Source organism: Pseudomonas sp. AC172 (assembly GCF_979258595.1).
Map to the genome: position 1 here is coordinate 1,706,793 of NZ_OZ409868.1, position 56,496 is coordinate 1,763,288.

Here is a 56,496-nt window from a genome sequence, read left to right on the forward strand (position 1 = left end):
GCAGTCGAAGTGCTCAAGGGTGTCGATCTGAGCATGCAGCGCGGCAACGTGGTGACGCTGATCGGCTCCAGCGGTTCGGGCAAGACCACGCTGCTGCGTTGCGTGAACATGCTCGAAGAGTTCCAGGGCGGACAGATCCTGCTTGACGGCGAATCCATCGGTTATGACGAGGTCAATGGCAAGCGCATCAGGCACGCGGAAAAAGTCATCGCCCGCCATCGTGCGATGACCGGCATGGCCTTCCAGCAATTCAATCTGTTCCCCCACCTGACCGCGTTGCAGAACGTCACCCTGGGCCTGCTCAAGGTGAAGAAGATGCACAAGGACGAAGCCGTGGTGCTCGCCGAAAAATGGCTTGAGCGCGTTGGCCTGCTGGAGCGGCGCAATCACTTTCCCGGTCAGTTGTCCGGAGGGCAGCAACAGCGCGTGGCCATTGCCCGGGCGATTGCGATGAACCCGAGTCTGATGCTGTTCGACGAAGTGACTTCGGCGCTCGACCCGGAGCTGGTCGGCGAAGTGCTCAACGTGATCAAGGGCCTGGCCGAAGACGGCATGACCATGCTGCTGGTGACCCACGAGATGCGTTTTGCCTTCGAGGTCTCGGACAAAATCGTTTTCATGAATCAGGGGCGAATCGAAGAGCAAGGGCCTCCCAAGGAGCTGTTCGAACGCCCGCAATCGCCGCGTCTGGCTGAGTTTCTCAAAAGCACGCGGTTTTAATCTTTCGTTTTGTAATCAGGAGAAACACCCATGAGCATTACGCGTTACGGCACCGGCAGCACCGCCGCTGGCGGCCAGCCCCGTCCCTTCGCTCGCGCCGTTGAAGCGGATGGCTGGCTGCATGTGTCCGGCCAGGTACCGGCGGTGGATGGCGAGATCATTGTCGGCGGCATCGTCGAGCAGACTCACCAGACCATGAAGAACCTGATTGCGATTCTCGAAGAGGCCGGTTATGGCCTGGAAGATGTCGTGCGAGCTGGCGTGTGGCTGGACGATCCGCGGGATTTCAGCAGTTTCAACAAGGTTTTCGGCGAGTACTTCAAGCCTGAACACGCACCGGCGCGGGCCTGTGTGCAGGCGAGCATGATGGTTGATTGCAAGGTCGAGATCGATTGCATCGCGTACAAGAAAAAGGCTTGAAAATTGCTGCGTTGCTTAGGCCGCAGCCCCTCACCCTAACCCTCTCCCAAGGGAGAGGGGACTGATCTGTATCGATGCAGGTTTTGGCGGCTGATCACAACATGTGCATCGATACAGTCAGGCGCCCTCTCCCTCTGGGAGAGGGCGGGGGGTGAGGGCAGCAATGTCACTGACACGGCACCAAGGGCCAGTTACCATCCGGCGACTTTGAATGGGAACCACTGAAATGACCGAAGACACCATCAAACGCCGGGCTCGCGGTCTGGACCGGGCGTTCGATATCCTCGATTTCCTCAAGGAAATCGGCCAGCCGCTGCGCCCGAATGATATTGCCAACGGCATCGGCAGCCCCAAATCCACGGTCTACGAACTGGTCGCTTCGCTGCTCGAACGACGGATTCTGGAACCGGTGGGCAAGGACGGTCACGTCTATCTCGGCCGGCAGTTGTACTTTCTCGGTCAGGCGCACTTGCGTCACTTCGATCTCAGCCGCGAGGCCGATCACGCCTTGCAGGAGATCGTCAGCCAGACCCATGAAACCGCGCAGATGTGCCTGCTCAACGGGCGCAAATACACGGTGGCACTGATGAAGGAGGGCGAGCGGCATTTCCGCATTTCCTCCGACATCGGCGAAAACGCGCCGATCCCGTGGACGGCTTCCGGACGCCTGTTGCTCGCACACCTGAGCGATCAGCAGATCATCGACCTGATCGACGAGGACGATTACATCCTGCCCGACGGCGAGCGTTTGCCTCTTGAGCGTTTTCTCGCGGAAATCCGTCAGGCGGGTATCGATGGATTCTTCTCTTTCGACAGTGTCGCCGACACCTTTACCCATTGCTTCGCTGCTCCGGTCAAAGACCGCAATGGCATCGCGATTTGCACCTTGTGCATCGTCGCTCCACGGGCCGATGCGAAGAACAATTACAACGACTATCGCCGGGTTCTGATCGAGAGCGCCAATAGCCTCGCCCGGCGCATCAACGAATAACTGCGGCTGCCTGCAGCCGCGAAAGTGAGGAGTTCGACCATGACGACTGCCATCAATACTGCTGTGGAAAAGGGCGACGCTGCCATTGGCGCGCACTTGGTACGCGACGTCAGCCTGCCGGCGCTGGTGCTGCACCGCGAAGCGCTGGAGCACAACATTCGCTGGATGCAGAAGTTTGTCAGCGACAGCGGTGCGGAACTCGCGCCCCACGGCAAGACCAGCATGACGCCAGCACTGTTCAAGCGACAGCTCGACGCGGGCGCGTGGGGCATTACCCTCGCCAGCGCCACCCAGACCCGTGCCGCTTATGCCCACGGCGTACGCCGCGTGCTGATGGCCAACCAATTGGTCGGCACACCGAACATGGCGCTGATTGCCGATCTGCTGGCCGATCCGACTTTCGATTTCTATTGCATGGTCGATCATCCGGACAACGTCGCCGATCTTGGCGCCTACTTCGCCTCGCGCGGCGTGAAACTCAACGTGATGATCGAGTACGGCGTGGTCGGCGGCCGTTGCGGTTGCCGCAGCGAGCAGGAAGTCATCGAGCTGGCCAAAGCGATCAACGCGCAACCGGCGCTGGCGCTGACCGGCATTGAAGGTTACGAAGGGGTGATTCACGGCGATCACGCGGTCAGCGGCATCCGTGAATTCGCCGCATCACTGGTGCGTCTGGCGGTGCAGTTGCAGGACAGCGGCGCTTTCGCCATCGCCAAACCGGTCATCACCGCCTCGGGTTCGGCGTGGTACGACCTGATTGCCGAATCGTTCGAAGCGCAGAATGCCGCCGGGCGTTTTCTCAGCGTGTTGCGTCCGGGCAGCTACGTGGCGCACGACCACGGCATCTACAAAGAAGCGCAGTGCTGCGTGCTCGACCGCCGCAGTGATCTGCACGAAGGTTTGCGCCCGGCGCTGGAAGTCTGGGCGCATGTGCAGTCGCTGCCGGAGCCGGGTTTTGCGGTGATCGCACTGGGCAAGCGTGATGTCGCCTTCGATGCCGGTTTGCCGGTGCCGTTGCTGCGTTACAAGGCGGGTGTGGTGCCAGCACTGGGCGAAGACATCGGCGCGTGCAAAGTCACGGCGGTGATGGATCAGCATGCGTTCATGACGGTGGCGCCGGGTGTGGAATTGCGCGTGGGCGACATCATTTCCTTCGGTACTTCGCACCCGTGCCTGACGTTCGACAAGTGGCGTGTGGGGTTGTTGGTGGATGAGCAGTTGTCGGTGATCGAGAGCATGGAGACTTGTTTCTAAGACTTCAGACCGAGTCGCGGCCAGTCGCTGGCAAGCCGGCTCCCACAGGGTTCAGTGTTGATTAAAAAATTTGTGAGCGACATGAATCCTTGTGGGAGCTGGCTTGCCAGCGATGAGGCCAGACCAGACACCCGCGCATCAACAGAGACAGCACAAGATGAACACCCTTAGCCCCCTGGGCCCGAACACCCCGCGCATCGCCCTGATTGGCGAATGCATGATCGAACTGCAGCAACGCGCCGACGGCAGCCTGCAGCAAAGCTTCGGCGGCGACACGCTGAACACCGCGGTGTATCTGTCCCGCGCGATGGGCGACAAGGCACAGGTCGATTACGTCACCGCACTGGGTGATGACAGTTTCAGCGACGCGATGTGCCAGATCTGGTCCGACGAAGGCATTGGCCTGGAAATGGTCCAGCGCTTGCCTGGGCGCCTGCCGGGCTTGTATTGCATTCAGACCGACGCCAGCGGCGAGCGTCGTTTCCTTTACTGGCGCAACGAAGCAGCGGTCCGCGACTGCTTCACCACGCCGGCCGCCGCGCCGATTCTGGCGGCGTTGCCGGATTATGATGTGCTGTATTTCAGCGGTATCACCCTCGCCGTGCTCGGTGCGTTGGGCCGGGAGAAACTGATTCAGACCCTGAACGAAGCGCGGCAGCGGGATGCGCGCATCGTCTTCGATAACAACTACCGGCCACGGTTGTGGGCTTCTGTAGACGACGCGCGAGCGGCGTATCGCAGCGTGTTGCCCTACGTCGATCTGGCGTTGCTGACGGTGGATGACGAACAGGCATTGTTCGGGTTTGCCGATTGCGCGCAGGTGTTTGCCGCTTACGCGCAGTTCGGCACGCCGGAAGTGGTGCTCAAACGTGGGGCAGAGGCGTGCCTGATTCGCTGTGATGGTGAGGCATTTGAAGTGCCGGCGCAGAAGGTCGCGAAGGTGGTGGACACCACGGCGGCGGGGGATTCGTTCAGTGCGGCGTATCTGGCCAGTCGATTGCTGGGGGGGAGTCCGGCAGAGGCTGCCGAGGCCGGGCACTTGCTGGCCAGCAAGGTGATTCAGGTGCCGGGGGCATTGATTCCCAGAACCTGAAATGCAACACCTGTAGGAGCTGCCGAAGGCTGCGATCTTTTGATCTTGATGTTAAAAAACAAGATCAAAAGATCGCAGCCTCGTTTCACTCGACAGCTCCTACAGGGCTGCGGTGTTTAATCGCGGTAAAACACCTGCACCAGGTGATACCCGAACTTGCTCTTGATCGGCCCATGCACGGTACGCAACGGCTTTTTGAAAATCACCGCATCAATTGCCCCGACCATCTGCCCCGGCCGCACTTCGCCCAGATCGCCGCCGCGTTTGCCGGACGGGCAGGTCGAAAATTTCTTCGCCAGCACATCGAATGCTTCACCCTTGGCGATGCGTTGTTTGAGTTGTTCGGCCTCTTCGGCGGTTTTCACCAGAATGTGGCGGGCTTGGGCTTTCATCGTGCGGTCCTGATAACGGGGTGACGGCGGGGCGCGGATTATGCCTCAAGTCACGGGGTTTGGCTGATCATCGTGCGGATCTTGCTGGCCAGCAGCTCAATGGCAAACGGCTTGGCGACCATGTCCATGCCGTCCTCGAGAAAACCCTGACGCTCGGCGGCTTTCTGCGCATAACCGGTCATGAACAACACCCTGAGGCCCGGCCGATGCTGACGGGCGATTTCCGCCAGTTGCCGGCCATTCATGCCGGGCAGCCCGACATCGGTGACCAGCAGATCCACGCGCAGATCGGATTCCAGCAGGGGCAGGGCGGTCTTGGCATCTTCGGCTTCGTAGGCCTGGTAACCCAGCTCTCGGAGCAGATCGAGCACCAGCATGCGCACTGCCGGGTCATCTTCGACGACCACCACGGTTTCGCCGGTCGCCGTCGACGACGGTTGTTCAACGGCCTCGACGGCTGGCCGTTCCGGTTCGACGCCATACAAGCGCGGCAAGTACAAGCGCACACACGTGCCCTGGCCCGGCAGGCTGTCGAGGCTGACGTGGCCACCCGATTGCTGGGCAAAACCATAAATCATCGACAGCCCCAACCCGGTGCCCTGGCCGATCGGCTTGGTGGTGAAGAACGGATCGAATGCCTTGGAGCGCACCGACGGCGTCATGCCGGTGCCGTTGTCGCTGACCGCCAGCATCAGGTAATCGCCGGCCTTGACCGGTTCCAGCGTGGTGATGTCACTGCCATCGAGATACACGTTGGCGGTTTCAATCACCAGTTCGCCGCCATCGGGCATCGCATCGCGGGCATTGATGACCAGATTGAGCAGGGCGTTTTCCAGTTGGCTGACGTCGGTGCTGACCGGCCATACATGCTCGGCCAAACGCAGGGTGAGTTCGATCGGATCGCCTTTGGTCCGACGGATCAGATCTTCCAGCGAATGCACCAGTTCATTGACGTTGAGGGTTTTGCGATCCAGCGATTGTCGTCGCGAAAACGCTAGCAGACGATGGGTCAGCGCCGCCGCTCGGTTGGCCGATGACACCGCCGCTTCGGTAAAACGACCAATCTCGTCGGCCCGGCCATTGGCAATGTAGCGCTGCATCAGATCGAGACTGCCGATGATCCCGGTGAGCATGTTGTTGAAGTCGTGGGCGATACCGCCAGTGAGCTGACCGACAGCTTCCATCTTCTGCGCGTGGCGCAACGCATCTTCGGCGCGCTCGCGTTCGAACATCTCGTTCTGCAAGCGCTGGTTGGCCTGGGCCAATTGTTCGGTGCGGGCGCTGACCCGCTCTTCGAGGGTTTCGTTGAGATTGCGCAAAGCCTCTTCGGTTTTCTTGCGCTCGGTTTCGTCAATTACAAAGATATAGAAACCATTGACGGCGCCGTCCGCGCCGTAGCGTGGCAGGTAATTCATCAGCGCGTGACGACTGCTGCCATCGCGATGCGGGGTGTACAGGCTGAATGAACACGGTCGGCCGGCCAGCGCCTCGGCAATGTACGGCAGGCGCAGGAAGTAGGCTTCTTCACCGATGACGTCGCGAATCGTGCGCCCGTAGAGTTCCTGCGGCGTGAGGCCGTACCAGTCGAGATAGGCCGCGTTGTTCAGGCGGAAGCGTTCTTCGCGGTCGACATAACTGATCAGGATCGGCATGGCGTTGATGATCAATTGCAGTTCGGTCTGGCTCTGGCGCAAAGCCTGTTCGGTGTGTTTACGTTCGGTCAGGTCCAGCGCCGCCCCGAGGAAACGCACGGGCCGGCCATGGTGATCCTTGTAGCAGCGCCCGCGCGCGAACACCCAGCGCACCTCGCCATCGCCTTGCTGCAAACGATATTCTTCAGCGTATTCGGTGCCGTAGGTGATGCAGTGTTTGATGCTGCGCGCGACCATCGCGCGGTCTTCAGGGTGCACGCCTTGCAAGTAATCGCTGATCGGCAACTGGCTGGCAAGACTGGGGTCGATGCCATGCAACTGGCTGGCAAGACTGGGGTCGATGCCATGCAACTGAGCGAAATGCGCATCGGCGATGAAGCGATCTTCGCCGATGTCCCAATCCCAGGTGCCGACGGCGTCGGTGGCGGCGAGGGCCAGTTGCAGGCGTTCTTCGGTTTCGCGTTGGGCCTTGAGGCTTTCCTCGGAGCGTCGCTGCAATTCCAGAGCGATGCGTCGGCGTTCGTTGGTTTCGATGGCGGTGACCAGAATTCCGGCGACTTGCGCGGTTTCATCGCGGATCGGGCTGTAGGTCAAATCCAGCCAGAAGTCCGACTCCTTGCCTTCGCGCTGCAGGGTGAAGCGTCTTTCACTGTAGCTGCGTACCTGGCCTTGTAGGACGGCGCTGTAAATCGGGTCGGTAAAGTCGCGAAGTTCCGGCCAGATCTGGTGCGCAGGCTGTCCGAAAGCGTGCGGATGCTTGTGGCCGGCGAGCAGGGCGAAGCCATTGTTGTAGATCTGCGTGAGTTGCGGCCCCCACAACAGCAGCATCGGCATCGGCGAGTGAATCACGATGTCCACCGCGGTACGCAGGCTCTGCGGCCAGCTGCCGGCAGCGCCCAGCGGGCCGCGGCTCCAGTCGGTGCGGGCGATCAGTGCCTGCGCGTCGTCGGTGTTCGGTGCAGCATTCATTACATCAGTCCTGAGCGTGGTTCGGTGAGGCGGCGTCTATCATTGTTGCAGTTGATCTGCGCCAGGCGCAGGCCATTGTCTGTTCATTGAATGCTTCGCGGGTGCTTTTTGCCATGGAAATCGATGCACTGTTGTCAGTTTTGTCCAATAAAAACGGTTCGGATCTGTTCCTCTCTACGGGCGCACCGCCGAGCGCACGCATCGACGGCGTGCTGACAGCGCTGAGCGAGAAGCCTTTCAAGATCGGTGAAACCGCCGCCATCGCCGCCTCCCTGATGGACGCCGAGCAACGACGGGAGTTCGACCGGGATCTGGAAATGAACCTGGCGATCTCCCGAACGGGCGTCGGGCGCTTTCGCGTAAACATCTTCAAACAGCGTAATGACGTATCGATCGTCATTCGTAACGTCAAACTCGATATACCGCGTTTCACCGATTTGAAACTACCAGCGGTACTGCTCGACACCGTCATGCTCAAGCAAGGACTGATCTTGTTCGTCGGTGCTACCGACTCCGGAAAATCGACCTCGCTGGCGGCATTGATCGACCACCGCAACCGCCATAGCACCGGGCACATCATCACCATTGAGGACCCGATCGAGTACATCCATCGCCACCAGCTATCGATCATCAATCAACGTGAAGTCGGGGTCGATACGCGCAGCTTCCACGCCGCTTTGAAAAACACCCTGCGTCAGGCGCCGGATGTGGTGCTGATCGGCGAAATCCGCGACCGGGAAACCATGGAACACGCCTTGGCGTTTGCCGATACCGGGCATTTGGTGTTGTCGACGTTGCATGCCACTAACGCCAATCAGGCGCTGGACCGGATCATCAATATGTTTCCGGAAGAGCGGCGGCCGCAGTTATTGCAGGTGCTGGGCAATAATTTGAAAGCCTTTGTTTCGCAGCGACTCGTACGCACCGTAGACGGCCAGCGAAGAGCGGCGGTCGAGGTGCTGCTGGGCACGCCAACCATCGCCGATCTGGTCCGGCGCGGTCAGTTCGAGGAGCTGAAACCGATAATGGAAAAATCCACCGAACTGGGGATGCAGACATTTGATGCAGCGCTATTCGCATTGGCCAATGAAGGTGTAATCAGTGCACAGGAAGCTTTGAAGAATGCAGACTCTGTCAATAATTTAAAGTTGCGGATGAAGCTGGCTGGTGACGTAGAAAACGGTCGTGATCTAAAATCTGGTGAGTGGGGATTAATGGATTAATCAGTGCGAACTTATTCGCGCTATTGTAACTGTGGCAACACTGCTTAATATTTTATATGTGGATTGGTCCTGTCGGAATCGGTAGAACGCTCATCGTGCTGAAGTTGTCGGCAAGTTCAACTTGATGAGGTGTTGCAGAGATGGATGAAACAAATAAAAGGGTTTTCAGGCCGGCTAATATCAATGTTGCCGAAGATGTGCAGAAGACCGCGGTGGATGCTATCGAGCGCCAAAGCGTTGTGGCCCAGATGGAGTTGGCACTGAATAAATATTCTGAGGGGGAGGTCGTCAAATGGAACGCCTATGAAGTGGAACTGCAGGAGGGCTCGTCGCTATACGAGTTGTATAATCCAGGGCGGATGCTTTTCAATCAGCTACTTGCCACAGGTCCGGTAATACATGCCCTTCATAGGGAGAGTGCGAGTGATCATAATGGTCTGATACGTGTTACAGCTAGCGGAGGTTTGGAAGTCCATGGAGACTCGGGCTGGGTCAACCTGTCAACTAAAGGATATTTTGATTTAAGTGCGCCGACAATTTCCACGTTGATCTTGATCGCGGGTTTGGCCGAAGCGACAAGCGGCTATATCTGGGCTGATCTGGATCTTCCGCTCGATCGATGGTTCAGGTTTCATGATCTGCCAGTTCCGCAAAACAAAGAACAGACGACTAACTTGATCAACTATTTCAAGTTCGATCCAGTCGTGGGCGCGTTGGGGAGCTATTGGGGCCAGCTTGATTCGGATGACCACTCTTTCTTTGCGTTATCTGCCGAACACTGTGAGGCCATTCGTTTGGCAACCCGGCAGCTACTCAGCCCCGGCGAGAAGCTGCTGGACGTGTTGCATAACAGGACAAGCCAGCCGGACATTACCTCCCAAAATGCTTCTGAGTGGATGAGCAAAGTAGTTGGCCATTCATTCAGTCTGGAGCTGGCGAGCGCCTACCTGGACAAGTTGCAGTGGTTCGGTTCACAGCCCGGCGAGACACCTTCGAAAGAGGATCTCGCTTCGCTATTGGTGACCGCAGTGTTGCTCGATATCCATCCTTCGATCGGAGCGACCCGGTCCCGAAAGGCAATCGGCGCTATGGAGCTTTATGCGCCGGGTCGTGTCAATCGTCACCCTTCAGTTCTCTGCAAGGAGCTGGAGTTGTTTCTCACCACCGAGCGATCGGTGACGCCTGCCATGGCGCCGGTCGCAGCGCATCTGTTGTTGGCGGGTATTGCTCCGGAGCTGCAGGTCAAGGGGATGCCATCTTCGCTGATGATGGGGTCGGTCGAATGGATGAGTTTTTGCTGTGCAGTCAAACTCGTGGATTCGGTAAGGCAGGGAGCATCACGTGTGCTGAACCATGCGCAAATCATCGCCTATGCCGAACTGGAACCCCTGAGCGAAGCGCATACGCAGATGCGTCAACTGGCAATGATCGATCCCATGGTCGATTGGGCTTTGATCAATGGCGTCGTGACTTCCGTTGAATTGGCAAGCAACGAAAAAGCAACGACAGAGCGGGCGATGTCGACTTTCCAGATGTTCGCGGACAATTTCGTTTCCCGTACCGGTACGCTTCCCAGTCGGCGCTTGATTGCAAAAAATGTGCTGGAGGATGCAGCACCACTGTGTGACTTTCTTGAGGACAAGGTGCTTTATCAGCGTCCGGGGCTGTTTGCTTCTCCGACGGCTACCTCGATGGTGGATTTGCACATGTCCGGTGACCTGGTGGGCGGAGATTGGGATCGGCGAGAAGTATTTCCTGACGTCGTTTATTCCCAAAACCCGGCTCTTCACGCCGGCGTCACCCAATACAAACCGACCAAATACCATGATCCCTCGGTAAAAAGCATTTACGACGAATTTCCCCGACTACGACGCCTGCGTTCAGTGAATGAAGAGCTTCATCGTCAAGTACGAACGTACGAGGAAAAACTCAATCGATCGTTGAACGCTACGGTGAAATATGCCATTTCCAATATGCCTGTAGAAGATCTACAGGCTTTTCTGAGCGGAAACGTCACGTTCTTTACTTTTCGCGATGACGCCAGTTATCTCCATACACAAAGTTTTTCCGCGCAGTTCATTCCCGGCTATAAATTGGAAAAGACCGTTGAAACCCGTGAGGTCAGAGATGCAGTAACCGGGCGCTTTGGGCTATTGATGTGCGTCAACAATGGCGATGAACTTATCGCCTATGAGTTGTTCACTTTGCGCGGCGAACTGAAAAAAAATATTTGGCTGGGGAAGTATCTGGCCCGGTCAGGCTTTTTTCAGACGCCTGCCAGACTTGATTTCAGCGGCGACCCTGCAGCGTTGGAAAGTCCCGTCATCAAAGAGCACTTGAGAATCGACCTGCACAAATACCTCCATGGTGATTCATCGAAGACCAAGGGTGACGGCAGGGCTATTCCGGAGAAGTTGGGTGAACTTGTTGCCGCCCCGAATCCGGTAAGAGTGGAGAAGAGCCCTTTCAAGAATTTTAGTAATCCGCAACTTTCCCGCTTGGCTGAATTCATTGTTACCCATCATCCCATTGTTAAATTCAGTGAGCTCTTGGCAGTGGTCTCTGAGCAGACCGCGCTTGAGAAGGAGCGCGAGAAGGGCGATAAAATCGCTACCTATATTGTCGATCTGGTTGTGCCGTTCAAGAAGTGCATCGAAGACATAACCAGTGGAGAACAGAATCGGGTTGTAGACGGTATATATGGTTGCATGATGGATGCTGTTTCCCTGGGAGGCGCATTCTATGGTGCGGGTGCCAAAGCGCTGAGCATATCGGCCAAGTCAATCTCGGCTGCGAACAAGGCCGCGCGCGTGGCAAAACTGGTGGTCACGTCATCCGTTTCACTTTTGAATCCGGTGGATGGTGTACCCACGGCACTTTATGGTGTCGGAAAGTTCGTCCATGGCGGCCTGTTGCGCTTCAGCCGATCCACGCTGGAGCTTTTAGAACTGGCGAGGGCTCAACTGGATACATTGCATGGCGTATCGAAAGGCGCGAACCTGATTCGCACAAGCGAACCTCTATTGACGGGGCATGGTACTTGGTATCCGAAAGGCAGCGGGGGGCGTTCCTCGGTAGTGTTTGCGATGCGCAGGCACTCACAATGGTATGCGCTTGACCGAGTGGGTAGGCCGTGGGGGCCGAAACTGGGCACTTTCAAACTCGCAGTTGCAGGCCGGTTGCCACGTGCGGTGAAGACTTCGTCTGCTACCTACACCCGGCTAATTGTTCCGCGGAGCCTGCCTCGTGTGCAGACAAAGATCGACAACGCACTCAATATAATGACGCAGCCGGCCTACAAGTCTCCACGCGAAAGTCTGATCAAATTACTGCTGGGAAATGATTCCTCAGCAGCGATAGGCACCACGGTAGACATATTGCGATTGATCAGGGCGGATTTCGCGGGCATGTCCATCAGCAACATTTTTCTTGATCCGCATAAAGATTCCAACTCCATCGCCGAGTTTGATCTGGATGCCTATAAAGAATGGAAGAAGGCCGGCAGTCGAACAAATCAAGCGTTTATCCAGATATCTGTACCCAATATCAATCGGCAATTCATTGCCAGTGGCTTTAATCACGATGTCATTGCGGATGGCTTGATTCATGAGCTGTTTCACGGGGTTGCGCAAAACAACGACGTCAGTTATGCGCTGGACGTCAAGGGTGATAAGGCTGTCGGGCAAAAGCTGGATGTAACTGCGTTGCTGAACCTCGCATTGGGTCGATTGGCCGTAGAAGGCTCCGACAATACCTTTCACCCAAGTTCAAAGGCATTTCAGAATGCAGACTCTCTGGCCGTGCTTACTTCACTGTTGAGTCAGATAGATGCAGATAAAAGTGTGTTCGACAGCAATATGCGGACAATGCTTGCAGCCATCGCCGCCAGTGGTGGCGGGGTCGTTGCAGGACCCGTAGTGATCAGGTTGAACACCACGCCCGACTCATGATCAGCTGATCCTGCTGGCACCCGGTGAATCCAGGTGCCTACGGAGAGTCGGGGATTCGTAACAGTCGATATTTACAGCTCCGGCCGATCCCGAAACTGCTCCAGCGCTTCGGGATTGGCCAATGCATCGGTGTTTTTCACCGGCCGCCCATGCACCACCTCCCGCACGGCCAGTTCCACGACCTTGCCGCTGATGGTGCGTGGAATGTCGGTCACTGCAACGATCTTCGCCGGTACATGCCTTGGGGTGGTATTGGCGCGGATCACCTGCCGGATACGCTGCTCCAGCGCCTCATCCAGTTCGATCCCTTCGCGCAACCTGACAAACAGCACAACCCGCACGTCGTCCTGCCACTGCTGACCGATGGCGACGCTGTCCAGCACTTCAGCGACTTTCTCGACCTGACGGTATATTTCGGCCGTGCCGATGCGCACGCCGCCGGGATTGAGCACGGCGTCCGAGCGCCCATGGATCAGCATCCCGCCATGGGGCCGTTGCTCGGCGTAATCGCCCTGTGCCCAGACACCGGGAAACAGGCTGAAATACGATTGCCGCAGTTTTGCTCCGTCCGGGTCATTCCACAGACCGATCGGCATCGCCGGGAAGTGCCGGGTGCAGACCAGTTCGCCTTTTTCGCCAATCACGGGTTGACCAGCGTCATTCCAGACCTCAACCGCCATGCCCAGGCTCTTGCCCATGTTCTCACCGCGTCGCACGGCGCTCATCGGGTTGCCATTGACGAAGCACGAGACGATATCCGTGCCGCCAGACATCGAGGCCAGACACACATCAGGTTTGAAGTCGCGATAGACGAAGTCATAGCTTTGCGGCGACAGCGCCGAACCGGTGCACAGCAGCGTCTTCAGGCTGCCCAGATCATGGCTTTCGCGGGGTTTGGCGCCACTGCTTTCCAGGGTGGCGAGGAACTTGGGGCTGGTGCCGAACACGCTGATGCGTTCATCGTCGATCAGCTCGAGCAAACGCTGGTTGTCCGGGTAAAACGGTGAACCGTCATACAGCACCACGGCGCTGCCGACCGCGAGCGCGGAGACCAGCCAGTTCCACATCATCCAGCCGCAGGTCGTGTAGTAAAACAATCGATCGCCAGGACCCAGATCGCAATGCAGGCCGTGTTCCTTGACGTGTTGCAGCAGCACGCCGCCGGTGCTGTGAACGATGCATTTCGGTACGCCAGTGGTGCCGCTGGAATACAGCACGTACAGCGGATGATGGAACGGCACCGGGACAAAAACCGGTTCACCGCCGGATTCATAGAAGTCATCCCACAGGGCCACTTCGGCGCGAGTCCGGTAAACCTCGACGTGGGTCTGCGGCTGCGCATAAGGCACGATGATCAACTGCCTCAGCGTTGGCAGTTGTTCGAGTATTCCGTTGATTTTGTCGGTCTGGTCGATGGTCTTGCCGGCATAGCGATAAGCGGCGCAGGTGATCAACACCTTGGGCTCAATTTGACCGAAGCGGTCGATTACGCCGTGGGTGCCGAAATCCGGCGAGGAGCACGACCAGATCGCGCCGAGGCTGGTAGTAGCGAGCATCGCGACCAGCGTCTGCCAGGTATTGGGCATGCACGCGGCGACGCGATCGCCGAGGCCAACCCCGGTGGCCTGCAAGCTCGCCTGAAAACCGGCGACATGCTCGGCGAGCTCGGCCCAGGTCAACTGCTCACGCTGGCCATTCTCCGCCACGCTTATTACCGCCACAGCATCGTCGCGACGACGCAGCAGGTGTTCGGCGAAGTTCAGCGTGGCGCCGGGAAACCACTCGGCGTCGGGCATTTGTGAGCCTTCGCGCAGCACGGCGTCGGACTGCGTGTGGAAGCGGATATCGAAGAAATCGACGATTGCCTGCCAGAACTCCGCGCGCTGCTCGACGCTCCATTGATGCAGGGCCGGGTAGTCGTCGAGTTTCAGGTGATGGCGTTGATTGGCCGCACGACGGAAAGCGTCCATGCGCGACTTGGCGATACGGTTGGCGTCGGGTTGCCAGAGGATGTCGGACATTGTTTGCCTCTTGTTTTATTCATGCACAAGGTCGAGCGCACACATAACACTTGTGGGAGCGAGCCTGCTCGCGAAGACGTCCGCACATTCAACGACTTCATTGGCTGACCCACCGCTATCGTGAGCAGGCGAAGGCCTACAAGGACGCAGCATTACTGCGCGAGCCAGCCACCATCAATATTCCACGCCGCGCCGCGCACCTGGCTGCCAGCCTCGCTGCACAGGAACAACACCAGTTCGCCCAGATGCTGCGGTGTGACGAACTCCAGCGACGGCTGTTTCTCGGCGAGCAGATCATGCTGCGCCTGCTGCGGATCGACACCCTTGGCCGCGCGGTCATCGATTTGCTTTTGTACCAGCGGGGTCAGCACCCAGCCCGGGCAGATCGCGTTGCAAGTGACGTTGCTGGTGGCAGTTTCCAGGCCAACCACTTTGGTCAAACCGATCACACCGTGCTTGGCGGCGACGTAGGCCGCTTTGCCGGTCGAACCGACCTGACCATGCACCGAGGCGATATTGATGATTCGCCCCCAACCTTTGGCGCGCATCCCCGGCAGGCTCACGCGGGTGCTGTGAAACACCGAAGACAGGTTGATGGCAATGATCGAATCCCAACGCTCGACGGGAAACTCTTCCACGGCGGCGACGTGCTGGATGCCGGCGTTGTTGACCAGAATGTCGACACCGCCGAACTCGCGCTCGGCGTAAGCAATCATGTCTGCGATTTGCGCCGGGTCACTGACGTCCGCCGGATGATGGCCGACCTTGCCGCCGAACCGAGCGACTTCGGCGATGACTTTGGACGCATCGCCAAAACCGTTGAGAATCAGATTAGCGCCGGCCTTGGCCAGGCTCAGTGCGATGCCCAGGCCGATGCCGCTGGTGGAACCGGTAACCAGCGCGGTCTTGCCGGAAAGAGTGGTCATGAATACCTCACACAATGCCAGTGGCGTAGAAAGTGCCAATCACTACGAAAACCGCGAGGGTCTTGATCAGCGTAATACAGAAAATGTCTTTATAGGCTTCGCGGTGGGTCAGACCCGTCACCGCGAGCAAGGTGATGACCGCGCCGTTGTGCGGCAGGGTGTCCATGCCGCCACTCGCCATCGCGGCAACGCGGTGCAGTACCTCAAGCGGAATGTTCGCGGCGTGGGCCGCACTGATGAACTGTTCCGACATCGCCGCCAGCGCAATGCTCATGCCGCCCGATGCGGAACCGGTGATGCCAGCGAGCAGGGTCACGGTGATGGCTTCGTTGACCAGCGGATTGGGAATCTGCTTCAGCCAGTCAGCCAAGACCAGGAAGCCCGGCAGCGAAGCGATCACGGCACCAAAACCATATTCCGACGCAGTGTTCATCGCCGCCAACAACGCACCGCTGACCGCGCTTTTGCTGCCTTCGGCGAGCTTGCTGCGAATCGCAGAAAAGCCGAACGCGAGCACCATCAGAATGCCGACCAGCAACGCCGCCTGCACCGCCCAGATCGCGGTGAGTTTAGCGATCTCGGTGGTGACTGGCGTGGCCATGCCCGGCAGTGCGAGGCTGTGGGTCTTGCCGTACCACTGCGGAATCCATTGGGTGAACAGCAGGTTCATGATGCCCACTGCCAACAACGGCGAAAGCGCAATCCATGGGTTTGGCAATTTCAGGTCTTCAGCGGTTTCCGGTTCGTTGCGCAGTTCAATGCCGTAACCTTCACCGGCGCGTTGCGCCTTGTTGCGTTGACGCTGCAGAAACAGCATGCCGGCGCAGAACACGAAAATCGTACCGATCACACCCAGCCACGGCGCGGCCCACGCGGTGGTATTGAAGAACGTGCTGGGGATGATGTTCTGAATTTGCGGCGTGCCGGGCAGGGCGTCCATGGTGAACGAGAACGCGCCGAGGGCGATGGTTGCCGGTATCAGCCGCTTGGGGATATTGCTCTGGCGGAACATCTCGGCGGCAAACGGATACACCGCAAAGACCACCACGAACAGCGACACGCCGCCGTAAGTGAGTAGGGCGCAGACCAGCACTATCACCAGCATTGCCTGTTTGGTGCCGAGTAAACGGATGGCCGCAGCGACAATCGAGCGGGAGAATCCCGACAGTTCGATCAACTTGCCAAACACGGCACCGAGCAGGAAAACCGGGAAATACAGTTTGATGAAGCCGACCATTTTCTCCATGAAAACCCCGGTGAACGCGGGGGCGACGGCGGAAGGGTCGGTGAGTAGCACAGCGCCGAGGGCGGCAATCGGGGCGAAGAGGATAACGCTGTAGCCACGGTAGGCAGCCAGCATCAACAGCGCCAGGGCTGCCAAGGCAATGATCACACTCATGGTGTGTCTCTCCAGAATTGTTATTTTTGTGGGTGGAACGGGTGTGGGAGAGGCTTTAGCGAGATCTGTGCCAGTTATCTAACACGTTGAAATATAAAGACATTGTCGTGCAAGTAGGGCAGGCTTCAGAGTTTTTATCTCACTATAGAGACGGCATTGAGCCGAAAAGATCGCAGCCTTCGGCAGCTCCTACAGTGCGGACCCGATATTCCCCTGTAGGAGCTGCCGAAGGCTGCGATCTTTTGATCTTGGCGAATTTTCTAATTAATGAGATCAGTGTCTCTTTATAGAGACTCAAGCAATCCCCAGCGCCACCATTTTCTTGTACAGCGTCGACCGCCCAAGCCCCAGCCGAGCAGCTGCTTCCGGTACATTGCCCACGCATTGCGCGAGGGCAGACTGAATCAACTGTCGATCAAACCGCTCGCGTGCCTGGGCGAATGTTTCCCCTGGCGCCACCTCAGCCAGAGGGGCTGAACCACGCTCAACCGGCGTCAACGTACCGATCGCCGCACGAATATCCTGCTCGCTCAGCATCAAGTCATCACTGAGCAACGCCGCCCGCTCCAGTACATTGCGTAGCTCGCGGATGTTCCCCGGCCAGGCATGCTGATCAAGCAATGCCAGCGCATCGCGGTGGAGCTCGTGCTGACTGCGCAGCTCTTCCAGAATCGCTTCGCTAAGCGCCGGCAGGTCATCGAGACGTTCACGCAATGGCGGCACCTGAATCGGCAATACATTGAGGCGATAGTACAAATCGGCGCGGAACTCACCGCGTTTGATCGCCGCTTGCAGATCGGTCGACGTCGCGGCAATCACACGCACGTCGCTCTGAATCACTTCGTTTGAGCCGACGGGTTCGAATTCCTTTTCCTGCAGCACGCGCAGCAGTTTGCTTTGCAAGGGCAGCGGCATGTCACCAATTTCGTCGAGAAACAGCGTGCCGCCCTGGGCGATCTGCAACTTGCCGGTGCGGCCCTTGCGATCGGCGCCGGTGAATGCGCCGGGCGCCGTGCCGAAAAACTCCGCTTCCAGCAATGCCTCGGGAATCGCTGCGCTGTTGATGCTGACAAAGGCTTTGTGCGCCCGTGGCGAGGCGCCATGAATGGCTTGGGCCAGCAGCTCTTTGCCGGTGCCGGTTTCGCCGAGCAGCAGCACTGGCGACTCGGCGCTGGCACTGCGTCGGGCACGGCGTTTGACTTCGAGGCTGGCGGCGCTGGTGCCGATAAAGTGGGCGAAGTTGTATTTGGTCTGTCGGGCGCGCAGCAGGGAGCGGGTCGAAGCCAGTTCTTCCTGCATGCTCAAATAACGTTTGAGCATCGGCGACAGGGTGCGCAACTCGTCGAACAGGGCAAATCCGATCGCGCCGATCACCGTGCCGACGTCGTCATGGATCGGCAGGCGCATCACCACCAACGGCTCTTTCGGGGTGTCCTGCATGTCCAGAAGAATGGGGCGACCAGTACGCACGACTTCGCGCAACAGACTGCCCGGGATCACGCTTTCACAGGGCTTGCCGATCGCACCTGCTGCCGATTCAAGACCGAAGCGCCGGGCGTAGCGCTCGTTCATCCAGACGATGTTGGCATCGCGATCGACGATCACCGTGCCTTCGCTGGATTGCTCGATGATCTCGAACAACGAACGGATCGCCAGGCTGCGAACCCGTTGGTAGTCCTTGAGGCTTTCAGTGGTGTTCATCTGGCGGCTGGTCCGGAATTTGAGTTGTTGATGCGGGCCTCTTCGCTGGCAAGCCAGCTCCCACAGGGTTCTCGGTCGTATACACATATCGTGGACACCGCAGCCCCTTGTGGGAGCTGGCTTGCCAGCGATGGCCGTGACCCGGTTTCAGGTCGGCCGCAGATTATGCCTACCCCGGATGCGCCGCCGCCAACAGCTCTTTGGTATACGGATGCTGCGGCGCGTCGAACACCTCATGACTGGCGCCACGCTCGACCACTTTGCCGTCCTTGATCACGATCATGTCGTGGGCCAGGGCGCGCACCACTGCCAGATCGTGGCTGATGAACAGATAGGTCAGGCCGTGTTTTTCCTGAAGCTGGCGGAGCAGGGCGACCACTTGTTTTTGCACCGTACGATCCAGCGCCGATGTTGGCTCGTCGAGCAGGATCAGCGCCGGTTTCAGCACCAGTGCCCGCGCAATAGCGATGCGTTGGCGCTGGCCTCCAGAGAATTCGTGGGGGTAGCGATGGCGACTTTGCGGATCGAGGCCGACCTCTTTAAGCACGCGGATGACTTGCTCATCGCACTCGTCAGCGCTCGACTCGCAGTGCACCTCCAGGCCTTCGCTGATGATCTGCGCCACTGACATGCGCGGGCTGAGGCTGCCGAACGGATCCTGAAACACCACCTGCATCTGTCGACGCCACGGGCGCATCTGTTTCTGATTGAGACCGTCGAGCGCCTGGCCCTGAAAGCGGATACCGCCCTCGGAGTCGAGCAGACGCAGGATCGCCTGACCCAGCGTCGACTTGCCGGAACCGGATTCGCCGACGATACCCAACGTCTTGCCACGCTGGATACTCAGGCTGATGCCATCCACCGCACGCAGGTATTGCTTGCGCTGGAACAGACCGCCACCGACGACAAACTCAACCTTCAGGTCGTCGACTTCCAGTACGTTCTCGCGCTCATCCCGGGGCAGGGCTTCGCCTTCGGGTTCGGCGTTGAGCAGCACGCAGCTGTAAGGATGCTTCGGCTCGGTAAACAGGGTTTCGCAGGGCGCCTGTTCGACGATTTCCCCGGCCTTCATCACGCACACGCGCTGGGCGATACTGCGCACCAGATTGAGGTCGTGGCTGATCAGCAGCAGTGACATGCCCAGACGTTGCTGCAGGGATTTGAGCAGCAGCAGGATTTTGCGCTGCACGGTCACGTCGAGCGCGGTGGTCGGTTCGTCGGCGATCAACAGCTCCGGTTCGCAGGCCAGGGCCATGGCGATCATCACCCGTTGCCGTTGCCCACCAGAGAGTTGATGCGGATAGGCCTTGAGGCGTTCCTTGGGTTTCTGGATGCCCACCAGACCGAGCAGTTCGAGGATGCGCACCTGCGCCGCTTTGCCACCGAGGCCACGGTGCAACAGTAGCGTTTCGCCGATCTGTTTTTCGATGGTATGCAGCGGATTGAGCGAGGTCATCGGCTCCTGAAAGATCATCGCGATGCGGTTGCCGCGCAATTCGCGCAACACCTTGGGATCGGCGCCGATCAGTTCCTGTCCGCGATAGCGAATGCTGCCGGTGGTTTGTGCTTCGCTTTCCGGCAGCAATTGCAGGATCGAATGGGCGGTCACCGATTTGCCCGAGCCCGATTCGCCGACCAGCGCCAGACACTCACCGGGGCGAATGTCCAGGCACAGGTCGCGCACTACGCTCTGGCCGTGGAAGGCAACGTTGAGGTTACGGATTTCAATCAGGTTGTCAGTCATGGCCACGCTTCAGGATCGAGGGTCGAACGCGTCACGCAACGCTTCGCCAATGAACACCAGTAAAGAAAGGATCAGCGCCAGGGTGAAAAACGCCGTCAACCCAAGCCAAGGTGCTTGCAGGTTCTGTTTGCCCTGACCGATCAACTCACCCAGCGAAGCACTGCCGGCGGGCATGCCGAAACCGAGAAAATCCAGCGCAGTAAGGGTGGAAATCGCGCCGGTCAGAATGAACGGCAAGTAGCTGAGTGTCGCGTTCATCGCATTGGGCAGTATGTGCCTGAAAATCACCTTGCGGTCGCTCAGGCCCAGCGCGCGCGCGGCTTTGACGTACTCCAGATTGCGTCCGCGCAGGAACTCGGCGCGCACTACATCCACCAGTGCCAGCCAGGAAAACAGCGCCATGATCCCTAACAGCCACCAGAAATTCGGCTCGACAAAACCGGAGAGAATGATCAGCAGGTACAACACTGGCAGCCCCGACCAGACTTCCAGCACGCGTTGCCCGAGCAAATCGACCCAGCCACCGTAGTAGCCCTGCAACGCCCCGGCGGCGATGCCGATGAGGGCGCTGACAAAGGTCAGCATCAAGGCAAACAGAATCGACACCCGTGCGCCGAAAATCACCCGTGCCAGTACATCCCGCGATTGATCGTCTGTGCCCAGCCAGTTGACCGACGTCGGCGGGCTCGGCGCCGGTTTGTTGAGGTCGTAGTTTGGCGTGTCGTCACTGAATGGAATCGGCGGGAACAGCAGCCAGCCACCGTCCTTGCGAATCAGGTTCTGCACATAGTCGCTGCGGTAATCCGCCTGGAACGGCAGTTGCCCGCCGAACTCTTGCTCGGTATGGCGCTTGAATACCGGGAAGTACCATTGGTCCTGATAGCTGACGACCAGAGGCTTGTCATTAGCGATCAACTCACCGCCCAGTGTCACCACAAACAGGCCGATAAACAGCCACAGTGACCACCAGCCACGACGGTTTTTCTTGAAGCGTTCGAAGCGACGAAGGCCCAGAGGCGAGAGCTTGAACATCAGGCGTTCCTCGCAGCGAAGTCGATACGCGGGTCGACCAGCGTGTAACACAGGTCGCCGACCAGTTTTATCAGCAGGCCGAAGAGGGTAAAGATGAACAGCGAACCGAACACCACCGGGTAATCCCGCGAAACCGCCGCTTCGTAGCTCATGCGCCCGAGGCCGTCGAGGGAGAAGATCACTTCGATCAGCAACGAACCGGCGAAGAACACACTGATGAACGCCTGCGGGATGCCGGACACCACCAGCAACATCGCATTGCGAAACACATGACCATAGAGCACGCGGCGCTCGCTCAGGCCTTTGGCACGCGCGGTCACTACGTACTGGCGCGTGATCTCGTTGAGAAAGGAGTTTTTGGTCAGGATCGTCAGCGTGGCGAAACCACCGATCACCAGCGCCGTAACCGGCAGCACCAGGTGCCAGAAATAGTCGGCGACTTTGCCGAGAGTCGACAGCGATTCGAAGTTGTCCGACACCAGGCCGCGAACCGGAAACCAGTTCAGCGACGTGCCGCCGGCAAACACCACGATCAGGAACATCGCAAATAGAAACGCCGGCATCGCGTAACCGATGATGATCGCTGTGCTGCTCCAGATATCGAAGTGACTGCCATGGTGCACAGCCTTGCGGATCCCTAGCGGGATCGATACCAGATAGGTGATCAGCGTCGCCCACAGCCCGAGGGAAATGGTCACCGGCATTTTTTCCAGGATCAGATCGGTGACTGTCGCGCCACGAAAGAAGCTCTTGCCGAAATCCAGTTGCGCGTAGTTCTTCAACATCAGCCACAAGCGTTCATGGGCCGGTTTGTCGAATCCGTACTGTTTTTCGATGTCCTTGATCAGCTGCGGATCGAGGCCGCGACTGGCACGTGAAGTGCCGCTCATGGTTTCGCTGGCACCGCCTCCGACACTGGCGCCGCCAATCCCTTGCAGGTGGGCGATGGCCTGTTCTACCGGGCCGCCGGGCGCGGCCTGAATGATCACGAAATTGACCAGCAGAATGATCACCAGCGTCGGGATGATCAGCAGCAGCCGCCGCAGTATGTAACCCCACATCAGTGCGGTCCTCCGGGTCTGCCACGGGCGATCTTCTCGGCCGTCATCTGTTGATTGGTCAGAGGGGTGCTGCTGATTTCCCACCAGCTCTCGATGGCTTCGTCATTGCTGGCTTGCACCGAAGGTATGCCAAAGCGGTTCCACCACACTGTCGACGTGCCCGGCGGATAGTAGTTGGGAATCCAGTAGTAATTCCATTGCAGTACCCGGTCCAGAGCATGGGCGTAGTACAGCATGTCGGACTGCGTGGATGCGCGGATCAGACCGTTGATGAGCGTATCCACTGCCGGGTTTTTCAACACCATGTAGTTGTTCGCGCCCGGGTCATTGGCCGACACCGAGGCGAAGTAGTTGAGCAGCTCGCCCCCCGGTGAAGTGCTGACCGGGTAGCCGGTGACGATCATGTCGTAGTCGCGGCTCATCAGCCGGTTGACGTATTGCGAGGAGTCGATACGGCGAATGTTCAGGTCGATACCTATCTGTTTCAGCGTGCGTTTGTACGGCAGCAGCAAGCGATCCATACCGTTCTGGCTGACCAGGAAGGTGAAGCTCAGCGGCTCGCCTTGCGCATTCACCAGTTGATCGCCATCGGGTTTCCAGCCGGCCTGTTCGAGCAGTTCGAGGGCTTGCAACTGTTTATCGCGGATCAGGCCACTGCCGTCGGTTTTCGGGGCCTCGAAGACTTTGTTGAAGACTTCGTCGGGAACCTGACCGCGCAGCGGCTCGAGGATTTTCAGCTCCTGCGCATCGGGCAGTTCGCTTGCCGCCAGTGGCGTGTTGGAAAAGTAGCTCTGCTGGCGGATGTACATGCCGCGCATCATCTGCCGGTTGCTCCACTCGAAGTCCCAGAGCATGGCCAGGGCCTGGCGCACACGGCGATCGGCGAACATCGGTTTCTGCAGGTTGAACACAAAACCCTGGGCTGACTGTGGCGCCTCGGTGGCCAAGTGTGCTTTTTGCAGACGCCCATCGCTCAGTGCGGGGCTGTCATAGCCGATTGAATAGCCGGTGGCCGAGAACTCGCGGTTGTAGTCGTAGGCGCCGCCGCGCAGCACTTGCCGGGCGACATCGGTATCGCCGAAGTACTCGATGCTGAAATGATCGAAGTTGTAGAGGCCGCGACTGACCGGCAAATCCTTGGCCCACCAGTCAGCGTTGCGTTCAAAGGTGATGCTGCGCCCCGAATCGATTTTTCCGACTCGATAAGGACCGCTGCCCAGTGGTGGTTCATAGCCGCCACCCCCGGCGAAATCGCGGCTCTTCCACCAATGCTCGGGGAATACCGGCAGGGTCGCGATGTCCAGTGGCAGGGTGCGGTTTTCATTGCTCTTGAAGTCGAAACGCACGGTCAACGGGCCTTCCACTTCGACGCCTTTGACGTCAGCAAACTGGGTGCGATAACGCAGGCTGCCCTGTGTCATCAATAAATCGTAGGTGTAACGCACGTCTTCGGCGGTAATCGCTTTGCCATCGGCGAAGCGCGCCTTGGGGTTGATAAAGAACCGCAGCGACAGACCATCATCCGAGCGCTCCATCTTTTGCGCGACGAGTCCGTAAACCGTGTAAGGCTCATCCAGCGAACGCTGGGCCAGCGGCGAATAGAGCAAACCATCGATCTGCGTGACGCCGATGCCTTTGTCTATATAAGGAAGAACATGATCGAAGTGGCCGATCTCGATGGCCGAGCGGCGCATCGTCCCGCCCTTGGGCGCTTGCAGGTTGGTGTAGTCGAAGTGGCTGAAACCGGCAGGGTACTTGGCGGGTTCGCCATAAACAGTCAACGCGTGTTGCGGTGCGGCGTTCGCGCCGGCGGTGCCCGTCAGCAGGGCGAGGGCGGTGAGCATCAATGTGGGGAAAACCAGTCGCATTGTCAGCCTTGGAACCGGGAAATCGATAAGCGCAAGTTTTACGCGAGAGGCGCGTCAGTCGCCAGCCGTATATGAAACTGAAACACAACGGCCCACCAGAAGGCGGGCCGTTGGTGAGCAATCAGGCGCGGATCAGTCCTGACGGCTGGTGACTTCGAGCAGGTGATAACCGAACTGGGTTTTCACCGGACCTTGCACGACATTGATTGGCGCGCTGAAGACCACGGTGTCGAATTCCTTGACCATCTGGCCAGGACCGAACGAACCCAGATCACCACCTTGACGGCTGGACGGGCAGGTGGAGTTGGCCTTGGCGACTTCGGCGAAATCAGCGCCGCCTTCGATCTGGGCCTTGAGTTCGTTGCACTTGTCTTCGCTGGAAACCAGGATGTGGCGGGCAGTGGCTTTAGCCATGGGGAAACTCTCCAATCTATTTCAGTAAAGTGTGGAGCCTACCGGATTCAGTGGGCGAATTCTCGGCAAAGTTCCGTTCGGTTGTCCGTGGCTTTGGTCAGAGATTCGCGGCGCGCAGACGTTCGGCGTGTTCAACGTACAGTTCAATCGGGTCGGGCAGGGTAGTGATGGTGCTGGCTGTACGGCGCAGGCTGCTCAGATGGTCCAGCGGATAGTCGGAGCGGATTACCTGCCCCAAGTGCGAGCTGAAACGGCCGACGAAGCCATCATTCTGCTGTGTCTCGGTCATGAAGTATTGCGATAGCGCATGGCAAATGCTCTGGGTCGGATCGAGTGTTATCGGGCTGTCTACGGGCAGGACACCGCTCCAGGAGTAATAGCGCACACCATTGACCTGTTCCGGGCCTTGTCCGCCCCAGGTGCTGGGCAACCCCTGCGGAAACCTGTCGTTGAAATCGCCCACGCCTTCGGTCGTCAGAGCATTCAGCGCCGCCAATGCGTTTTGTGGCAGCGCCACACTGCCACTGAGCAACGAAAGAAAATTGCCAAACAGTGTCGCGACATTTTGTGCGACCGCCTCCGGCAGTCGTCCGGGCACCAGTGCCTTGCGCAGAAAATCGGCCAGCTCCGAACCGTGGTTCGGACCGCTGACGGAAGTCACCGAGGCTACGGCGTGTGGCGCAAGCGCCGCAGCGTATCGGGCAGCCAATGCTCCCTGGCTGTGCCCGATGAGGTTGACTTTTTCGGCACCTGTGCCTCGCAGAACACGATCAATCTGTGCAAGCAGCTGCTCACCCCTTGTTTCGTTTTTATGCGTGGCGGAAAGGTGGGGAACAAACACTCGGCTGCCGGCCGTTTTCAGAGCGTCCTTTACATCATGGAACAGCTCGAAATGACCGATGCGCTCGAATCCGAACAGGCCATGTACCAACAGGATGGGATAGCGAGTTGAAGCATTCCGTTGCATGTTCTTACCTTTTTCACAGAAGTTCATCGGGGAATCCGGTGGCCACTCTAAAACACTCATCCCGTTGAAGAAGTAAGAAGAGGCTTCTCTTGGCCGTTGAATCTGGACTAGTGGCTGTAAGAATTTTCAGATACTTATGAAATCCGAATCGGAAGTTGAGGACATCTTTCGCTTGGTTGAGGGCGGTTTTGCTCAGTTTGCCTACCCGGCTGGAGGCGTTTGCCGGGTGTCTGCGGCGGCTCGGGCTGACATCGAAAATGTCGGGAAGCGCGTTGAATGTTGGCTGTCGACGCCGTCCATGAACGCGGCGTTTTTCCAAGGAATGGAGCCACTAATGAACATGCACGAAGTCGAGTTTTGCTACCGGATGCGCCACCCCGTCACTCCCTGTGTATCGAGCGAACTACTGCCCGCAGCGACCCTTGATTATCCGGGGGGGATGGTGCTTGATCCTTCGCAGGGCAAGGTTGTTGTCCGTATCGCTCCTTATGTAAACATGACCTGTGGCGACCAGTTGCTGTTGAGTTGGGAGGGGTTGGATATAGAAGGTTTCGTCTATCAGCATGAAATGGTGCGCTATGTCAGCGAAACTCAGGTCGGCAAGGATGTCATTTTCGTTATCAAAGGCATGCACATCGCCGCACTGGACGGCGGTTCGCTGGAGGTTTACTGGAAACTGCTCAGTGCGAGCTCGTCAGTCCCAGCGTTATCTGCACGCGTGCAATTGTCTGTGGGAAATACACGCCCGAAGTTGCTTGCACCAATTGTCGAAGGGGCGATAAGGGGAACACTGGATCCGGAGCGAGTGACGGAAGGCACGCTTATCGTGCTCCAGCCTTATGCCCGAATGGCGGCGGGGGATCGGGTCACATTGCTGTGGGGCGCTGAAGCAGTGCCTGCAACGTTCAGCGACAGCCTGAAGGTCGAAACCTTCGCTGTCGCTGACGTGCTGTCATTTTGGGTTGACGGGGCGCACATCGCTGCGCATCTCGGTGGTGAGGTGTCAGTGCGCTATCAAGTGGAACAGTCCGGTGGAGCGGTTCGAGAATCCGAGTCGGCAAGAATCCTCGTCAGTCCGTTCCTTCGTGGTGAGCTGGACGCGCCCGACGTGCTCGAAGCTGAAGATGGCGTGTTACTGAAAGAGGATTCGATCGATGGAGTCACCATCGTGATCGGTAATGCACAGACGCAGGAAGGTGAGCTGGTGTATCTCAAGTGCGACGGAGATCTTTTCAATCACCGGGATGACCGTGAAATTACGCGGGAAACGGCGGGAAAACCGCTGATCTTCATAGTGCCGCACCGATTCTGGCGTGAGCACCATGGCACGACCGTACGGGTAGCCTACACAGTTGAGCGTCTGGACGATGTCAGTCAGGAATCTGCTGCCACACCAGTGCGTGTAGAGGCGTAGCGGGACCGACCCGCCCTCCGGTTTGCCATAAGTCCGGAGGGTTGGTCTGGAAGTCAATCTCTGGCGTGCTCGGCGAGGCGCTGGGCGGCGGCACGCAGCAAGTGTTCTGTTGCGCTGAAACCGAGGCAGCCATCGGTGATTGAAACCCCGTAGCGCAAGGATTCGGTCAGCGGTTGGCAACCTTCGAACAGGTGAGATTCAATCATCATGCCGATCAAAGCGCGATCACCTTGCAAGCGTTGCTCAAGCACTTCGTTGAAGACGCCTGGCTGACGCAATGGATCCTTGCCACTGTTGGCATGGCTACAGTCGACCATGATTCGGCTCGGAATCTTCAGCCTGTCCAGGTCAACGTGGATTTTTGCCACGCTCTCGCGATCATGGTTCGGCCCTTTATGGCCCCCGCGCAGGACCAGATGAGTATCGGGGTTGCCTGGTGTTTGAATGACGGCCGGGTGCCCTTGGCTGTCGACGCCGAAATGCCGGTGCGGATGGGCTGCCGAACGCATGGCGTCAACCGCAATGGCGGTGCCGCCGTCGGTGCCATTCTTGAAGCCCACCGGCATGCCAAGTCCACTGGCCATTTCACGGTGGATCTGCGATTCAGTGGTACGCGCGCCAATGGCCACCCAGCTCAACAGGTCATCGAAGTACCCGGCAGCCATGGGTTGCAGCAACTCGGTAGCCACCGGCAAGCCGAGGCGGATCATTTCCAGCATCAGCTCGCGTGACAGGGTAAGGCCGCCCGCCATGTCATCACTGCCGTCCAGGTGCGGGTCGTAGGCAAGGCCTTTCCAGCCGACCGTGGTACGTGGTTTTTCGACGTAGGCGCGCATCACCAACAGCATTTCGCCGCTGACTTCTTCAGCCAGTCGAGCGAGTTTGCCGGCGTATTCAAGTGCGGATTGCGGATCGTGGATAGAGCAGGGGCCGACGATGACCAGCAGACGCTGGTCCTGGCCATTGAGAATGGCGCGAACCGCCTGGCGATGGGCGGCAACTTGCAGGCTCAAGGCATTGCTCAGGGGCAATTGTTGCTTGAGTTGCAACGAGCTGGGTAGACGCAGAGTCAATGCTTCGTTGGCAGGGTTCAGGGTGGACAGCGGCAGAGCAGAAACGGGCGAGTTCATATTCGGTTTTCCTGGGCTGGCGGCGGGTGCTTCCCGCTCGCTCGGCCCTACTGGGGTGTTCGACAGTTGGCCGTATTGGCTACGTGTGTGTGCTTGCCACCTATAGGTGACCGATCGGAGGCGGCAGGCTGTCCCGAGCGGAAGCTGGTAAATCGCCAGGCGCTAAAGCTGTCGTAACGGTAATAAGTGGCGTAGTTCATTTCGTGATTCCTCAAAGTGTCTGGTGTGTTGCTGAAAAATTCGGGGCTGAAAAAACAAAACCCCCGGTCGGGAGGCCGACCGGGGGTTGAGAATTCTCTGGTAGGCGACCCGTTGTTATGGGCGCCGTTCAGGTATCAGGCGCGCCAGTGGCTAAACCAATACCCAAAATAAAAGCTGACCGGAGCACATACGTCATTCACCCGGGCAGCCGCAACCGAGCGCAGTGCGCTGGCGGTACGAAGCTGTGAGAGGGCGTTGAGCATGGTCTGACTCCAATGAATGGGTCGAGCTTACTAGAGGCCGATACGCCTCAGCAATCAGAAATTGCTATCGCGTCATCAACAAAAGGCCTATTGCCAGAGTCACGCAAGAGTGGTGACACTCTGCGTTTTGCCTGATTACCAAGGATGAACCGTGTCGACATTGACCATTGCTGCTGCCCAGACGATTTCCATTGCCGGGGATCTTTCTGGAAATATTACCCGGCACAGTCACTTCATCGAGATGGCGGCGGAGCAGGGCGTCCAATTGCTGGTTTTTCCCGAATTGTCGTTGACTGGCTATGAGGGAGAGGTGGCGGCAGCTTTGGCAGTTGCCCCGCAAGATGGCGTGCTGCAACCTCTCAGGGATTTGGCCCGAGAGCTGGGTGTGACTGCCGTTGTCGGCATACCGATCAGGCTCGAGGACAGTAACTCGGTGCGTATTGGTGCTCTGGTCCTGGGCGCTGATGGTTCGCTCGGTGTGTACAGCAAGCAGCATTTGCACGCTGGTGAGGAGCTTGTTTTCGCACCCGGTTTTGGCGGGCCGTGCCTGAACATCGGCGAGGAAGTGGTCGCGCTGGCGGTGTGCGCCGATTTCACCCATGCCAGTCATGCTGCTGCTGCAGCAGAAATGGGCGCTGGCTTATACGCCGCCGGTGTATTGATCAGCGAGAAAGGTTATGCAGCTGACACCGCCATACTTCAGGGCTATGCCCGGCAACACTCGATGGCTGTGCTGATGGCCAATCACGGAGGGCTGACTGGCGGTTGGCAGTCCGCGGGACGCAGTGGTATCTGGGCTGAAGACGGTTCATTAATCGTCGCAGCACCGGGGGCGGGCGACCTTTTGGTCGTCGCCCAGCGTAGTGACGGTGTTTGGCAGGGGCGAGTTGTTCCTGTTGTGCAGGCTCAATGATATTCCGGTTACGGCTTGCTGTTCTGGACGATCTGTCGTTTGCCCGCGATCTCACCTGTCAGAACATGCTGCGCTATTTCATTCATCATGAACTGTTGTGGCAGGACGAGGCGTTTGACGTGGCGTGGTCGGGGCGGCAGAACTGGCTGATAGTGCACGGTAATGCGCCAGTGGGCTTTCTCAGCCTCAGCCGGGATATACGCGCGTTGTACATTCGTGAACTGCAAATTGCTGAAGCGTTTCAGGGGCGGGGCGCGGGTTCCTGGGCGATTGATCAGGTTATCGACTTGGCCCGCAGAGAAAGACGCCCCGCTTTACGCCTGACCGTATTCGACAATAATCCGGCGAGAAACTTGTATGAAAGAAAAGGACTACAGGTGCAGGGTCGGGACGAGTGTTTTCTGCGAATGCAGCTTGATATAAGTACACATGTGCTCTGAAACCCACGGCCGGCAAGCCCTCTATGATGAATTGAAACTTTTTAAATGACGCTTTCTGCTAGGTCTGTGGGGTACTTTTTGCTAAGGTGTCCGGCATCCCAATATGACCATATCGCGAGGTGTCTGCTTGATTAGGGTGCTAGTGGTCGATGACCATGATCTCGTTCGCACAGGCATTACACGTATGCTGGCCGATATCGATGGCTTGCAGGTGGTTGGCCAGGCCGAGTCCGGGGAAGAGTCCCTGATCAAGGCCCGAGAGTTGAAGCCCGATGTGGTGCTGATGGACGTCAAGATGCCTGGCATCGGCGGCCTGGAAGCCACGCGCAAACTGTTGCGCAGTCATCCGGATATCAAGGTGGTCGCAGTGACGGTGTGTGAAGAGGATCCGTTCCCGACACGCTTGCTGCAGGCTGGTGCTGCGGGTTATCTGACCAAAGGTGCGGGTCTGCCGGAAATGGTTCAAGCCATTCGCCTGGTGTTTGCCGGCCAGCGCTATATCAGTCCGCAGATTGCCCAGCAATTGGCGATCAAATCCTTTCAGCCGTCCAATGATTCGCCCTTCGACGCCTTGTCCGAGCGGGAAATTCAGATCGCGTTGATGATTGTCGGCTGTCAGAAGGTACAGATCATTTCCGACAAACTTTGCCTGTCGCCGAAAACCGTGAACACCTACCGCTACCGTATTTTCGAGAAGCTTTCGATCAGCAGCGACGTCGAGTTGACACTGTTGGCGGTTCGTCACGGCATGGTTGATGCCAGCCTCTGACCATGACTGAAACATTCGATTCCGGCGCGTTTCTGTCAACAGTCAGCGGGCGCCCGGGCGTCTACCGCATGTTCGACAGCGATGCGCGTCTGTTGTACGTGGGCAAGGCCAAGAACCTGAAAAAACGCTTGGCCAGCTACTTCCGCAAAACCGGTCTGGCGCCCAAGACTGCAGCGTTGGTCGGGCGCATTGCGCAGGTCGAAACGACCATCACCGCCAACGAAACCGAAGCGCTGCTGCTTGAGCAAACGCTGATCAAAGAATGGCGCCCGCCGTACAACATTCTGTTGCGCGACGACAAATCCTATCCCTATGTGTTTCTGTCCGACGGCCAGTTCCCGCGCCTGAGCATTCATCGCGGGGCGAAAAAAGCCAAAGGCAAATACTTTGGCCCTTATCCGAGCGCCGGCGCCATACGCGAAAGCCTGAGTCTGCTGCAAAAGACCTTTTTCGTTCGCCAGTGTGAAGACAGTTACTACAAGAACCGTACCCGTCCATGTCTGCAATATCAGATCAAGCGTTGTAAAGCGCCTTGTGTCGGGCTGGTCGAGCCCGAGATTTATGCCGAAGACGTGCGTCACTCGGTCATGTTTCTTGAGGGGCGTAGTCACGCACTGACCAACGAACTGTCGACGGCGATGGAGGAGGCCGCGATCAACCTGGAATTCGAGCGAGCTGCCGAGTTGCGCGATCAGATCGCACTGCTGCGTCGGGTCCAAGATCAACAGAGTATGGAAGGCGGCACAGGGGATATCGATGTCATCGCGGCATTCGTCAACCCGGGCGGAGCCTGCGTGCATTTGATCAGCGTGCGCGGCGGACGGGTGTTGGGCAGCAAGAATTTCTTCCCGCAAGTCGGAATTGAAGAGGACGTGTCGGAAGTCATTGCCGCGTTTCTTGGCCAGTATTTCATCAGCAGCCCTGAGCGCGATTTGCCGAGCGAACTGATCGTCAACGTGGTGCATGAAGATTTTCCGACGCTGATCGAAGCGATCCATGAGCTGCGTGGCCGTGAATTAACCATCAGCCATCGGGTGCGTGGTACGCGTGCACGCTGGCAGCAACTGGCAGTGACCAACGCAGAACAGGCGTTAGGCGCGCGTCTGGCCAACCGTCAACACACCGCAGCGCGGTTTGAGGCTTTGGCTGAAGTGTTGAACCTGGATGAGCCGCCGCAGCGTCTGGAATGCTACGACATCAGTCATTCCAGTGGTGAAGCGACGGTTGCGTCGTGTGTGGTGTTTGGCCCGGAAGGCGCGATCAAGTCCGATTACCGGCGTTATAACATCGAGGGTGTCACGGCGGGTGACGACTATGCCGCCATGCATCAGGCCCTCACACGACGCTTCAGCAAACTCAAGGAAGGCGAGGGCAAGTTACCGGACATCTTGCTGGTGGACGGTGGCAAGGGGCAGCTGTCGATGGCTCGAGAAGTTCTCAACGAGTTGGCTGTACCGGATCTGATTCTGCTCGGTGTCGCCAAAGGCGCCACTCGCAAGGCGGGCTTCGAAACGTTGTATCTAAATGATGCGGCGCACGAGTTCACATTGCGTGGCGACTCGCCTGCGCTGCACTTGATTCAACAGATCCGCGATGAGGCTCACCGCTTCGCGATTACAGGACACCGCGCACGGAGAGGCAAAACCCGGCGTACGTCAACGCTGGAAGGCGTAGCGGGCGTTGGGCCAACCCGACGTCGCGACTTGTTGAAACATTTTGGTGGATTGCAGGAGCTCTCTCGTGCAAGCATCGAAGAGATCGCCAAAGCCCCGGGGATCAGTAAAAAGCTCGCAGAGTCGATTTATGCGAACCTGCATAGCGAGTAGAATGCCCCTTCACCTCGTAGCCAGTTGTGCCGATGAATATCCCTAATCTGATTACCGTTCTACGCGTCCTGCTTATCCCGATCTTCATTTTGCTGTTCTACCTCCCTTACCAGTGGAGTTACATGGCCTCCGCCTCGGTGTTTGCCTTTGCGGCAGCAACGGACTGGCTGGACGGTTATCTGGCCCGTCGTCTGGAGCAAAGCACTCCGTTCGGTGCGTTTCTCGATCCGGTCGCCGACAAGCTCATGGTTGCGGTGGCACTGGTGCTGCTGGTCCAGGAGCACGGCAATCTCTGGCTCACCCTGCCGGCTGCTGTCATCATCGGTCGCGAGATTGTGGTATCGGCCTTGCGCGAATGGATGGCCGAACTCGGCGCCCGTGCCCACGTAGCCGTTTCGAATCTCGGTAAATGGAAAACCGCCGCGCAGATGCTCGCGTTGGTGATCCTGCTGGCCAATCCAAAGGACTTCAGTTTCTGGGTTATCCTGGGTTACGCCTTGCTGATGGTCTCTGCGGGCCTGACATTGTGGTCGATGGTTCAATACCTCCGCGCTGCCTGGCCGCACCTGAAGACCGATGTTGAAAAGAAATAAAACTTTTTTGAATCAAGGGGTTGACGGAGCTTCTTAATTCTATAGAATGCGCATCACCAAGCGGGAATAGCTCAGTTGGTAGAGCACGACCTTGCCAAGGTCGGGGTCGCGAGTTCGAGTCTCGTTTCCCGCTCCAAGTTTAAAACGCATTTGTTGTTGTGCTACTGATAACAAATGTTTTGAGGCCGAGTAGCAAAATGGTTATGCAGTGGATTGCAAATCCACCTACGCCGGTTCGATTCCGACCTCGGCCTCCACTATTAAAAACCCCGTAGATCAATGATCTACGGGGTTTTTTATTGTCTGCGAAAAACTGGGGTGTTCCGCAACTTTTGGCAGGTGTTCCGCAACTGTCATGCTTTTATGATTGTCGATCAGGGGAAGCGCCTCAGTGATTCCCTTTGTACGATCAGTCGGAGATGGTGAAGTTGACCTTCAATTTTCGATATAGTTTTTCTGCTACATCGAAAGTGCCGGGAAGAAGCGTTGTACCCATATCATCGGATCTGATCGGGCATGGGTACCGTCCTGCCCATGTTGCGGCTTCACTTAGGTGCTGAAGAATATAGCGTTTCTTTTCGCTCAGACCTAGGTTAATCAAACCTGCAAGTTTGACCAGGTCGTGAGTCTTTACTTCTTTCGGAAACCTGGCATCTGGCTGCCAACTGGATAAATGCGCTGCTCCGTGCTTGTTGAGGAACCAATGAGCTTTAAAAAGATTTTCGAGTGATAACCCATAAAGCATTGAGCACACATTCTCTAGCGCATTTTTTTCAGTGCGATTGATGATTTTTTTAGACTGTTTTCTAGTTATTCGCGCGGTAGCGATTAGAGCCCTGCTGTGCTCAAACCATTCGACCGGATTACTTACGAGTTGAGCGTATCTGGCCTCATTCCAATCCCGTATGTCCTCCTCTGAATATTCGGGTAGGGAATATCAAATCCTTCAGGCGGAGATTCGTGTGCTGTGGAGGTCATGCCGAGTCCTTTGTTATGCTTTGTAAGGCAATTATCTTCGGGTGGTTGGCAATTATATCCTGGCTACCTATTCCGGCCAGGTAGCCAGTTCCTTGCCTGTATCACCCAAATTCACAGCCTGCCACTGGATCGGTGGGGTTCAAAAAGTCCCAAGGACCCACTAGCCTCATTGTTGTGGGTTGTTACTCCACATGAGTCAGAAAATAAGCAAGCGATAAGATCGTTGTAGTCGCTGATAAGAGTAAGTAGTTCACAAAGGAGGCTTTTAGTTTTTTTAGATCTTCTTTGGTTGCCATTTGCAATAAAACTGACAGTGCTCGTCCATTCGCTTCGGTGACTTTCAAATCTATTTTTTGGGTATGCGACTGCAACTTTTCGAAAGCTTGCTGGGAGATATTCTGATTCTCGCCATATACAGCGCTGTGCAACGACGATTCGGACAACTCATTCTGATGTGCGAGTGGGATCATGTCCTCTAAAAGTGCTTTACGCGCTCGTTCCCTTAATGACTCATGAATCGTGTGATCTCTCGAAACGTCGGAGGCAAATGCAATTAATGATTTATTGTTTATGATGCTTCCCGACATGATGTCTGCGTGTCCGATAACCGGTGTGCATGCGGGCTGGTCGTCAAGCCTTGCGGTTTCCTGATTCATCTGGTGTTTCTCCCTGGTGTGTTCCCTTCACTGAACATCGTATTCAGATTAACTTTACTGCTGCCACTCTGATGCTGAAGGGGCGACATGATAGCTCTTGGTAAACTATTCGCAACAATTGCGCCCATTCCATGGCTCGCGCCAAGTCGTCCGCATTTTGCCTGCCCGACCCGAACTATCAGTTTCTGAGTGGTATGGAGCAGATGCCGTCCCGCTAGTTGGCGCAGGCCCGTGTCGCGGCTAACCGAGTGGCCGACGCAAAGTGCCTGATACAACCCGAGGCACAACTGACGACTACGCCACCCGCATCAAGGCACAACATTGGTCGGTGAAGGTGAAGCTGGCAATTGGCAGAGCAGCTTGCAGGTTCCAGAGGTGCCGATGAGTGCCCGCTGTCGGTGTCTTCTGTATCAAGGAGGGGGCGCTGGAACGAAATACAGTCGTTGAGTCAAGCTTTGTGGCCGAGGGGGGGCATGCGAAGAGATGCAAGGGTAGGGAGTCTATGCTGTTACGCATCTAAAAGCGGAAGGCGCTCAACGCGCGGCACACAGGCTATTAAAAATCAGTAGCTTGCAGAGCGAACATAGTGCTAACCTATTGATATACGAAGCTTTATAGAGGGATTTTTGATCCGCCTGCACCGGTTCGATTACGATCTCTGCCTTCACTATGAACAAGCACCGTAGATCTATGATTTACCAAGTGTTTTGTTTGCGCTGAGCTGCAAGATTCAGTCTTGAAATACGGCCCTTGCGAACTTGCTTCACTGGGAAGTGATGTATATATTTCCCACACTGCTGCTCAAGGCGGATCCTGTCAGGATCGCGACTGAAAAGCAGAATACAGCAGCACCGCGCTACCGCCCGAATGGCGAAACTGGTAGACGCATGGGACTTAAAATCCCCCGCTCGTAAGGGCGTGCCGGTTCGATTCCGGCTTCGGGCACCATCTAAAATCAAGGGTTTGCGGGCGAAAGCTGATGCAAGCCCTTGTTTGTTTCCGGGCTACAATTTTCTCGCAGATCCTGGCCTGTTTCGTCAATCCCGCATTTGAAGCTCAGGCTTCGCCACCTCCCCCCAGGCTTCCGATGCCAATCAAGCTTGCTTTGCAGCTACCATCACCCGATGACCCGAGTGGGTAATGCGTAGACTAAGGACAGCCGCACATCGGCCGATAGTATGTTCAGTAGCGGAGACAGTTTTTTCTGGGGCGCAAGCAAAAAAATGATGGAGCAGGAAAGTCGCACTTTGAGCGTTCTCAAGCGTTTTCGTTACTTGATATTGGGTGTGATGGTCATTGCGTGTCTGGTCAATGCTTTTTGGCGTTTTACAGGGCAGTGGTACCTGTTCTGGACGTCCGTAGCGGTACAAGCTTGGTTCATGCAAGCTGTGTTTGCTTACCTTCGTGGCGGCTGGGTAGCCATTGGACCTGGCGGTCTATCCAGCGATGCTAGCCCGCTTGGCAGGGCTGTACTGGCTGTTGTGGCGTTCGGGTTTTACTTGCTGATGTTCAGCTACGGCCATCAACCCAACGACTCTATCTATGAAAGGCGTGCCTCGGACTGGACAATGCCGACTCGCGAGGAGATTGGTCGATCATCTGAACGGAAATGACTTTGAATACTCGCTTCGTATCGAGCGCGAAACCTTCTATGGTTCCGTTCTTTTTGGGAGAAGGGGGTAGCTTCAAGCACCCTGATATCAAAGGCCTGCATGATTTTTCTCATGCAGGCTTTTTTTGCCTTTCTTACACGAGCTTAAACAAATGCCTGCCCAATAAAGCCACGAGGCAAGCGCTGAAGACCGGCCATTGCTGTCAGCCGTTCGATCCATTCTGCGCGCCAGTCTGTTGCGTTTTGTGTGGTTTTGCCCTGACGGGACATTCTTCGGGCTGCGTTACGCTGATCCTTTCGTGCCTGTTTGTAGGCATCGGTGTTGCGGCAACTGCGGCACTTCACACGATTGAGTTCGCGGCTTGCCGATAGTTGTTCGCCTTTGTGCCCACAGGCCAGATGCCCGTCGACGTTGAAATGGATAACCATAACGGTCTCCTTTGCGACATGTATGAGTTTTGACAACTTACGGACTGCACCGTTCGGCATCCGGCCCAGGCAAAAACACCCGCACGCGGGCGGGTGAGTGGCTGTTTTGCAACGAAGTGATTGCAGGGAGAATAAACATCACGGCCAGACGAGCACGCGGTGACCCGTGTGTCACCGCTTGAGAGGCATATTTCGATGTGGCCGGTTCAACGACGTTATCTGAACCGAGGCAGTGGCCGATCAAGGGGCTTGAGCGCCGACAGCGTATTGCGAATCAGCGGAGCATCCTTCTCGATGTCGTTCAGCCGGTCACGGATGCGCAGGGCGGTCGGGTGTCCGCCTTGGTGGTCGACCCAGTCGGCGATCTCTTTGCAGGCGGCCGCGAGGCGCGCTTGTCGAGCGTCGAGCAGGGTGAGGAGGGTGGTGATGGACTCTTTTTCGGACATGGAACACCTCCGTTCTATGAAACCTGAGCTGCAGCAAAAAGCCCGCGTGTTGCGAGCCTTCTGCCGTGGGGTGCTGCTCCTTCAGCTGGTTTCAGTATAGACCCGCTTCTGATTGGCATCAGCCGGACGATTCGCGGGCCGGTAGTGGGGAACTGACTGCGTTGAGACGCTTGCATTCGCGCTGCGCGTCTTCCTCTGTGTCGTAGCCATCGCCGATGAAACCGCCCGTGCGCGTGTCACAGATGCGATGCCAGCCAATGGCTTCTGCGGGATCATGCTGGCTGTCACCGGCGCGTCGGCCGTGAATGATGATCTTGTTGCAACGCTTCACGACGAAAATGTCTTCCATGGCGTCACCGCAGCTGATTCGTGTCACATCAACTATAGAAGCCCACGGCAATCGTGCAAAAAATACACCGTTCAGCTCGTCGGTTGCCAGCGCCAGCCCTCGGAGTGCCAGGTCAGACAATGGCTTGGGTTTAACGCGTGTAGAAACGCCTGATCGTGGGAAACCACGACAATTGCTCCAGGAAATGTCTCCAAGGCGTGTTCGAAAGCTTCCACCGAGGCCAGATCAAGATGATTGGTGGGCTCATCCAGCAGCAGTAGTTGCGCGGGTGTCTGGCGCCACAGTGCCAGTGCAAGTGCAGCCTTCAGGCGCTCGCCACCACTGAGTGAGGCGCAAGGCCGAGTGACACGCTGCGCATCCAGTTGCAGCTGAGCGAGGTAACTGCGCAACGTGCCTTCGCTCAGGGGCGTGCGCTGTGCCTGCAACTGATCGACAATGGAGGAGTGGTCATCCAGCAATTTCAGCTGTTGATCGAGAAAGGCAAATGGCACATGCGTGTTTCACTCGCCACTGACGGGCGACTCTTCGCCTGCGAGCAATTTCAACAACGTCGATTTGCCACAACCGTTGTGCCCGTTGACAGCAATACGCATCGGTCCTTGAAGGATGAGATCAAGTCGCGTGCTGGGCGCATCGACCGGCAACCATGGCAAGCACGCGTCGATCAGCGTGCACACCCGGCGGTTACTCGGAACCACACTGCCCGGTAGATTGATCAGCATGCCGTCGTCCGCCAGGACATTGGCGTACGCCTCACGAACGCGCTCATCCAGATCGGACTTGCGTGCCTGACGGCCGACCTTTACGTGCCCCATGATGTCCCGCGCGGCTGCTTTCAACGCGGCCCGCTCGAAGCCAGAGACGTTGGCAGTTTGCGCATTGCGCCGGCTGCCGGCCGCATGGCGCTGAATCGTGTCGTGCTCGCGTTGCCGTCGCGTGCATTCGCGCTGACGCTCTATACGGGCCTGATCGAGCTGCGCCTGCGCCGCTTGTTGATGTACCCGGCGATGCTCGGCGAATTCCGAAAACCGTCCGCTGAAAACGCTTGCCCCCAGAGGCGTAAGTTCGACGATTCGCTGCATGTGCTCCAGCAGTTGCCGGTCGTGGCTGACGATAATCAGGCCACCATGCCATCGTTCAAGCGAACTCATCAGCCACTGCCGACCGGCAGTGTCGAGGTGGTTGGTGGGTTCGTCGAGGAGGAGCAACTGCGCCTGACTCAGCAGTGCACCGATCAAGGCAATTCTGGCTTGTTGGCCACCGCTGAGATTTTCGGTCAGATCCGTCGCGGTGATATCGGTCAGTCCGGCCTCATCAAGCATCTGACGCAAGCGTTGCGCCAGATCCCAATGTTCGCCGATGAGATCGAAATCTTCTGGCGTGGCACCACCGAGTTTGAGTCGCTCCAGTGCGCTGAGCACCGTGGCCGCCCCTGTCGCCTCGGCTACGGATTGCCCAGATGGGGTGACGAAGGTTTGCGCGACATAGTGCGTGGAAGCTGAGCGTGCCACGCTGCCGGAAGTGGGCTGCAAATGCCCGGCGATCAAGCGTGCGAGGACACTTTTGCCAACACCATTGCGCCCGACGATAGCGGTCGGTTGACCATCGAAATTCAGGTTCAGGGCTTTGAACAGCGTTGCACCATTGGCAAACTGAAAACCCAGTTGATTCAGGGAAACGAGTGCGGCTGTACGCGAGACGTGAGTCATCGGCACCTCGAAAAAATGTCGTGAAAACTGACAAGCGCCTGAGGCGGCGCGTCGCGATTACATTTTTAGAAGGCTGAGTTGTTCACTTCTGCGGTCGTCCGAAAGAGGGGAAGGTGGCTAGCCTAAATGGCGCGGCGCAGCGGATCAAGGCACGTCGGTCATTTCGCTCATTCGCTCAAGAAACATCGCCAACGCCACTTCCTCGGCACGCAAGCCCTTGCGCACGCGCGGACGGGGCAGTTCAGCGAGGGCGCCGAGCATGAACTTTTCTACCACGGCGGGGTGGATGTAGCATTTTCGGCAGACCGCCGGGGTGTTGCCCAACTGCTTGGCGACGCCTTTGACCATCTCCACCACATGCCGTTTGGCTTCCGTCTCGGACTCCCATTGCAACTCGCGCAACACCGCCAAGGCCAACGCGCTGCCCGCCCAGGTGCGATAATCCTTGGCGGTGAAATCGGCGCCGGTCAGGGTTTGCAGGTAGGTGTTCACGTCGGAAGAGCTGACGGTGTGGCGTTCGCCGTTTTCATCCAGGTACTGAAACAGGTTTTGTCCGGGAATCTCCAGACAGCGCTTGATGATGCGCGCCAGGCGTCGATCCTTGACGGTGATCTGGTGTTCGATGCCGCTCTTGCCGCGAAACTGGAACAGGATCGCGCTGCCGTTGACCTCGACATGTCGGCTACGCAGGGTGGTCAGGCCGTAGGAACGGTTGTCACGGGCGTATTGCGTGTTGCCAACGCGGATCAGCGTGGCATCGAGCAGGGTGATTACCGTGGCCATGACTTTGTCGCGACTGAAGCCGGGCGCCGCCAGTAGCGCTTCCAGTTGCTTGCGCAATTTCGGCAACGCCAGACCGAACTCGCGCAGCCGCGAATATTTGTCGGCATCGCGCACTTCGCGCCAGCGAGCGTGATAACGATATTGCTTGCGGCCACGGGCATCACGGCCGGTGGCTTGCAGATGACCGCGCGGGTCGGGGCAGATCCACACATCGGTATAGGCTGGCGGTACGGCGAGGGCATTGATGCGTTTGATTTCGTCCGGATCGCTGATGCGCTGGCCGGACGGTTCGAAGTAGCTGAACTTGCCACGCAGTTTTTTGCGGGTGATACCGGGCTGGGTGTCGTCGACGTAATGCAGATCGGCTGGCAGTTCGGCAATCAGCTCGGTGTCGGGCATGGCGGTTTCCTTCGGTGGCGCGGCGGTCTGTAAAACCATTGACCGCACGCCGTTGCCGTCGTGCCGAATGATTCAGGCGAGGACTGCGACCGCTTTGATCTGCGCCCACAATCGCTGGCCCGGGTGCACGCCCAATTGATCTCTGGAATAGCGGGTGATGCGCGCGAGCAGCGGGGTGCCGCCGGCATCCAGACGAATCAGTACGTGGGCGGCGTTGTCGGCCGATTGCTCACTGACCACCGTGACCGGCAGTCGATTGAGAATGCTGCTGAACTCGCTGTCCTGCAGGGTGAGGCTGATATCGCGTGCATGTACCTTGCAGCGCAGGGCCTGACCCAATGCCATCGGCGCGTGGGTGACACGGATGTTCATCTCGGTTGCCGGTAACTGCAGGCTGAGTAATTGATACTCCGCATCGTAAGCGCTGACCTGGCCTTCAATGATCACACCGGCGTCATCGCCCATCGCCATCGGCAGATCCAGACGCGCGAGGGTTTCGCCGATCGGGCCGCTGGCCAGGGCTTTGCCGTCGCTGAGCAATACCAGATGGTCGGCCAGCCGTGCGACTTCATCCTGCGCATGGCTGACATACAGCACCGGAATGTCCAGTTCGTCATGCAGGCGTTGCAGGTAAGGCAGGATTTCACTTTTGCGCTGACTGTCGAGCGCCGCCAGTGGCTCATCCATCAGCAACAGTTTCGGGCTGGTCAGTAACGCTCGGGCGATGCCGACACGCTGGCGTTCGCCTCCCGACAAGTGCTGCGGATGACGTTCGAGCAAATGCCCGATGCCCAAGAGTTCAGTGGCCTGCGCCATGTCGACCCTACGCCGGGATCTGGCGATACGCTTGAGGCCGAACTGCAGATTGGCCAGTACCGACAAGTGGGGGAACAGGCTGGCTTCCTGAAACACATAGCCGAGCGCACGTTTGTGCGGCGGGACGAAAATGCCGTTGTCGCTGTCCTGCCAGACTTCGTCGTTGATCCGGATAAAGCCCTGTTCGGCGCGCTCAAGTCCGGCGATGCAACGCAGGCAGGTGGTTTTACCTGAGCCGGAATGCCCATAAAGCGCCGTCACCCCGCGGCCCGGCAAGTTCAGGTCGACATCGAGGCTGAACCCCGAATAGGCAATGTTCAAACGTACATCGATCATCAATCAGCTCCAGCCTGCGCGAGTCTTGCGGCTGGAGTACAACGCCAGCAACACCAGAAACGAGAACACCAGCATCGCTCCGGCCAGCCAATGCGCCTGTGCGTATTCCATCGCTTCGACGTGGTCATAAATTTGTACGGAAACCACGCGGGTCTTGTCGGGAATGTTGCCGCCGATCATCAGCACCACGCCGAATTCACCGACGGTATGCGCGAAACCGAGGATCGCCGCCGTGACAAAACCGGGGCGAGCCAGTGGCACAATCACGCTGAAAAAAGTGTCCCAGGGATTGGCGCGCAGGGTAGCGGCGACTTCCAGTGGGCGGGTGCCGATCGCCGAGAACGCGTTTTGCAACGGTTGCACCACGAACGGCATGGAATAGATCACCGAGCCGATCACCAGCCCGGTAAAGCTGAAAGTCAGGGTGCCCAACCCCAGCCATTGGGTGAATTGGCCGAGAAACCCGTGCGGGCCCATCATCAGTAACAGGTAGAAACCGATCACGGTAGGGGGCAGCACAAGGGGCAGGGCGACAATTGCCCCGATCGGACCGCGCAACCACGAACGGGTGCGCGACAGCCAAAGGGCAATCGGAGTGCCGACAACCAGCAGGATCGCGGTGGTCAGGGACGCCAGTTTCAGGGTCAGCCAGATCGCCGCGAAATCGGCACTCGTCAGCGACATTTAAAGCTGATAACCGTAGGACTTGATCACCGCAGCGGCTTTCGGGCCTTTGAGGTATTCAACCAGGGCCTTGGCGGCGGCGTTGTCTTTGCCTTTGTTGAGAATCACGGCGTCTTGTTTGATCGGGTCGTGCATGCTGGCAGGGACGATCCATGCCGAACCGCTGCTGACTTTGCCGTCCTTGTAGATCTGCGACAGGGCGACAAAACCCAGCTCGGCGTTGCCGGTCGAAACGAATTGGTAGGCCTGAGTGATGTTCTGACCTTCAACGATCTTGGCTTTGGTGGCTTCGGTCAGTTTGAGCTTTTCCAGCACTTGCGTAGCGGCCAGGCCGTAGGGAGCCGCTTTCGGATTGGCGATGGACAGGTGCTGGTATTCGTTCTTTTTGAGCACCTCGCCTTGTGCATCGACATAGCCTTCTTTCGCCGACCACAGCGCCAGCGTGCCGATGGCGTAGGTGAAGCGCGAACCTTTGACAGTGTCGCCTTCTTTTTCGAGTTTTTCCGGGGTGGTGTCGTCAGCGGAGAGGAACACTTCAAACGGCGCGCCGTTCTTGATCTGAGTGTAGAACTGGCCAGTGGCGCCATAGGCTGCGACCAGTTTGTGGCCGGTGTCTTTCTCAAAGTCGGCGGCGATGGCCTGGATCGGAGCGGTAAAGTTGGCTGCCACCGCTACCTGCACTTCATCAGCCTGAGCAGCGCCGATGGCGAAGACGGCGAGCAAAGAGGCCAGGCAGGTAGGGGCAAAACGTGAGGCACGAATGGTCATGTAACAGCTCCGTTATTGGCTAGTGCAGAGGGCAGTTATTGTTGGAGGTGGACTGCGCCGATGCGAGGGTGTATTCGCTATATAGAGAAATATATAGCGAAATGCCGCCAAACGGGAAGTGTTGGTTAAAACCAGAGTGAGGATGCTTGAATCCTCACTCTGTTTAGCGTCACTGGCGAGTGAGTTTTGCCAATGCACCTTCGGCCAATTGCCGGGTCAGTTCCGCACTGCCAATGTCTTTGCCGAGAGTGAATGCCTGACCGGCCCAGAGGTTGGCAAACGCTGCTTCGTTGATCGCTCGCAACGGCATCAGCGCACCACCGGCCAGAGGAAATGCCGGTGCCTTCGGCGACATCGGGCCCAGTTCACGCATGACGCGGTTGAAAATACCCCGCGCTGGTCGCCCGGTGAAGATATTGGTGATCGCCGTTTCGCTCTCTTTGGCGGTACGCAGCGCTTTGTGGTGAGCGGCGCTGACTTTCGCTTGCGGCGTGAACAGATAGGCTGTGCCGACCTGTACTGCCGAGGCGCCCAACAAGAACGCCGCCGCCACACCGCGAGCATCGGCGATGGCCCCGGCAGCAATCACCGGCACTTCCACAGCATCAACTACCTGAGGCACCAGGGCAAACGTGCCGACCTGACTGCTCAGATCATCGCTGAGAAACATGCCGCGATGGCCGCCGGCTTCGTAGCCCATGGCGATAATCGCGTCGCAGCCGTGCTGCTCCAGCCAGATCGCTTCATCGACAGTGGTGGCCGAGGAGAGAATTTTCGCCCCGGTTGCCTTGACGCGGTCGAGCAGGGATTTCTCTGGTAGTCCGAAGTGGAAGCTCACGACCTCAGGTCGAAATTCTTCCAGCACTGCACAGGCCGCCGCATCGAACGGCGCCCGGTTGGACACCGGCGTCGGCGCAGCGAAATCGGCACCCAGTTCGCGGTAGTACGGCTCCAGCAGATGCTTCCAGTCACGTGCGCGTTGCTCATCGGCCGCCGGTGGCTGATGGCAGAAAAAGTTGACGTTGAAGGGCTTGTCGGTGTGCTGGCGAATGGTTTTCAGTTCTTCGCGCAATTGCTCGAGACTCAGCATCGCCGCCGGCATCGAACCCAGTCCACCGGCATTGCACACGGCGATGACCATGGACGAATTCGTCGCGCCGGCCATCGGGCCCTGGATGATTGGCAGTTCAATACCGAGCAGGTCAAGAATGCGGGTGTCTGGCCATTGACTCATGACGGCTGTACTCCAAACGATGAAAGGCAGAGCCGGTTTTCTATCAGTAAAACCGGATCCGCAGCCAGTCCGAAATTCAGAACAACCCGTGCAGTTTTTCAGCGTCGATGGAATCCGCCGCCACCGCCACCACCGAACGAGTGATTCATGAATTGCGAGGAGTCGTGAAAATTGTTGGTGCGCTGGTTGCCGAAATTGCGTGCGGCGGATTCACGGTTAAGGTTCTGCAACTGGGCATTGTTGTCGACGGGGGCAGAGCGAGTCGCGCCGCCCCCGACCATCGATTGCCAGCCATTGTCGGTTTTCTTGTACACGTTACCGTCGTGTCCCGCGTAGACGCTGTCGCCCACATGTGCAGCGCCGCCATTGCGCCCTCGAACGCCGCCATATCGAGTGGTGTCGCCGGTGCTTGGGTTGTACACGGCGCCGCGATTGGCGGTGACCTGCGCGCCGTTGCGCGCATTGCCGGCGGTAACGCGTTCGCCGGCAATGGCGCCCCCATTCGGTCCAACTGCCACGCCACTGCGCCCGGCTGCGTAGTTGCCGGTGTAGACGTTATGCACGCCACCGCGTTGACCGGCAGCCGCGACGCCGGTGCGTGAGTTGTAGGAAGCGCCGACCTGACCGGCCCAGCGATTACCGGTCCAGGCGTTGTACCCAGCGCCCGAGCGACTGACCGTCGCTCGATCACCCCACTGATGGTAGATATTACCGGTGGTCCCGGCCCAGCCACCTGGACCCCAGGCCACCGCGCCTCCGTGATACCCGTAAGCGGCTCCACCCCAGGCCAGTGGCGCCGGATACAGGTGCGGTCCCCAGGCGTAACCCCAGCCGTAATTGCCCCACCACGGATATGCGCCCCAACCCCAGCCCATCGCCACGGTGCTGCCGCCCCAGCTCCAGCCGAAACCGAAACCGAAGGACCAGCCGGTCCACGGCGTATAGCGAATGGCGACACCGAAACCGTAAGTCACCGGCGGGCCATACCAGACGCTGCCCACCCAGGGCGTGTAGGGATAACCGGTGCCATACACCACGACGCCTGTGGCCGGATCCAGATTTGAACCCTGATAACCCGGCGTGTAGCCGACCACCACGGTATCGCCGCTGGACTCGTAGACTTTGACGTAGGTGAGGTAATGCATGGGCGAATCCGGCGGGATCGAATAGATCACCGCCGGCACAGAGCTGGCCACAACCCAAGGACCATTCACGGCAGTGGCGGTGAACCAGATACCGTTTTCCACCGCGTACCAACTGTCGTTCCCGACACGGATGATGGGCGTTGCGCTGTTGACCACGTATTGCAGGGTGGTGGTGTTGATGGCTTTGAGTTGCGGCTCGCCATCGAACTGTGGCGCGGTCATTTTTACCGCGCTTTTCTTGATCGCTGACGTTTGGGGAATGGTCGCGGCAATGGCGGCTTCCTTGGCTTGCGGGGTGCCGGCGACCGAAGCCTTGACGTTTTCCTTCGGGCTGTCGTCGGGGATGTTGGCGAAATCTGCCGGCAGCTTGTCTGCCCGGGTAAACGTCCACGGGCCATTCATGTCACTGGCGCGAAACCAGCGTCCGGAGATCAGCACATAGCTGTTCTGGTCACCGATTTCCTTGAAGATGTGCCCGGTGGTATTGCTGACATACAGCAAGCCTGTGCCCTGAATCGGCGACCATTGCGCCGCGCCATCGGTGACCAGCAATTCGGTGGGCATGGTTGCGACGAAAATCCTTGGCTGTGGTGGTTTGGCCAGACTGGGGATCTTGTCTTTCGGGTCGCTTTGCCCGGTCAATAGATCCACTTGCCGGCTCTGAATGGCGGCCTGCCTGGCTTTTTCAAGATCCGCAGGTGCAGTGGCGAGACGTATGTATGTGCCATTGATCTGGTCGGCAACCATCCAGCCATCGAAGACGTGCAGGTAATGTTTGCCCTGTGCGTCCTTCAACAACAGCGGGCGAGTGTTGATCACCCGTTGCAGCGCCGTGCCGTCTACCGGCCGGTAGGCCGCATCGCCATCTATATAGACGAGCAGGGCGGGTACATCGGAACTGATGATGCTCGGGGGGGTGTTTTCCAGTGGCGCGTTGTTAGCTTTTTGTTCTGCCGAGAGTACGCCGACAGCAGCTTCGAGTTGATCCAGCGAGATGGTTTTCTTGCGATTCTCGGCGTCTTTCTGCAGTGCCGCGACCCAGGTGTCGGCTTGACTGACATCAGCCGGGAAATCGGCTTTGATGATCTTGTAGTGATCCAGCGCGACCCAGCGCGTAGCCTTGTCGACCAGCGTATGCGCGCTGAATTGCACGATCCCGTAAGTGGACTTGCCGTCGGCAGCGGTGGCTTCAACGGCCGCGCGGGCATTGAGGGTATAACCGTCCCAACTGTCGAGTTGCGGCTGATACACCGTCAGCTTCGCCTTGCCGCTGCTGATGACTTGCGGCCAGGCCGGTTCGCTCGGAGCCTCGGTGGCCGGCACCGCCCAGGCGCTGCCGAACGTCAGCAGGCACAGCACCAACACCACGAACAACGAGCGCGGGTAAGACATTGTCAGCTCCATCGACAGGCCGAATTCTGAAGGAATAACGGCGAAACCACGACCGTCGAAAAAGCATAGTCGCCTGCCAAGGAAATACTCGGTGGATTCGCCGATTGGCGCAAAGTCGAATGTGGCAGGGTGTTGCGATGTGGTATTTCAAGGTACGACATTCTGAAAACAGCCATGCGAGGCAGTCATGTTCAACGCCATTGTGATCGACAAAGACGACAGCGGTTGTCGCGCCAACCTGCAGCAGGTCAACGAAGTGCAATTGCCCGAAGGCGATGTCACCGTCGCTGTTGCGTACAGCACGCTGAACTTCAAGGATGGTCTGGCGATTACCGGCAGCAGTCCGGTGGTGCGCAAGTTTCCGATGGTGCCGGGGATCGACCTGGCGGGCACCGTAGAAGCCAGTTCGCACCCCGACTATAAGGTGGGTGATCAGGTGGTGCTCAATGGCTGGGGTGTCGGCGAAAATCACTGGGGTGGTCTGGCGCAGAAGGCGCGGCTCAATGGCGACTGGCTGATTCCTTTGCCCAAAGCCTTTACCGCGGCGCAAGCCATGGCCATCGGTACGGCGGGCTATACGGCGATGCTGTGCATTCTGGCGCTCGAGCGTAATGGCGTGACGCCGGACCAGGGCGAAGTGCTGGTGACGGGCGCCAATGGCGGCGTCGGCAGTTTTGCCATCGCGCTGCTGAGCAAGCTTGGCTACAGCGTCGTCGCCTCCACTGGTCGCGTCTGCGAGCACGAGTATCTTCAGCGATTGGGCGCCGGCGAAATCATCGACCGGGCAACATTGTCAGCGCCCGGCAAACCGTTGGCAAAAGAGCGCTGGGCCGCGGTGATCGATTCGGTCGGTAGTCATACTTTGGCCAATGCCTGCGCCAGCACTCGCTTTGAAGGCACCGTCGCGGCATGTGGTCTGGCGCAAGGTATGGATTTCCCGGCTTCGGTCGCCCCATTCATTCTGCGCGGCGTGACCCTCGCCGGCATCAACAGCGTGACCCAGCCCAAGGCTCGCCGTCTGGAGGCGTGGGATCGTTTGGCCAGGGACCTGGATTTCTCGTTGCTGGCATTGATCAGCCATGAAATCGGCCTGAGCGAGGCCATTGATGCGGCGCCGAAGTTACTCGCCGGACAGCTTCGCGGGCGGGTTGTGGTGGACGTCAATCGCTGACAGCCGCCGACGAGGCGGGAGGTCCGCTCAGGACGTCGTCTCGCGCTGCAGCAACTGACGCTTGCGCTCGACGCCCCAGCGATAGCCCGAAAGATTGCCATCGCTGCGCACCACGCGGTGGCAGGGGATCGCCACCGCCAAACGGTTGGCCCCGCACGCCTGCGCCACCGCACGCATGGATGTCGGTGCGCCAATGCGCTGGGCAATCTCGGCGTAGCTGGCTGTATGACCCGCCGGGATTTCCCGCAGCGCCTGCCACACGCGTTCCTGAAACGCAGTACCGCGAACGTCCAGCGGCAGATCCAGGCCAAGCGCCGGGGCTTCGATAAATCCCACGACCTTGGCGATCAGTTGCTCGAATCCGGCATCAGCGCCGATCAGGTTGGCTTTGCGAAACTGATCCTGCAGATCGCACACCAGTTGATGCGGATCGTCACCCAACAGAATCGCGCACACCCCGCGCTCGCTTTGCGCCACCAGAATTGCTCCGAGCGAGCATTGGCCGACGGCGAAGCGGATGTCGTTGTTCTTCCCGGCCGCGCGATAGTCGCCGGGTTTCATCCCCAACAAATGATCCGCTGATTCATAGAAACGGCTATTGGAATTGAAACCGGCGTCGTACAGCGCATCGGTTACGGAACCGCCGTCTGCCAGGCGCTCACGGACTTTGCGCGAGCGATGGGCTGTCGCGTAGCCCTTGGGCGTCAAACCCGTCGCGGCTTTGAACACGCGATGGAAGTGAAACGGACTCAGTCCGGCGGTTTGCGCCAGTTCATTCAGTGCCGGCAAGGTCTCGGCCGATTCGATATGGCGGCAGGCAATGGCGACGGTTGCGGCATGCTGCGCGGCGACATCACTCTGATCCTTGGTGGCTCGTTTGCTCGGCCGATAGCCGGCAGCCTCGGCCTGTTCAGCGGTATCGAAAAACTCGACGTTCTGCGGTTTCGGCAAGCGTGAGAGGCTGCTTGGGCGACAGTAGATGCCCGTAGTTTTCACCGCGTAGACAAATTGCCCGTCCGCCTGAGAGTCTCGGGCGATCACAGCGGCCCAGCGTGGATCGTTTTCAATCGTGAAGGTGGTCGAAAGCGTTTTCATGAGGGGGTATCCGTTGACCTGTTTGATTCAGGTTAACCAGCGTCGCAAGGCACAACACTCCGGGCCTTGCGGTCAAACTTTTGCGGGTTATCCGGCCACGCGAAAGGTCAGATTGATCCGCTGTTCACCCAGACGTGGATGCCGACCCTGCTTGATCGGCAACACACCGTGATAACGCAAGCGATCAACGCCGCCCCAGACCACCATGTCGCCATGCAGCAAGGCAATGCGCTGGCTCTTGTCGCTGCGATTGAAGCCACCGAAGAGGAACATCGCCGGCAACCCGAGTGACAACGAAACGATCGGTGCGCTGTAGGCCTTTTCGTCTTTGTCCTGATGCAATGACATCTTGGCGCCGGGGACATAGCGGTTGATCAGGCAGGAATCGGTGTTGAAGTCAGCAAATCCGGCCTGTGCTGCTGCCGAGTGCGCCAGCTCCGAGAATACTTCCGGCATCGCTGGCCATGGCAAATCACTGAGCGGATCGACGCCTGAATAACGGTAACCATGGCGATCAGTGATCCAGCCCAATGGCCCGCAACTGCTGGTGCCTACCGACATGCTGAAGCCGCCCGGCGTGACCATGTGGCGCAATGGCGCCGCGGCAAGAATTGCATCCAGTGCCGGCAGAATCTGCTCGATCAACGGCAGCGCGAAACCGTGCAGCACCCACGATTGCTCGCCAATCTTTTCTGTGCGGGGGCGTTGCTCGGTTTCATGATCGGCGAACAGATCGAAAGTATTCGGGTGCATGGTGGTCAGGTGGCGTCGTGAAAGATAATGCCTAGGGTATGCCTTTTTCCACTGTGCAGGCGACTGACGCCGTGGCGCATCGTCACCCGATAATCACCGCGCACGCCTTTGGCGGGGCGCTGGTTGACGGCAAAGATCACCGCGTCACCTTTCGTCAGGTCCAGCACGTGAGGTCGGGATTGCATGCGCGGGCGCTGCTCGGTGAGCACGAATTCTCCTCCAGTAAAGTCTTTTCCGGGTTCTGACAGAAGAATCGCCACTTGCAGCGGGAAAACCGATTCGCCGTACAAATCCTGATGCAGGCAGTTGTAGTCCTGCGGGCCGTATTGCAATAGAAGAGGGGTAGGGCGTATCTGGCCAGCAGCACGGCAGCGCTGAAGAAATTCGGCGTGGTTCGCCGGAAAACGCTCGGGCAGGTTCATGCGTTCGTACCAGCGATTGGCCAAGGTAACCAGGCGCGGGTACAGCGCGCCGCGAAGGCGTTCTACCGGTGTCGGCAGGGGATAACGAAAATATTTGTACTCGCCGCGACCGAAACCGTGGCGGGCCATGATGACCTGCGAACGAAACGGTTCGGTCTGCGGATACAGTGCACTCAATTGATCACAGGTTTCGGCCTGCAGCAGCGAACGGATGATCGCGCAGCCGTCCTGATCCAGTTGCTGCTCAATGCTTGCCCAGTCGAGCGAATCCAGCCGGGAGGGTGACATCGACATGCTGACTCCTTGACTCATGGTCAAAGAAAGTCAGTCTGGGCAGGGCCTCGCGGCAGAACACTCCGCCGCTTGCGGTCGAATTCCTGTCGATGCTTACAGCGCTTTGCTGACGGCGATGTCGCTGATCACCTCTTGCGGCTGATGGATTTTGTCCAGTTCAGCCTTGGCTTCTTCTTCAGTGCCGTTTTCCAGTTGCGCGAACTCGAAGCGGCGTTCACCGTTGAGTTTGTACTTGATGACGTATTTGGTCGTTTGGGCCACGGTCATGCATTCCTTTCTGGTTGAGCGGCGTGTCTCAGCTGAGTTTGGTGCTGGAACGACGGATGATCTTGATCGAGTGGGTCAGGGTCGGCTTGCGCGTGACGCTGATCGGCCGACGGTTGACGGTGTCGATGGTGATGTTCCAGAAACCGGTGCTCGGCGCGGTGATACGGGCCGGGAAGGTGTCGAAGGCGCCGCCGTGATAGGTGTGACGGCCGCCGTTCTTGAAGCTGCGGAAGTTGGCGTCGTTCATCAAACGGATGTTGCACATTTGCGAGCATTGGATGACGACGATGTCGTCTTCGTTGAGGTGTTCGCGCTGGTGAATGAATTTCATGGGCGCCTCCAGAAGGGCTTTTTCTACAAAATCAAAACGATAGCTTGTAATTGCGCGCAGTTTATCAGCCCGCACGGGTTATTATCTGGCCGTCGGGCGTTGGTTTGACAATTTTGAACAGATATTCGCGATTGGATGCGGGTTAAATGCAGAAGGCCCCGGAGAAAAACGGCATTTGTGCTGTCGGACGGTCTTTAACGGAGGTTTTGTATGAAGTGGGGTGTGGTGTGTCTGCCGTTGGTTTTGGCTGTGGGTGGTTGTGCGAGTGTTTCGGAAATCAATGAAACGCTGCCGACCGTGAGCGTAATCTCCGGCAAGAAACCCCATGAATATGCCCAATGCCTGGCCGAGAAGCTGGCGGACAGCCGCGGTGCGCTGCAAATGCAGCCGCACAAGGACGGGGTTCGGGTCATCGTTCCGGGTAAATTTTCCACCGGCGCGGCAGCGGTATTTGATATCGAAGATCGCTCCGGCGGCAGCAGCATCAAGTTGCATGAGCGCATGTCGAATGTGCCAGTGCGTCCGCGTGATGTGCGAAACGCTGCCAATGCGTGTATTTCCGGCTGATAGACTGACAGTCATCAGCACCGATGCCGTCGCAGTCATGCTGTGACGGCATTTTCATTTCTGGAGTCGCGATGAAGCGAGAGCAAGTACGGGAGCGCCACGTAGAGGGCCTGATCTCTGCCACCCATGTCATCCAGAACCCGGCGAATCCGGGGGAGTGGATCGTGTTTTTCAAGAAGAGCGCCGGCCGCAGTTACTTCCTGGTCGACGAAAACGACGAAGTCGAGTCGTTCAACCGCCTCGACGATCTGATCGAAGTCGTGCGTGGACTCGGGATCAAATTCGCCGAAATTCATATGTAAGGTCTATTTGCAGACCACGACAACGCTGCGGTTCTTGTAGTTGCCGACATCGACGCCCAGGGTTTTGTCGCTCTCTTTGGGCTGGGGCGTCCCGTCAGTGCCAACGATGCGATAACCGGTGCCCGCGCAAGACGCATCGGCCTTTTCATAGCATGTCGCCCAGGAATTGGCTTCGCCGGAGCAATCGATCGACAGGCCCTGTTCACCGTTGTTCAGGTACGTGGGTTGGGAGGTCGCACAGCCGGCCAGTGCCAATGCCGCAATCAGGGGCAGCCATTTTTTCAGGGTCATGTTCGGGGTCTTCAGCAAGGGGGACTAGACGCTCTGACAGCGCCGGTGTGAAAAGGTTATAGCGTTTGGCCACTTGTTTGTACGTAGGCACAAAAAAGCCCTGCTCAAGGCAGGGCTGGGGCATATCGCAGCAGATCAGTCCTGATCTTTGCCACGGCGCTTGGCCGATGCCGGAGTGTCCGTAAATACGGAAGCAACATCGGTCGCCATTTGTTCGCTGTCGAAAGGCCCGGCGATGTGCTCGCCATTGGTGGTGGTCAGCGTCCACTTGCCGTCTTTCTTGTCGATCACATACCCATTGATGATTTTTACCGCGGCCATCTATCTGTCTCGTTCGCTGGTTCAAAGGCGCCATGATACCGGCAAATGCTCGCATTGGGGGGCGATGAGCGTATGGTGATTCAGTTTGTCTGCAGCTTTGAGCTACGCTGATCTGGCTGCGCCCGGATGTCGATGGAACTATCGGCGAGAATATTTCTCTATGTTGGCATCGGTTAGCCAGTGCGGGGCATTGTAAGGTGCACGCCGCCTGATTAGACTGCGCCGAAACTCGTACACACAGCCCTTTCAAGGACTTATATGATCAAGAAATGCTTGTTCCCAGCAGCCGGTTACGGTACTCGCTTCCTGCCAGCGACTAAAGCCATGCCTAAAGAAATGCTGCCGGTGGTAAACAAGCCACTGATCCAGTACGGCGTTGAAGAAGCTCTGGACGCTGGCCTGACGGAAATCTCCATCGTGACCGGTCGTGGCAAGCGTGCTCTGGAAGACCACTTCGACATCAGCTACGAGCTGGAAAACCAGATCAAAGGCACCGACAAAGAGAAATACCTGGTCGGTATCCGCAAGCTGCTCGACGAGTGCTCGTTCTCCTACACCCGTCAGACCGAAATGAAAGGCCTCGGCCACGCGATCCTCACCGGCCGCCCGCTGATCGGTGACGAACCATTCGCCGTGGTACTGGCGGACGACCTGTGCGTCAACCTTGAAGGCGACGGCGTCCTGACCCAGATGGTCAAGCTGTACAAGCAGTTCCGCTGCTCGATCATCGCCATCCAGGAAGTCGATCCGCAGGAAACCAGCAAGTACGGCGTGATCGCCGGCGAGATGATCCGCGACGACATCTACCGCGTGCACAGCATGGTCGAGAAGCCAAAGCCGGAAGACGCGCCGTCGAACCTGGCGATCATCGGTCGTTACATCCTGACCCCGGACATCTTCGACCTGATCGAACAGACCGAGCCAGGCAAGGGCGGCGAAATCCAGATCACCGACGCCCTGATGAAACAAGCCCAGAACGGCTGCGTCATGGCCTACAAGTTCAAAGGCAAGCGTTTCGACTGCGGTGGTGCTGAAGGCTACATCGAAGCAACCAACTTCTGCTTCGAGAACTTCTACAAGACTGGCAAGGCTTATTAAAAGCGCTTGATTGGTTTGCAAGAAAAACCCGCTTCGGCGGGTTTTTTCATTTTGCGCCCCCATATGACTGGCAGTGCTTGCCCAATGGGTGGCTGCAGGTATGCTGAGTCCCTGCCGAGGAGATAGAAATGGCCTACGATTTTGACCTTTATGTAATTGGTGCCGGTTCCGGCGGTGTGCGCGCTGCGCGTTTTGCGGCCGGTTTCGGTGCGAAAGTGGCGGTGGCGGAGAGCCGCTATCTGGGCGGGACCTGTGTCAACGTTGGCTGCGTGCCGAAAAAATTGCTGGTGTACGGCGCGCATTTCGCCGAGGACTTTGAGCAGGCGTCCGGTTTTGGCTGGAGCCTGGGCGAAGCGAATTTCGATTGGGCGACGCTGATCGCCAACAAGGATCGCGAGATCAATCGGCTCAACGGCATTTATCGCAATCTGCTGGTCAACAGTGGCGTGACCTTGCATGAAGCGCACGCGAAGATTGTCGGCCCGCATGAGGTTGAGGTGAATGGCGAGCGCTTTACCGCGAAGAATATTCTGATTGCCACCGGTGGCTGGCCGCAGATTCCGGAAATTCCGGGGCGCGAACACGCGATTGGTTCCAATGAAGCGTTCTTCCTCAAAGAGCTGCCAAAGCGTGTGCTGGTGGTGGGTGGCGGTTATATCGCGGTCGAGTTCGCCGGGATCTTCCACGGCCTCGGCGCGAACACCACGCTGCTGTATCGCGGTGATCTGTTCCTGCGCGGTTTCGATGGTTCGGTGCGCAAGCACTTGCAGGAAGAACTGACCAAGCGCGGTCTGGATCTGCAATTCAATGCCGACATCGCGCGTATCGACAAGCAGGCCGATGGCAGCTTGAAAGCCACCCTGAAGGATGGTCGTGAGCTGGAGGCGGATTGCATTTTCTACGCCACTGGCCGGCGCCCGATGCTCGACAATCTCGGGCTGGAAAATACCGATGTGCAGCTCACGGACAAAGGCTTCATCAAAGTCGATGAGCAGTACCAAACCAGTGAGCCATCGATTCTGGCGCTGGGCGATGTCATCGGTCGTGTGCAGCTGACGCCCGTGGCGTTGGCGGAAGGCATGGCCGTGGCGCGACGCCTGTTCAAGCCAGAGCAATACCGTCCGGTGGATTACAAGATGATCCCGACGGCGGTGTTCAGCCTGCCGAACATCGGCACGGTCGGTTTGACCGAAGAGGAAGCGCGCGAGGCCGGCCACGATGTGGTGATCTTCGAAAGCCGTTTCCGGCCGATGAAGCTGACCCTGACCGAGTGTCAGGAGAAAACCCTGATGAAGCTGGTGGTCGACGGCAAGACCGACAAAGTTCTCGGCTGCCACATGGTCGGCCCGGACGCGGGCGAGATCGTTCAGGGCCTGGCGATTGCGCTGAAGGCTGGCGCGACCAAGCGCGACTTCGACGACACGATCGGGGTACACCCGACGGCCGCCGAAGAGTTTGTGACTATGCGTACGCCGGTCGGCGCTTAAGCGTCTTCCGGTTTGGCTGGGTCTGGCGCTGCCGCAACGGTAGCCGCCAGACGCTGGCTTTCTTCCAGGCTTGCATGAGCCCTGTTCAATTCATTTTCCAGTGACTGGTTGAGCAGCGTCTGCTCCTCGATGCTCTGTTTGAGTGTCTGGCTTTCCAGGGTGGCTACGCGCAAGCGTTCCTGGAGGAGGGTGCGCTCACTGTCGACGCGGGTCGCTTGTTCCAGTAACTGATCCTGACGTTGATTGCTCTGCTTGAGCTGGTCCTGCAGCAAGCTCAGTTCGCGCTGCGTGCCACGGTTCTCCGTGAGCAGGCGTTCGTTGTCGCGGTGCAGTTGCGTGATTTCGTCCTGACGGACCAGTGCACTTTGCTGTGCCTGACGCAATTCAGCCTGAATCTGCTGCACTTGCGCTTCGTGGCGGCTCTGTTCCTGCTCGCGCTGCTCTTTGCTGGCGTTGCGGTAGTGCTCCAGTGCATCGCGCGCGTGCAGGTGTTTTTCTTCCAGCGAGCGGATCTGCTCGTCCTTGTCCTGCAGGCGCAATTCAAAGTCGGCCAATGCCTGATTCAGCCCGGCATTACGGGTCTGTTCGGTTTGCAGCATCGACCGTGTGTTGCCAAGCGCTTCAGACTCACGCTCTAGCGCAGCCCCTTGAATGTCGTGATCGTGTTCGAGCTTTTCCAGAGCCAGGCGCGTTTGTTTCAGCTCCGACTCCAGTGCTTCGCGCTGCTCCTCAAACTGTTCGCGAGCCTGCTCGATAGGCTCTTGCGCCTGTTCTTTAAGGCGTTGGGCGAGGCGCGAGACGAGGGCGGTCAACTCGTCATCGATAGGCTCTGCCGAGGCTTCAATGGGCTGAGCCCCGTCGTCCAGCTCTTTCAGGTAGCGATGGATCGTGGTTTTCGAGCCGGTGTTGCCCATTTCAATGCGTACTGCATCGATGCTCGGGTGTTCGCCACGGGCGAGGATCGCTGTGCGCGCGATCTGCACAAGAGCTTTGGTAATGCCGCCACGGGCCATGT

General features: G+C 58.0%; 51 protein-coding genes, 3 tRNA genes and 1 pseudogene (1 of these 55 cut by a window edge). 22 read left to right on the plus strand and 33 right to left on the minus strand.

Annotation, left to right across the window (positions count from 1 at the left end; genetic code table 11):
• The 5 genes from ACZ0A4_RS07690 to ACZ0A4_RS07710 all read left to right on the plus strand — a co-directional run.
• Positions 1–720: the 3' portion of an amino acid ABC transporter ATP-binding protein gene (locus ACZ0A4_RS07690; RefSeq protein ID WP_463557916.1), read on the plus strand. The gene continues 72 nt to the left of window position 1, outside the view; the window shows 720 of its 792 coding nt (coding positions 73–792); the start codon falls outside the window, past its left edge; the stop codon is at positions 718–720.
• Between the two features lie 30 nt (positions 721–750).
• Positions 751–1,140, plus strand: a complete 390-nt coding sequence (locus tag ACZ0A4_RS07695) for a RidA family protein (protein WP_007912330.1) — start codon at positions 751–753, stop codon at positions 1,138–1,140.
• A 226-nt stretch (positions 1,141–1,366) separates the two neighbouring features.
• Positions 1,367–2,131 (plus strand): IclR family transcriptional regulator, encoded by a 765-nt coding sequence (locus ACZ0A4_RS07700; RefSeq protein ID WP_016984339.1) that lies wholly within the window; start codon positions 1,367–1,369, stop codon positions 2,129–2,131.
• A gap of 39 nt (positions 2,132–2,170) precedes the next feature.
• Positions 2,171–3,385 carry an amino acid deaminase gene (locus tag ACZ0A4_RS07705; RefSeq protein WP_463573915.1) on the plus strand — a complete coding sequence of 405 codons (1,215 nt, stop codon included), beginning with the start codon at positions 2,171–2,173 and terminating at the stop codon, positions 3,383–3,385.
• A gap of 157 nt (positions 3,386–3,542) precedes the next feature.
• The gene (locus ACZ0A4_RS07710; RefSeq protein WP_397483372.1) at positions 3,543–4,478 is read left to right on the plus strand and encodes a sugar kinase; all 936 of its coding nucleotides are present in this window, start codon (positions 3,543–3,545) and stop codon (positions 4,476–4,478) included.
• Positions 4,479–4,594: 116 nt separating this feature from the next.
• Here the strand turns inward: ACZ0A4_RS07710 and ACZ0A4_RS07715 are convergent, their stop codons facing one another.
• Together ACZ0A4_RS07715 and ACZ0A4_RS07720 are read right to left on the minus strand one after the other, a co-directional pair.
• Positions 4,595–4,870, minus strand: a complete 276-nt coding sequence (locus tag ACZ0A4_RS07715) for a peptidylprolyl isomerase (protein WP_007912322.1) — start codon at positions 4,868–4,870, stop codon at positions 4,595–4,597.
• 50 nt (positions 4,871–4,920) lie between these two features.
• Entirely contained in the window at positions 4,921–7,491 is a 2,571-nt protein-coding gene (locus ACZ0A4_RS07720; protein WP_463573917.1) for a hybrid sensor histidine kinase/response regulator, read from the minus strand.
• A 113-nt stretch (positions 7,492–7,604) separates the two neighbouring features.
• Here ACZ0A4_RS07720 and ACZ0A4_RS07725 point away from each other — a divergent pair, with 113 nt between their 5' ends.
• Both ACZ0A4_RS07725 and ACZ0A4_RS07730 read left to right on the plus strand, forming a co-directional pair.
• On the plus strand, positions 7,605–8,714 hold the full coding sequence (locus ACZ0A4_RS07725) for a PilT/PilU family type 4a pilus ATPase (protein ID WP_463573918.1): 1,110 nt from the start codon (positions 7,605–7,607) through the stop codon (positions 8,712–8,714).
• Positions 8,715–8,854: 140 nt separating this feature from the next.
• Positions 8,855–12,664: a hypothetical protein gene (locus ACZ0A4_RS07730; protein WP_463573920.1), complete on the plus strand. Its 3,810-nt coding sequence runs from the start codon at positions 8,855–8,857 to the stop codon at positions 12,662–12,664.
• Positions 12,665–12,735: 71 nt separating this feature from the next.
• Here the strand turns inward: ACZ0A4_RS07730 and ACZ0A4_RS07735 are convergent, their stop codons facing one another.
• The 10 genes from ACZ0A4_RS07735 to ACZ0A4_RS07780 form a co-directional block, all read right to left on the minus strand.
• Positions 12,736–14,685, minus strand: coding sequence for an acetoacetate--CoA ligase (locus tag ACZ0A4_RS07735; protein WP_463573921.1), 1,950 nt, complete (start codon positions 14,683–14,685; stop codon positions 12,736–12,738).
• 152 nt (positions 14,686–14,837) lie between these two features.
• A complete protein-coding gene (gene hbdH / locus ACZ0A4_RS07740; protein ID WP_463573922.1) occupies positions 14,838–15,611 on the minus strand; it encodes a 3-hydroxybutyrate dehydrogenase in 774 nt (257 codons plus the stop codon).
• 7 nt (positions 15,612–15,618) lie between these two features.
• Positions 15,619–17,010 carry a GntP family permease gene (locus ACZ0A4_RS07745; protein WP_463573924.1) on the minus strand — a complete coding sequence of 464 codons (1,392 nt, stop codon included), beginning with the start codon at positions 17,008–17,010 and terminating at the stop codon, positions 15,619–15,621.
• A gap of 294 nt (positions 17,011–17,304) precedes the next feature.
• A complete protein-coding gene (locus ACZ0A4_RS07750; protein ID WP_463573925.1) occupies positions 17,305–18,711 on the minus strand; it encodes a sigma-54 interaction domain-containing protein in 1,407 nt (468 codons plus the stop codon).
• Between the two features lie 169 nt (positions 18,712–18,880).
• Complete coding sequence (locus ACZ0A4_RS07755; protein ID WP_463573926.1) at positions 18,881–20,455, minus strand: ABC transporter ATP-binding protein; 1,575 nt, start codon at positions 20,453–20,455, stop codon at positions 18,881–18,883.
• Positions 20,456–20,464: 9 nt separating this feature from the next.
• Positions 20,465–21,487, minus strand: a complete 1,023-nt coding sequence (locus ACZ0A4_RS07760) for an ABC transporter permease (protein ID WP_463573928.1) — start codon at positions 21,485–21,487, stop codon at positions 20,465–20,467.
• Positions 21,487–22,548, minus strand: coding sequence for a microcin C ABC transporter permease YejB (locus ACZ0A4_RS07765; RefSeq protein WP_463573929.1), 1,062 nt, complete (start codon positions 22,546–22,548; stop codon positions 21,487–21,489). The genes ACZ0A4_RS07760 and ACZ0A4_RS07765 overlap by 1 nt, the downstream gene beginning before the upstream one ends.
• On the minus strand, positions 22,548–24,416 hold the full coding sequence (locus tag ACZ0A4_RS07770; RefSeq protein ID WP_463573930.1) for an extracellular solute-binding protein: 1,869 nt from the start codon (positions 24,414–24,416) through the stop codon (positions 22,548–22,550). Before ACZ0A4_RS07770 ends, ACZ0A4_RS07765 begins: the two co-directional genes overlap by 1 nt.
• A 132-nt stretch (positions 24,417–24,548) precedes the next feature.
• Positions 24,549–24,830 carry a peptidylprolyl isomerase gene (locus ACZ0A4_RS07775; RefSeq protein ID WP_007912303.1) on the minus strand — a complete coding sequence of 94 codons (282 nt, stop codon included), beginning with the start codon at positions 24,828–24,830 and terminating at the stop codon, positions 24,549–24,551.
• Positions 24,831–24,927: 97 nt separating this feature from the next.
• The gene (locus tag ACZ0A4_RS07780) at positions 24,928–25,797 is read right to left on the minus strand and encodes a lipase family alpha/beta hydrolase (protein WP_463577508.1); all 870 of its coding nucleotides are present in this window, start codon (positions 25,795–25,797) and stop codon (positions 24,928–24,930) included.
• Between the two features lie 334 nt (positions 25,798–26,131).
• On the opposite strand from ACZ0A4_RS07780, the gene ACZ0A4_RS07785 reads away from it, so the two are divergent.
• On the plus strand, positions 26,132–27,211 hold the full coding sequence (locus ACZ0A4_RS07785; protein WP_463573932.1) for a hypothetical protein: 1,080 nt from the start codon (positions 26,132–26,134) through the stop codon (positions 27,209–27,211).
• Positions 27,212–27,264: 53 nt separating this feature from the next.
• Here the strand turns inward: ACZ0A4_RS07785 and ACZ0A4_RS07790 are convergent, their stop codons facing one another.
• A complete protein-coding gene (locus tag ACZ0A4_RS07790; protein ID WP_463573933.1) occupies positions 27,265–28,341 on the minus strand; it encodes a 3-deoxy-7-phosphoheptulonate synthase in 1,077 nt (358 codons plus the stop codon).
• A gap of 615 nt (positions 28,342–28,956) precedes the next feature.
• Here ACZ0A4_RS07790 and ACZ0A4_RS07795 point away from each other — a divergent pair.
• The 7 genes from ACZ0A4_RS07795 (at position 28,957) to ACZ0A4_RS07825 (ending at position 33,603) form a co-directional block, all read left to right on the plus strand.
• Positions 28,957–29,718, plus strand: a complete 762-nt coding sequence (locus tag ACZ0A4_RS07795; protein ID WP_463573934.1) for a carbon-nitrogen hydrolase family protein — start codon at positions 28,957–28,959, stop codon at positions 29,716–29,718.
• Positions 29,715–30,158 (plus strand): GNAT family N-acetyltransferase, encoded by a 444-nt coding sequence (locus tag ACZ0A4_RS07800; RefSeq protein ID WP_463573935.1) that lies wholly within the window; start codon positions 29,715–29,717, stop codon positions 30,156–30,158. The genes ACZ0A4_RS07795 and ACZ0A4_RS07800 overlap by 4 nt, the downstream gene beginning before the upstream one ends.
• Before the next feature lie 127 nt (positions 30,159–30,285).
• On the plus strand, positions 30,286–30,927 hold the full coding sequence (gene gacA / locus ACZ0A4_RS07805) for a response regulator transcription factor GacA (protein WP_016984198.1): 642 nt from the start codon (positions 30,286–30,288) through the stop codon (positions 30,925–30,927).
• Between the two features lie 2 nt (positions 30,928–30,929).
• Positions 30,930–32,753: an excinuclease ABC subunit UvrC gene (gene uvrC / locus ACZ0A4_RS07810; protein ID WP_463573936.1), complete on the plus strand. Its 1,824-nt coding sequence runs from the start codon at positions 30,930–30,932 to the stop codon at positions 32,751–32,753.
• Between the two features lie 32 nt (positions 32,754–32,785).
• A complete protein-coding gene (gene pgsA, locus ACZ0A4_RS07815; RefSeq protein WP_007950102.1) occupies positions 32,786–33,346 on the plus strand; it encodes a CDP-diacylglycerol--glycerol-3-phosphate 3-phosphatidyltransferase in 561 nt (186 codons plus the stop codon).
• Between the two features lie 60 nt (positions 33,347–33,406).
• Positions 33,407–33,482 (plus strand) — tRNA-Gly (locus ACZ0A4_RS07820).
• Positions 33,483–33,529: 47 nt separating this feature from the next.
• A tRNA-Cys gene (locus ACZ0A4_RS07825) sits at positions 33,530–33,603 on the plus strand.
• A gap of 152 nt (positions 33,604–33,755) precedes the next feature.
• On the opposite strand, the gene ACZ0A4_RS07830 is transcribed toward ACZ0A4_RS07825, so the two are convergent.
• Positions 33,756–34,091, minus strand: coding sequence for a hypothetical protein (locus ACZ0A4_RS07830; protein WP_463573937.1), 336 nt, complete (start codon positions 34,089–34,091; stop codon positions 33,756–33,758).
• 415 nt (positions 34,092–34,506) lie between these two features.
• Positions 34,507–34,980, minus strand: a complete 474-nt coding sequence (locus ACZ0A4_RS07835) for a hypothetical protein (protein ID WP_463573938.1) — start codon at positions 34,978–34,980, stop codon at positions 34,507–34,509.
• Between the two features lie 861 nt (positions 34,981–35,841).
• On the opposite strand from ACZ0A4_RS07835, the gene ACZ0A4_RS07840 reads away from it, so the two are divergent.
• Together ACZ0A4_RS07840 and ACZ0A4_RS07845 are read left to right on the plus strand one after the other, a co-directional pair.
• Positions 35,842–35,928, plus strand: a tRNA-Leu gene (locus ACZ0A4_RS07840).
• 299 nt (positions 35,929–36,227) lie between these two features.
• On the plus strand, positions 36,228–36,593 hold the full coding sequence (locus ACZ0A4_RS07845; protein ID WP_463573940.1) for a hypothetical protein: 366 nt from the start codon (positions 36,228–36,230) through the stop codon (positions 36,591–36,593).
• A 143-nt stretch (positions 36,594–36,736) separates the two neighbouring features.
• Here the strand turns inward: ACZ0A4_RS07845 and ACZ0A4_RS07850 are convergent, their stop codons facing one another.
• The 10 genes and pseudogenes from ACZ0A4_RS07850 to ACZ0A4_RS07895 form a co-directional block, all read right to left on the minus strand.
• Positions 36,737–37,021: a hypothetical protein gene (locus ACZ0A4_RS07850; RefSeq protein ID WP_463573941.1), complete on the minus strand. Its 285-nt coding sequence runs from the start codon at positions 37,019–37,021 to the stop codon at positions 36,737–36,739.
• 215 nt (positions 37,022–37,236) lie between these two features.
• Positions 37,237–37,467: a hypothetical protein gene (locus ACZ0A4_RS07855; protein WP_007912278.1), complete on the minus strand. Its 231-nt coding sequence runs from the start codon at positions 37,465–37,467 to the stop codon at positions 37,237–37,239.
• A gap of 118 nt (positions 37,468–37,585) precedes the next feature.
• Entirely contained in the window at positions 37,586–37,816 is a 231-nt protein-coding gene (locus ACZ0A4_RS07860) for a hypothetical protein (protein WP_463573943.1), read from the minus strand.
• Between the two features lie 71 nt (positions 37,817–37,887).
• Positions 37,888–39,525 (minus strand): annotated as a pseudogene (locus ACZ0A4_RS07865) (ATP-binding cassette domain-containing protein).
• A 144-nt stretch (positions 39,526–39,669) separates the two neighbouring features.
• A complete protein-coding gene (locus tag ACZ0A4_RS07870) occupies positions 39,670–40,707 on the minus strand; it encodes a DNA topoisomerase IB (RefSeq protein ID WP_463573945.1) in 1,038 nt (345 codons plus the stop codon).
• A 72-nt stretch (positions 40,708–40,779) separates the two neighbouring features.
• Entirely contained in the window at positions 40,780–41,859 is a 1,080-nt protein-coding gene (gene modC / locus ACZ0A4_RS07875) for a molybdenum ABC transporter ATP-binding protein (RefSeq protein WP_463573947.1), read from the minus strand.
• A gap of 3 nt (positions 41,860–41,862) precedes the next feature.
• On the minus strand, positions 41,863–42,543 hold the full coding sequence (gene modB / locus ACZ0A4_RS07880; RefSeq protein ID WP_463573948.1) for a molybdate ABC transporter permease subunit: 681 nt from the start codon (positions 42,541–42,543) through the stop codon (positions 41,863–41,865).
• Complete coding sequence (gene modA, locus ACZ0A4_RS07885) at positions 42,544–43,311, minus strand: molybdate ABC transporter substrate-binding protein (protein WP_463573949.1); 768 nt, start codon at positions 43,309–43,311, stop codon at positions 42,544–42,546.
• 169 nt (positions 43,312–43,480) lie between these two features.
• The gene (locus ACZ0A4_RS07890) at positions 43,481–44,545 is read right to left on the minus strand and encodes an NAD(P)H-dependent flavin oxidoreductase (protein ID WP_463573950.1); all 1,065 of its coding nucleotides are present in this window, start codon (positions 44,543–44,545) and stop codon (positions 43,481–43,483) included.
• A 98-nt stretch (positions 44,546–44,643) separates the two neighbouring features.
• Positions 44,644–47,082, minus strand: a complete 2,439-nt coding sequence (locus tag ACZ0A4_RS07895; RefSeq protein ID WP_463573952.1) for an autotransporter — start codon at positions 47,080–47,082, stop codon at positions 44,644–44,646.
• Positions 47,083–47,269: 187 nt separating this feature from the next.
• On the opposite strand from ACZ0A4_RS07895, the gene acuI reads away from it, so the two are divergent.
• Positions 47,270–48,253: an acrylyl-CoA reductase (NADPH) gene (gene acuI / locus ACZ0A4_RS07900; protein WP_463573953.1), complete on the plus strand. Its 984-nt coding sequence runs from the start codon at positions 47,270–47,272 to the stop codon at positions 48,251–48,253.
• Positions 48,254–48,280: 27 nt separating this feature from the next.
• Here the strand turns inward: acuI and ada are convergent, their stop codons facing one another.
• From ada to ACZ0A4_RS07925, 5 genes are all read right to left on the minus strand, one after another.
• Positions 48,281–49,348, minus strand: coding sequence for a bifunctional DNA-binding transcriptional regulator/O6-methylguanine-DNA methyltransferase Ada (gene ada / locus ACZ0A4_RS07905; RefSeq protein WP_463573954.1), 1,068 nt, complete (start codon positions 49,346–49,348; stop codon positions 48,281–48,283).
• 87 nt (positions 49,349–49,435) lie between these two features.
• Positions 49,436–50,101 (minus strand): DNA oxidative demethylase AlkB, encoded by a 666-nt coding sequence (alkB, locus tag ACZ0A4_RS07910; RefSeq protein WP_463573956.1) that lies wholly within the window; start codon positions 50,099–50,101, stop codon positions 49,436–49,438.
• Positions 50,102–50,106: 5 nt separating this feature from the next.
• Positions 50,107–50,817, minus strand: coding sequence for a 2OG-Fe(II) oxygenase (locus tag ACZ0A4_RS07915; protein WP_463573957.1), 711 nt, complete (start codon positions 50,815–50,817; stop codon positions 50,107–50,109).
• A 93-nt stretch (positions 50,818–50,910) separates the two neighbouring features.
• Positions 50,911–51,084, minus strand: a complete 174-nt coding sequence (locus ACZ0A4_RS07920; RefSeq protein WP_463573958.1) for a hypothetical protein — start codon at positions 51,082–51,084, stop codon at positions 50,911–50,913.
• A 28-nt stretch (positions 51,085–51,112) separates the two neighbouring features.
• Complete coding sequence (locus ACZ0A4_RS07925) at positions 51,113–51,415, minus strand: DUF1883 domain-containing protein (protein ID WP_016984992.1); 303 nt, start codon at positions 51,413–51,415, stop codon at positions 51,113–51,115.
• A gap of 210 nt (positions 51,416–51,625) precedes the next feature.
• On the opposite strand from ACZ0A4_RS07925, the gene ACZ0A4_RS07930 reads away from it, so the two are divergent.
• The gene (locus ACZ0A4_RS07930; RefSeq protein ID WP_095120936.1) at positions 51,626–51,982 is read left to right on the plus strand and encodes a hypothetical protein; all 357 of its coding nucleotides are present in this window, start codon (positions 51,626–51,628) and stop codon (positions 51,980–51,982) included.
• Between the two features lie 71 nt (positions 51,983–52,053).
• A complete protein-coding gene (locus ACZ0A4_RS07935) occupies positions 52,054–52,284 on the plus strand; it encodes a hypothetical protein (RefSeq protein WP_007912247.1) in 231 nt (76 codons plus the stop codon).
• A gap of 3 nt (positions 52,285–52,287) precedes the next feature.
• Here ACZ0A4_RS07935 and ACZ0A4_RS07940 read toward each other — a convergent pair whose 3' ends face one another.
• Positions 52,288–52,575 (minus strand): hypothetical protein, encoded by a 288-nt coding sequence (locus tag ACZ0A4_RS07940; protein ID WP_397483404.1) that lies wholly within the window; start codon positions 52,573–52,575, stop codon positions 52,288–52,290.
• A 135-nt stretch (positions 52,576–52,710) separates the two neighbouring features.
• Positions 52,711–52,896: a hypothetical protein gene (locus ACZ0A4_RS07945; protein ID WP_007912238.1), complete on the minus strand. Its 186-nt coding sequence runs from the start codon at positions 52,894–52,896 to the stop codon at positions 52,711–52,713.
• A gap of 258 nt (positions 52,897–53,154) precedes the next feature.
• Between ACZ0A4_RS07945 and galU the strand changes: the two genes are divergently transcribed.
• Positions 53,155–53,994, plus strand: a complete 840-nt coding sequence (galU, locus tag ACZ0A4_RS07950; protein WP_007912230.1) for a UTP--glucose-1-phosphate uridylyltransferase GalU — start codon at positions 53,155–53,157, stop codon at positions 53,992–53,994.
• 128 nt (positions 53,995–54,122) lie between these two features.
• Entirely contained in the window at positions 54,123–55,481 is a 1,359-nt protein-coding gene (gene gorA, locus ACZ0A4_RS07955; protein WP_008082669.1) for a glutathione-disulfide reductase, read from the plus strand.
• Here gorA and ACZ0A4_RS07960 read toward each other — a convergent pair.
• Positions 55,478–56,494, minus strand: a complete 1,017-nt coding sequence (locus tag ACZ0A4_RS07960; protein WP_463573959.1) for a DNA-binding protein — start codon at positions 56,492–56,494, stop codon at positions 55,478–55,480. The genes gorA and ACZ0A4_RS07960 overlap by 4 nt on opposite strands.
• Between the last annotated feature and the right edge of the window lie 2 nt (positions 56,495–56,496).

Excerpts from the sequence above, each read along its gene's own strand:
- ACZ0A4_RS07695 (WP_007912330.1), top strand. The coding sequence starts at position 751 with ATGAGCATTACGCGTTACGGCACCGGCAGCACCGCCGCTGGCGGCCAG.
- ACZ0A4_RS07700 (WP_016984339.1), top strand. The coding sequence starts at position 1,367 with ATGACCGAAGACACCATCAAACGCCGGGCTCGCGGTCTGGACCGGGCG.
- ACZ0A4_RS07705 (WP_463573915.1), top strand. The coding sequence starts at position 2,171 with ATGACGACTGCCATCAATACTGCTGTGGAAAAGGGCGACGCTGCCATT.
- ACZ0A4_RS07710 (WP_397483372.1), top strand. The coding sequence starts at position 3,543 with ATGAACACCCTTAGCCCCCTGGGCCCGAACACCCCGCGCATCGCCCTG.
- ACZ0A4_RS07715 (WP_007912322.1), bottom strand. The coding sequence starts at position 4,870 with ATGAAAGCCCAAGCCCGCCACATTCTGGTGAAAACCGCCGAAGAGGCC.
- ACZ0A4_RS07720 (WP_463573917.1), bottom strand. The coding sequence starts at position 7,491 with ATGAATGCTGCACCGAACACCGACGACGCGCAGGCACTGATCGCCCGC.
- ACZ0A4_RS07725 (WP_463573918.1), top strand. The coding sequence starts at position 7,605 with ATGGAAATCGATGCACTGTTGTCAGTTTTGTCCAATAAAAACGGTTCG.
- ACZ0A4_RS07730 (WP_463573920.1), top strand. The coding sequence starts at position 8,855 with ATGGATGAAACAAATAAAAGGGTTTTCAGGCCGGCTAATATCAATGTT.
- ACZ0A4_RS07735 (WP_463573921.1), bottom strand. The coding sequence starts at position 14,685 with ATGTCCGACATCCTCTGGCAACCCGACGCCAACCGTATCGCCAAGTCG.
- hbdH (WP_463573922.1), bottom strand. The coding sequence starts at position 15,611 with ATGACCACTCTTTCCGGCAAGACCGCGCTGGTTACCGGTTCCACCAGC.
- ACZ0A4_RS07745 (WP_463573924.1), bottom strand. The coding sequence starts at position 17,010 with ATGAGTGTGATCATTGCCTTGGCAGCCCTGGCGCTGTTGATGCTGGCT.
- ACZ0A4_RS07750 (WP_463573925.1), bottom strand. The coding sequence starts at position 18,711 with ATGAACACCACTGAAAGCCTCAAGGACTACCAACGGGTTCGCAGCCTG.
- ACZ0A4_RS07755 (WP_463573926.1), bottom strand. The coding sequence starts at position 20,455 with ATGACTGACAACCTGATTGAAATCCGTAACCTCAACGTTGCCTTCCAC.
- ACZ0A4_RS07760 (WP_463573928.1), bottom strand. The coding sequence starts at position 21,487 with ATGTTCAAGCTCTCGCCTCTGGGCCTTCGTCGCTTCGAACGCTTCAAG.
- ACZ0A4_RS07765 (WP_463573929.1), bottom strand. The coding sequence starts at position 22,548 with ATGTGGGGTTACATACTGCGGCGGCTGCTGCTGATCATCCCGACGCTG.
- ACZ0A4_RS07770 (WP_463573930.1), bottom strand. The coding sequence starts at position 24,416 with ATGCGACTGGTTTTCCCCACATTGATGCTCACCGCCCTCGCCCTGCTG.
- ACZ0A4_RS07775 (WP_007912303.1), bottom strand. The coding sequence starts at position 24,830 with ATGGCTAAAGCCACTGCCCGCCACATCCTGGTTTCCAGCGAAGACAAG.
- ACZ0A4_RS07780 (WP_463577508.1), bottom strand. The coding sequence starts at position 25,797 with ATGCAACGGAATGCTTCAACTCGCTATCCCATCCTGTTGGTACATGGC.
- ACZ0A4_RS07785 (WP_463573932.1), top strand. The coding sequence starts at position 26,132 with ATGAACATGCACGAAGTCGAGTTTTGCTACCGGATGCGCCACCCCGTC.
- ACZ0A4_RS07790 (WP_463573933.1), bottom strand. The coding sequence starts at position 28,341 with ATGAACTCGCCCGTTTCTGCTCTGCCGCTGTCCACCCTGAACCCTGCC.
- ACZ0A4_RS07800 (WP_463573935.1), top strand. The coding sequence starts at position 29,715 with ATGATATTCCGGTTACGGCTTGCTGTTCTGGACGATCTGTCGTTTGCC.
- uvrC (WP_463573936.1), top strand. The coding sequence starts at position 30,930 with ATGACTGAAACATTCGATTCCGGCGCGTTTCTGTCAACAGTCAGCGGG.
- pgsA (WP_007950102.1), top strand. The coding sequence starts at position 32,786 with ATGAATATCCCTAATCTGATTACCGTTCTACGCGTCCTGCTTATCCCG.
- ACZ0A4_RS07830 (WP_463573937.1), bottom strand. The coding sequence starts at position 34,091 with ATGCTTTATGGGTTATCACTCGAAAATCTTTTTAAAGCTCATTGGTTC.
- ACZ0A4_RS07835 (WP_463573938.1), bottom strand. The coding sequence starts at position 34,980 with ATGAATCAGGAAACCGCAAGGCTTGACGACCAGCCCGCATGCACACCG.
- ACZ0A4_RS07850 (WP_463573941.1), bottom strand. The coding sequence starts at position 37,021 with ATGGTTATCCATTTCAACGTCGACGGGCATCTGGCCTGTGGGCACAAA.
- ACZ0A4_RS07855 (WP_007912278.1), bottom strand. The coding sequence starts at position 37,467 with ATGTCCGAAAAAGAGTCCATCACCACCCTCCTCACCCTGCTCGACGCT.
- ACZ0A4_RS07860 (WP_463573943.1), bottom strand. The coding sequence starts at position 37,816 with ATGGAAGACATTTTCGTCGTGAAGCGTTGCAACAAGATCATCATTCAC.
- ACZ0A4_RS07870 (WP_463573945.1), bottom strand. The coding sequence starts at position 40,707 with ATGCCCGACACCGAGCTGATTGCCGAACTGCCAGCCGATCTGCATTAC.
- modC (WP_463573947.1), bottom strand. The coding sequence starts at position 41,859 with ATGATCGATGTACGTTTGAACATTGCCTATTCGGGGTTCAGCCTCGAT.
- modB (WP_463573948.1), bottom strand. The coding sequence starts at position 42,543 with ATGTCGCTGACGAGTGCCGATTTCGCGGCGATCTGGCTGACCCTGAAA.
- modA (WP_463573949.1), bottom strand. The coding sequence starts at position 43,311 with ATGACCATTCGTGCCTCACGTTTTGCCCCTACCTGCCTGGCCTCTTTG.
- ACZ0A4_RS07890 (WP_463573950.1), bottom strand. The coding sequence starts at position 44,545 with ATGAGTCAATGGCCAGACACCCGCATTCTTGACCTGCTCGGTATTGAA.
- ACZ0A4_RS07895 (WP_463573952.1), bottom strand. The coding sequence starts at position 47,082 with ATGTCTTACCCGCGCTCGTTGTTCGTGGTGTTGGTGCTGTGCCTGCTG.
- acuI (WP_463573953.1), top strand. The coding sequence starts at position 47,270 with ATGTTCAACGCCATTGTGATCGACAAAGACGACAGCGGTTGTCGCGCC.
- ada (WP_463573954.1), bottom strand. The coding sequence starts at position 49,348 with ATGAAAACGCTTTCGACCACCTTCACGATTGAAAACGATCCACGCTGG.
- alkB (WP_463573956.1), bottom strand. The coding sequence starts at position 50,101 with ATGCACCCGAATACTTTCGATCTGTTCGCCGATCATGAAACCGAGCAA.
- ACZ0A4_RS07915 (WP_463573957.1), bottom strand. The coding sequence starts at position 50,817 with ATGTCGATGTCACCCTCCCGGCTGGATTCGCTCGACTGGGCAAGCATT.
- ACZ0A4_RS07920 (WP_463573958.1), bottom strand. The coding sequence starts at position 51,084 with ATGACCGTGGCCCAAACGACCAAATACGTCATCAAGTACAAACTCAAC.
- ACZ0A4_RS07925 (WP_016984992.1), bottom strand. The coding sequence starts at position 51,415 with ATGAAATTCATTCACCAGCGCGAACACCTCAACGAAGACGACATCGTC.
- ACZ0A4_RS07930 (WP_095120936.1), top strand. The coding sequence starts at position 51,626 with ATGAAGTGGGGTGTGGTGTGTCTGCCGTTGGTTTTGGCTGTGGGTGGT.
- ACZ0A4_RS07935 (WP_007912247.1), top strand. The coding sequence starts at position 52,054 with ATGAAGCGAGAGCAAGTACGGGAGCGCCACGTAGAGGGCCTGATCTCT.
- ACZ0A4_RS07940 (WP_397483404.1), bottom strand. The coding sequence starts at position 52,575 with ATGACCCTGAAAAAATGGCTGCCCCTGATTGCGGCATTGGCACTGGCC.
- ACZ0A4_RS07945 (WP_007912238.1), bottom strand. The coding sequence starts at position 52,896 with ATGGCCGCGGTAAAAATCATCAATGGGTATGTGATCGACAAGAAAGAC.
- galU (WP_007912230.1), top strand. The coding sequence starts at position 53,155 with ATGATCAAGAAATGCTTGTTCCCAGCAGCCGGTTACGGTACTCGCTTC.
- gorA (WP_008082669.1), top strand. The coding sequence starts at position 54,123 with ATGGCCTACGATTTTGACCTTTATGTAATTGGTGCCGGTTCCGGCGGT.
- ACZ0A4_RS07960 (WP_463573959.1), bottom strand. The coding sequence starts at position 56,494 with ATGGCCCGTGGCGGCATTACCAAAGCTCTTGTGCAGATCGCGCGCACA.